Annotated in this window: 47 protein-coding genes (2 of these 47 only partly in view); 17 read left to right on the top strand and 30 right to left on the bottom strand. The window is 74.5% G+C overall.

Features of this window, described 5'->3' with window-relative positions; translation table 11 throughout:
• Together J2S46_RS23590 and J2S46_RS23585 are read left to right on the top strand one after the other, a co-directional pair.
• Positions 1 to 676, top strand: partial view of an MFS transporter gene (locus tag J2S46_RS23590; RefSeq protein ID WP_191290682.1) — the 3' portion only. It extends 530 nt beyond the left edge of the window; 676 of the gene's 1206 nt are visible here — the last part of the coding sequence; the start codon falls outside the window, past its left edge; it ends in the stop codon at positions 674 to 676.
• A 254-nt stretch (positions 677 to 930) separates the two neighbouring features.
• Positions 931 to 3084, top strand: coding sequence for a transglycosylase domain-containing protein (locus tag J2S46_RS23585; protein WP_229912821.1), 2154 nt, complete (start codon positions 931 to 933; stop codon positions 3082 to 3084).
• Between the two features lie 26 nt (positions 3085 to 3110).
• On the opposite strand, the gene J2S46_RS23580 is transcribed toward J2S46_RS23585, so the two are convergent.
• The 4 genes from J2S46_RS23580 to J2S46_RS23565 form a co-directional block, all read right to left on the bottom strand.
• Positions 3111 to 4082 (bottom strand): LacI family DNA-binding transcriptional regulator, encoded by a 972-nt coding sequence (locus J2S46_RS23580; protein WP_191290680.1) that lies wholly within the window; start codon positions 4080 to 4082, stop codon positions 3111 to 3113.
• Between the two features lie 77 nt (positions 4083 to 4159).
• Positions 4160 to 4582 carry a DUF4229 domain-containing protein gene (locus J2S46_RS23575; RefSeq protein WP_229912820.1) on the bottom strand — a complete coding sequence of 141 codons (423 nt, stop codon included), beginning with the start codon at positions 4580 to 4582 and terminating at the stop codon, positions 4160 to 4162.
• Between the two features lie 133 nt (positions 4583 to 4715).
• Positions 4716 to 5243, bottom strand: coding sequence for a GNAT family N-acetyltransferase (locus J2S46_RS23570; RefSeq protein WP_191290678.1), 528 nt, complete (start codon positions 5241 to 5243; stop codon positions 4716 to 4718).
• A gap of 119 nt (positions 5244 to 5362) precedes the next feature.
• Positions 5363 to 6715, bottom strand: a complete 1353-nt coding sequence (locus J2S46_RS23565) for an MFS transporter (protein ID WP_370882228.1) — start codon at positions 6713 to 6715, stop codon at positions 5363 to 5365.
• Positions 6716 to 6841: 126 nt separating this feature from the next.
• On the opposite strand from J2S46_RS23565, the gene J2S46_RS23560 reads away from it, so the two are divergent.
• Positions 6842 to 7849, top strand: a complete 1008-nt coding sequence (locus tag J2S46_RS23560) for a GlxA family transcriptional regulator (RefSeq protein WP_191290676.1) — start codon at positions 6842 to 6844, stop codon at positions 7847 to 7849.
• 449 nt (positions 7850 to 8298) lie between these two features.
• Here the strand turns inward: J2S46_RS23560 and J2S46_RS23555 are convergent, their stop codons facing one another.
• The gene (locus tag J2S46_RS23555; RefSeq protein ID WP_191290675.1) at positions 8299 to 8829 is read right to left on the bottom strand and encodes an ATP-binding protein; all 531 of its coding nucleotides are present in this window, start codon (positions 8827 to 8829) and stop codon (positions 8299 to 8301) included.
• A gap of 589 nt (positions 8830 to 9418) precedes the next feature.
• On the opposite strand from J2S46_RS23555, the gene J2S46_RS23550 reads away from it, so the two are divergent.
• Together J2S46_RS23550 and J2S46_RS23545 are read left to right on the top strand one after the other, a co-directional pair.
• Positions 9419 to 10231: a sigma-70 family RNA polymerase sigma factor gene (locus J2S46_RS23550; protein WP_191290674.1), complete on the top strand. Its 813-nt coding sequence runs from the start codon at positions 9419 to 9421 to the stop codon at positions 10229 to 10231.
• The gene (locus J2S46_RS23545) at positions 10228 to 11499 is read left to right on the top strand and encodes a zf-HC2 domain-containing protein (RefSeq protein WP_191290673.1); all 1272 of its coding nucleotides are present in this window, start codon (positions 10228 to 10230) and stop codon (positions 11497 to 11499) included. Before J2S46_RS23550 ends, J2S46_RS23545 begins: the two co-directional genes overlap by 4 nt.
• A gap of 39 nt (positions 11500 to 11538) precedes the next feature.
• Here the strand turns inward: J2S46_RS23545 and purU are convergent, their stop codons facing one another.
• Together purU and J2S46_RS23535 are read right to left on the bottom strand one after the other, a co-directional pair.
• The gene (gene purU, locus J2S46_RS23540; RefSeq protein ID WP_073924083.1) at positions 11539 to 12405 is read right to left on the bottom strand and encodes a formyltetrahydrofolate deformylase; all 867 of its coding nucleotides are present in this window, start codon (positions 12403 to 12405) and stop codon (positions 11539 to 11541) included.
• A 179-nt stretch (positions 12406 to 12584) separates the two neighbouring features.
• Positions 12585 to 13028, bottom strand: a complete 444-nt coding sequence (locus J2S46_RS23535; RefSeq protein WP_191290672.1) for an SCO4402 family protein — start codon at positions 13026 to 13028, stop codon at positions 12585 to 12587.
• A gap of 244 nt (positions 13029 to 13272) precedes the next feature.
• On the opposite strand from J2S46_RS23535, the gene J2S46_RS23530 reads away from it, so the two are divergent.
• Positions 13273 to 14625, top strand: a complete 1353-nt coding sequence (locus tag J2S46_RS23530; RefSeq protein ID WP_191290671.1) for an ABC transporter substrate-binding protein — start codon at positions 13273 to 13275, stop codon at positions 14623 to 14625.
• 141 nt (positions 14626 to 14766) lie between these two features.
• Here the strand turns inward: J2S46_RS23530 and J2S46_RS23525 are convergent, their stop codons facing one another.
• Complete coding sequence (locus J2S46_RS23525) at positions 14767 to 15921, bottom strand: hypothetical protein (protein WP_191290670.1); 1155 nt, start codon at positions 15919 to 15921, stop codon at positions 14767 to 14769.
• 469 nt (positions 15922 to 16390) lie between these two features.
• On the bottom strand, positions 16391 to 17767 hold the full coding sequence (locus J2S46_RS23520; protein ID WP_191290669.1) for an NsdA family TPR-like regulatory protein: 1377 nt from the start codon (positions 17765 to 17767) through the stop codon (positions 16391 to 16393).
• A 307-nt stretch (positions 17768 to 18074) separates the two neighbouring features.
• Between J2S46_RS23520 and J2S46_RS23515 the strand changes: the two genes are divergently transcribed.
• Positions 18075 to 18791: a bifunctional DNA primase/polymerase gene (locus J2S46_RS23515; protein WP_191290668.1), complete on the top strand. Its 717-nt coding sequence runs from the start codon at positions 18075 to 18077 to the stop codon at positions 18789 to 18791.
• A gap of 621 nt (positions 18792 to 19412) precedes the next feature.
• On the opposite strand, the gene J2S46_RS23510 is transcribed toward J2S46_RS23515, so the two are convergent.
• Positions 19413 to 20105 (bottom strand): iron-dependent transcriptional repressor DtxR, encoded by a 693-nt coding sequence (locus J2S46_RS23510; RefSeq protein ID WP_191290667.1) that lies wholly within the window; start codon positions 20103 to 20105, stop codon positions 19413 to 19415.
• Positions 20106 to 20325: 220 nt separating this feature from the next.
• Here J2S46_RS23510 and J2S46_RS23505 point away from each other — a divergent pair, with 220 nt between their 5' ends.
• From J2S46_RS23505 to J2S46_RS23490, 4 genes are all read left to right on the top strand, one after another.
• Complete coding sequence (locus J2S46_RS23505) at positions 20326 to 21075, top strand: sugar isomerase domain-containing protein (protein WP_191290666.1); 750 nt, start codon at positions 20326 to 20328, stop codon at positions 21073 to 21075.
• A 205-nt stretch (positions 21076 to 21280) separates the two neighbouring features.
• Positions 21281 to 22201 (top strand): DUF4231 domain-containing protein, encoded by a 921-nt coding sequence (locus J2S46_RS23500; protein ID WP_191290665.1) that lies wholly within the window; start codon positions 21281 to 21283, stop codon positions 22199 to 22201.
• Between the two features lie 80 nt (positions 22202 to 22281).
• A complete protein-coding gene (locus tag J2S46_RS23495) occupies positions 22282 to 23148 on the top strand; it encodes an alpha/beta fold hydrolase (RefSeq protein WP_229912819.1) in 867 nt (288 codons plus the stop codon).
• 69 nt (positions 23149 to 23217) lie between these two features.
• Positions 23218 to 23790, top strand: coding sequence for a helix-turn-helix domain-containing protein (locus J2S46_RS23490; RefSeq protein WP_191290664.1), 573 nt, complete (start codon positions 23218 to 23220; stop codon positions 23788 to 23790).
• A gap of 45 nt (positions 23791 to 23835) precedes the next feature.
• Here J2S46_RS23490 and J2S46_RS23485 read toward each other — a convergent pair whose 3' ends face one another.
• From J2S46_RS23485 to pdxH, 14 genes are all read right to left on the bottom strand, one after another.
• Entirely contained in the window at positions 23836 to 24723 is an 888-nt protein-coding gene (locus J2S46_RS23485) for a dihydrodipicolinate synthase family protein (RefSeq protein WP_191290663.1), read from the bottom strand.
• Between the two features lies 1 nt (position 24724).
• Positions 24725 to 25516, bottom strand: coding sequence for an aldolase (locus J2S46_RS23480; protein ID WP_229912818.1), 792 nt, complete (start codon positions 25514 to 25516; stop codon positions 24725 to 24727).
• A 297-nt stretch (positions 25517 to 25813) separates the two neighbouring features.
• Positions 25814 to 26785 (bottom strand): 2-hydroxyacid dehydrogenase, encoded by a 972-nt coding sequence (locus tag J2S46_RS23475; protein ID WP_191290661.1) that lies wholly within the window; start codon positions 26783 to 26785, stop codon positions 25814 to 25816.
• Between the two features lie 61 nt (positions 26786 to 26846).
• Positions 26847 to 30767, bottom strand: a complete 3921-nt coding sequence (gene fxsT, locus J2S46_RS23470; protein ID WP_191290730.1) for an FxSxx-COOH system tetratricopeptide repeat protein — start codon at positions 30765 to 30767, stop codon at positions 26847 to 26849.
• A gap of 65 nt (positions 30768 to 30832) precedes the next feature.
• Positions 30833 to 32206 (bottom strand): TIR-like protein FxsC, encoded by a 1374-nt coding sequence (locus J2S46_RS23465; protein ID WP_191290660.1) that lies wholly within the window; start codon positions 32204 to 32206, stop codon positions 30833 to 30835.
• A gap of 152 nt (positions 32207 to 32358) precedes the next feature.
• Entirely contained in the window at positions 32359 to 33120 is a 762-nt protein-coding gene (locus tag J2S46_RS23460) for an AAC(3) family N-acetyltransferase (RefSeq protein WP_229912817.1), read from the bottom strand.
• A gap of 233 nt (positions 33121 to 33353) precedes the next feature.
• Entirely contained in the window at positions 33354 to 35765 is a 2412-nt protein-coding gene (locus J2S46_RS23455; protein WP_191290659.1) for an FxsB family cyclophane-forming radical SAM/SPASM peptide maturase, read from the bottom strand.
• A gap of 36 nt (positions 35766 to 35801) precedes the next feature.
• Positions 35802 to 36113 (bottom strand): FxSxx-COOH cyclophane-containing RiPP peptide, encoded by a 312-nt coding sequence (gene fxsA, locus J2S46_RS23450; RefSeq protein WP_191290658.1) that lies wholly within the window; start codon positions 36111 to 36113, stop codon positions 35802 to 35804.
• Entirely contained in the window at positions 36098 to 37327 is a 1230-nt protein-coding gene (locus tag J2S46_RS23445; protein WP_191290657.1) for an aKG-HExxH-type peptide beta-hydroxylase, read from the bottom strand. Before J2S46_RS23445 ends, fxsA (J2S46_RS23450) begins: the two co-directional genes overlap by 16 nt.
• On the bottom strand, positions 37324 to 38664 hold the full coding sequence (locus J2S46_RS23440; protein ID WP_191290656.1) for an FxsB family cyclophane-forming radical SAM/SPASM peptide maturase: 1341 nt from the start codon (positions 38662 to 38664) through the stop codon (positions 37324 to 37326). The genes J2S46_RS23445 and J2S46_RS23440 overlap by 4 nt, the downstream gene beginning before the upstream one ends.
• Positions 38665 to 38706: 42 nt before the next feature.
• Positions 38707 to 42717, bottom strand: coding sequence for an FxSxx-COOH system tetratricopeptide repeat protein (gene fxsT / locus J2S46_RS23435; RefSeq protein WP_191290655.1), 4011 nt, complete (start codon positions 42715 to 42717; stop codon positions 38707 to 38709).
• On the bottom strand, positions 42707 to 44110 hold the full coding sequence (locus J2S46_RS23430) for a TIR-like protein FxsC (protein ID WP_191290654.1): 1404 nt from the start codon (positions 44108 to 44110) through the stop codon (positions 42707 to 42709). Before J2S46_RS23430 ends, fxsT (J2S46_RS23435) begins: the two co-directional genes overlap by 11 nt.
• Positions 44111 to 44294: 184 nt before the next feature.
• Positions 44295 to 44480, bottom strand: a complete 186-nt coding sequence (gene fxsA, locus J2S46_RS23425; protein WP_191290653.1) for an FxSxx-COOH cyclophane-containing RiPP peptide — start codon at positions 44478 to 44480, stop codon at positions 44295 to 44297.
• 213 nt (positions 44481 to 44693) lie between these two features.
• Complete coding sequence (gene pdxH / locus J2S46_RS23420; protein WP_370882227.1) at positions 44694 to 45371, bottom strand: pyridoxamine 5'-phosphate oxidase; 678 nt, start codon at positions 45369 to 45371, stop codon at positions 44694 to 44696.
• A 333-nt stretch (positions 45372 to 45704) separates the two neighbouring features.
• Here pdxH and J2S46_RS23415 point away from each other — a divergent pair, with 333 nt between their 5' ends.
• The gene (locus tag J2S46_RS23415; RefSeq protein WP_073924063.1) at positions 45705 to 46805 is read left to right on the top strand and encodes a citrate synthase 2; all 1101 of its coding nucleotides are present in this window, start codon (positions 45705 to 45707) and stop codon (positions 46803 to 46805) included.
• Between the two features lie 199 nt (positions 46806 to 47004).
• A complete protein-coding gene (gene serC, locus J2S46_RS23410; protein WP_191290652.1) occupies positions 47005 to 48123 on the top strand; it encodes a phosphoserine transaminase in 1119 nt (372 codons plus the stop codon).
• A gap of 251 nt (positions 48124 to 48374) precedes the next feature.
• Here the strand turns inward: serC and J2S46_RS23405 are convergent, their stop codons facing one another.
• Entirely contained in the window at positions 48375 to 49142 is a 768-nt protein-coding gene (locus J2S46_RS23405; protein ID WP_191290651.1) for a glucose 1-dehydrogenase, read from the bottom strand.
• 83 nt (positions 49143 to 49225) lie between these two features.
• Here J2S46_RS23405 and J2S46_RS23400 point away from each other — a divergent pair, with 83 nt between their 5' ends.
• Complete coding sequence (locus J2S46_RS23400; protein ID WP_191290650.1) at positions 49226 to 49843, top strand: TetR/AcrR family transcriptional regulator; 618 nt, start codon at positions 49226 to 49228, stop codon at positions 49841 to 49843.
• 16 nt (positions 49844 to 49859) lie between these two features.
• Here J2S46_RS23400 and thpR read toward each other — a convergent pair whose 3' ends face one another.
• Positions 49860 to 50480 (bottom strand): RNA 2',3'-cyclic phosphodiesterase, encoded by a 621-nt coding sequence (gene thpR / locus J2S46_RS23395; protein WP_191290649.1) that lies wholly within the window; start codon positions 50478 to 50480, stop codon positions 49860 to 49862.
• A gap of 44 nt (positions 50481 to 50524) precedes the next feature.
• On the opposite strand from thpR, the gene J2S46_RS23390 reads away from it, so the two are divergent.
• Complete coding sequence (locus J2S46_RS23390) at positions 50525 to 51040, top strand: GNAT family N-acetyltransferase (RefSeq protein WP_191290648.1); 516 nt, start codon at positions 50525 to 50527, stop codon at positions 51038 to 51040.
• 115 nt (positions 51041 to 51155) lie between these two features.
• On the opposite strand, the gene J2S46_RS23385 is transcribed toward J2S46_RS23390, so the two are convergent.
• Together J2S46_RS23385 and J2S46_RS23380 are read right to left on the bottom strand one after the other, a co-directional pair.
• Complete coding sequence (locus tag J2S46_RS23385; protein WP_229912816.1) at positions 51156 to 52679, bottom strand: MFS transporter; 1524 nt, start codon at positions 52677 to 52679, stop codon at positions 51156 to 51158.
• A gap of 212 nt (positions 52680 to 52891) precedes the next feature.
• The gene (locus tag J2S46_RS23380) at positions 52892 to 53326 is read right to left on the bottom strand and encodes a MarR family winged helix-turn-helix transcriptional regulator (protein ID WP_191290647.1); all 435 of its coding nucleotides are present in this window, start codon (positions 53324 to 53326) and stop codon (positions 52892 to 52894) included.
• A 394-nt stretch (positions 53327 to 53720) separates the two neighbouring features.
• Between J2S46_RS23380 and J2S46_RS23375 the strand changes: the two genes are divergently transcribed.
• Positions 53721 to 54119, top strand: a complete 399-nt coding sequence (locus J2S46_RS23375) for a VOC family protein (RefSeq protein WP_229912815.1) — start codon at positions 53721 to 53723, stop codon at positions 54117 to 54119.
• A 441-nt stretch (positions 54120 to 54560) separates the two neighbouring features.
• Positions 54561 to 55373 carry an MHYT domain-containing protein gene (locus tag J2S46_RS23370; RefSeq protein WP_191290646.1) on the top strand — a complete coding sequence of 271 codons (813 nt, stop codon included), beginning with the start codon at positions 54561 to 54563 and terminating at the stop codon, positions 55371 to 55373.
• 133 nt (positions 55374 to 55506) lie between these two features.
• Here J2S46_RS23370 and J2S46_RS23365 read toward each other — a convergent pair whose 3' ends face one another.
• Both J2S46_RS23365 and J2S46_RS23360 read right to left on the bottom strand, forming a co-directional pair.
• Positions 55507 to 57219, bottom strand: coding sequence for a hydrogenase maturation protein (locus J2S46_RS23365; protein ID WP_191290645.1), 1713 nt, complete (start codon positions 57217 to 57219; stop codon positions 55507 to 55509).
• A gap of 346 nt (positions 57220 to 57565) precedes the next feature.
• A protein-coding gene (locus tag J2S46_RS23360) for a DUF4231 domain-containing protein (protein ID WP_191290644.1) crosses the window boundary here: on the bottom strand, positions 57566 to 57671 show its 3' end. The gene runs 818 nt beyond the window's last position; 106 of the gene's 924 nt are visible here — the last part of the coding sequence; the start codon falls outside the window, past its right edge; the stop codon is at positions 57566 to 57568.

The raw sequence follows: 57671 nt of genomic DNA, 5'->3' as shown, positions 1-57671 counted from the left end.
CGGCGCCCTGGTGGTCGCCACCGCCGCACCCGCCCGCGCCTGGCAGGCCCCGCCGCGCGCGCAGTCCGCCGGGCTGCTGGGCCCGCTGCGCTCGCCCGGCCTGGTGCTGCTGCTGATCGGCCTGGCCGGCGCCGGCTGGACGGTCGGCTCGCAGAACGTGCTCTTCATCGCCTACGCCGAGCAGCACAGCGGCGTCCCCGGCGGCGCGGGCACGCTGCTCGCCCTGGCCGCCGTCGGCGGGCTGGCCGGCGCGCTGGTGTACGGCGCGGTCAAGTGGCGCAGCGGCACCGCCACCCGGACCTGGGTGATGGCCCTCGGGATGGCCGCCGCCTACCTGCCGCTGCTGCTGCTCCCCGGCCCGGCGGCGTTCTGCGCGCTGGCGCTGCTCTCCGGCATCGGGCTGGCCCCCCTGCTGGCGGCCGCCTTCGTGCTGATCGCCGAACTGGCGCCGGCCGGCACGGTCACCGAGGCCTTCGCCTGGCTGATCACCCTGTTCGCGACCGGCAACGCGCTCGGCTACGCGGTCTCGGGGGCACTGGTGGACACCTCGCTGCGCGCGGTCGCGCTCTGCGCCGTCGGCGGGATCGGGCTCGGCGGGCTGCTGCTGTTCGGCGCCCGGGGCTGGTTCCGGCCGGCGCCCGCGCCGGTGCTCACGCGGCCCGTTCCGGTGGGGTGAGTCCCGGCCGCCCGGCGGGCCGCCGACCGGCGGCGTGAGACCGCGTCACCGGAGCCCCTGGGGCGGAAGGTTGAGCCGGTGAAGTTGTCGCAGGTTTGTGACAGCCGTGTGCGAACACTTGTCCCCGTGTGCGGCGCGGGTGGACATAGTGTTCGGGCATGGCACCGACGCGCCCCCCGAGGCCCGACTCCTCCGAGACCCCACGACTCAGAGCAGACCGCGGGAGCGCGGCACTCCGCCACACCCGCCACGGAGTGACCTTCCTGACGGTCAGTGTGCTGTCCGGCGTCCTGTTGGCCGGCATGGCGCTGCCCGCCGTCGGCGCGCTCGGGCTCACCGCCAAGAACACCGCCGACAGTTTCGACAGCATCCCGGACGAGTTCAAGACCCCGGCGCTCGCCCAGGCGACCCAGATATTCGACGCCAAGGGCGGCCTGATAGCCAAGGTGTACGAGCGCGACCGGACGGTGCTGACCGCCGAGCAGATGGCGCCGATCATGCGCCGGGCCCAGGTCGACATCGAGGACGCCCGCTTCTACGAGCACGGCGCGGTAGACCTCAAGGGCGTGCTCCGTGCGGCCAGCAAGAACGCCGAGAGCGGCAGCACCGTCCAGGGCGCGTCCACACTCACCCAGCAGTACGTGAAGAACGTCAACGTGGAGAAGGCCGGCGACGACGTGGCGGCCGTCCGGGAGGCGCAGCGCAAGACCCTGGGTCGCAAGATCCAGGAGCTGAAGTACGCCATCAAGCTGGAGGAGGACCTGACCAAGGACCAGATCCTCACCAACTACCTCAACATCACGTACTACGGGAACGGCGCCTACGGCGTCGAGGCCGCCTCCCAGCGCTACTTCGGCAAGAGCAACAAGGACCTCACCGTCCCCGAGGCCGCCACCCTGGCCGGCCTGGTGCAGAACCCCTCCCAGTACGACCCCAAGCTGCACCCGCAGGCGGCGCAGAAGCGCCGCGACGTGGTGATCGACAAGCTGCTGGAGAACAAGCACATCACCGCGGACCAGGCCAAGGAGGCCAAGGCCGCCCCGCTCGGGCTGGCCTTCCACCCCCCGCGCAACGGCTGCATCACCGCCCAGGCGGGGATGGGCTTCTTCTGCGACTACGTCCGGCACGTGGTGAAGCAGGACCCGGCCTTCGGCAAGAGCGCCGCCGAGCGCAAGAAGTTCTGGGACCAGGGCGGCCTGAACATCTACACCACCCTCGACCCGGACAAGCAGGCCGCCGCGCAGGACGCCGTGAGCAGCAACGTCAGGGTCACCGACCCCGTCTCGGCCGCCGCCACCATGATCGAACCCGGCAGCGGGAAGATCCTGGCGATGGCGCAGACCCGCCCCTACGGCCTGGACCCGGGCAAGAACGAGACCGTCGTCAACTACAACGTCGACGCGGCGATGGGCGGCGGCAACGGGTTCCAGCCCGGGTCGACCTTCAAGCCGGTGGTCGCGGCGGCGGCGCTGGAGGCCGGGCTCCCGGCGACCCAGTCGTACCCGGCGCCGAACCGGATCGACTACCCGACCATGAAGACCTGCGACGGCACCTGGAAGAACCTCGCCACCGGCAAGGAGCGGAGCGTCCCCAACGAGTCGGCCAAGGAGATCGGCCCGTACCAGCTGAAGGAGGCGATGGCCCTGTCGGTCAACACCTACTTCGTGCAGATGGAGCAGGAGATCGGGCTCTGCCCGGTCAAGCAGATGGCCAACAAGCTCGGCATCGGCGCCAAGGCCAGCGGCAAGCCGCTGGAGGAGGTGCCCGCGATGGCGCTGGGCGTGGAGGAGGTCAGCCCGCTGACCATGGCGAACGTCTACGCGACCTTCGCCGCCCGCGGCGTCTACTGCTCCCCGCTCTCGATCAACAAGATCACCCGGGTGGACGGCCGGGACGTCCCGGTGCCGCCCGCCTCCTGCAACCAGGTGATCTCGCAGCTGACCGCCGACACCCTGACCACCGTCCTGAACGGTGTGACCGAGAAGGGCACGGGCGCCGACCTCGGTCTGAGCGACCGGCGGCAGATCGCCGGCAAGACCGGTACCTCGGACCAGAAGAAGGCCGCCTGGTTCGACGGCTACACCCCGCAGCTGGCCACCGCCGTCTGGCTCGGCGGCCCCGCCGGCGGCGTCGAGATGCGGAACATCACCATCAACGGGGAGTTCACCCGCGAGGTCTTCGGCGCCACCGGCCCCGGCCCGATCTGGCGCGACGCCATGAACCAGGCACTGCGCGGCGCCCCCAAGGAGCCGCTGAACATGATCTACATCCCCGACCCGCCGCCGCGGACCGACCCGAAGTCCACCACCGGCCCGGCGGCCAGCCCGGGCGCCACCGACGCGACGCCCTCCCCCGGTGCCTCGCAGCGCCGGCCGCGCGGCACCGGGAAGCCGACCGAGCAGCCGTAGCCCGGCCGGATCAGGGCCCGGCGGGATCAGGGCCCGGCGGGAGCGGTCGACGAGCGCAGGACCAGTCCGGTGGCCAGTGCGGCCACCGGGCTGACCGGCTCGCCGCGCAGCAGTCCGGCCAGCGCCGCCAGGCCGACCCGGCCGAGCTCCTCGCCGGGCAGGTCGACCGTGGTCAGCGGCGGCGCGAGCAGGCCGGCCACCGGGATGTTGTCGATGCCGACCACCGAGACGTCCCCCGGGATCCGCAGCCCCAGCTCGGCCGCCGCCTGGTAGACCCCCGAGGCCACCACGTCGTCGTCGCAGATCACCGCGCGCGGCCGGTCCGCCCGGCCGAGCAGCTCGTACGCGGCGGCGCGGGCCGCCGGCTGCCCCAGGTTGAGGCTGACGCCCAGCTCCAGCACGTCCAGGCCGAGCTCCGCCGCGGCCCGCTCGAAGGCCTCCTGCCGGACCCGGAAGGTGTAGGCGCAGTGGTTGGAGCGCAGGTGGCCGATCCGGCGGTGGCCGAGCCCGGCGAGGTGGCCGACGGCGTCCCGCATGCCGCCGGCGACGTCCAGCTCCACGGTCGGCCGGCCCGGGTCGGTGCCCGGGTCGGCGTCCAGGAACACCACGGGGGTGTCGGCGGGCAGCTCCCCGAGCTGGCTGTCGTCCGGCGAGCAGATCAGCAGGCCGTCGAAGCGGCTGGTGGTGGCGGCCTCGGCGAGGGTGGCGCTGCCCCAGCCGGAGCTGACCACCACGGCCAGCCCGTGCCGTCCGGCTTCCTCGTGCACCCCCATCAGGACCCGGCCGAAGAACGGGCCGAGGATGTTCGGCACGGCGAGCAGGATCATCCCGCTGCGGCCCAGCCGCAGCTGGCGCCCGGCGGCCTGCGGCCGGTAGCCCAGCCCGCGGGCGGCCGCCCGGACCCGCTCCCTGGTCGCCTCCGACACCCGGTGGCCCGCCTCCGAGCCGGAGAACACCAGCGAGACCGTCGCCTGGGAGACACCGGCGAGCCGGGCCACGTCCCGCCCGGTCGGCCGGCGCGGCGCCGACCCGGGGCGGCCGGCCTGCGGAGTCCCGTCCGGGGGCACGGAATCGGTCAGTTCTGCGCGGCGGCGGAGCGCGCCGCGTCGTCGGCGGCGTCCTCCTCGGCGTTCTGGGCGGCGATCCGGTCGGCGGTCCTGCTGCGCAGCCGGCCGCTCACCTTGTCGGCGATCTGCGCCGACATCTGGTCCCGCTGCTTGCTGAGCAGGACGTAGCTCAGCGGCGCCGAGACCAGGGCCGCGAGCAGCACGAGGAAGACGTAGCCGGACGCGCCGGCCACCGGGATGATCCCGAAGTGGCCCAGCAGCAGGGCGAGCAGCAGGCAGCCGAGGAAGATGCTGGCCCGCATGGAGGTGTAGCGGAGCGTGGCGTGCGCGGTGCTGAGCGGCGGGGCGCCGATCGGCGCGGCGGCGTCCGACGGCGGGCTGCTCGGCGACTGGCTGCTCCGGGGCTGGCTGCTCAGCGGCTTGCTGCTCACGAGGGGCATCCTTACTGCACGGGTGGGTCCGGTCCGGTCTCCCAGTGAAGCATGCCGTGCCGGGCGGGCGGGGTACGCCCCCGCCCGGCGCCGGGCCCGGGGCCGCCCCACGCCCGGCCGGCCCCGCGCCCGGTCAGGCCAGGCCGCGCCAGAAGGTGATGTCGTCACGGTCGTCGCCGGGGGCGACCCGGATGGCGCCCGGCACCCGGCCCACCTCCTGGTAGCCGCAGCGCCGGTAGAAGGACTCCAGGCCGAGGCCGCCGCGGGCCGTCAGCCGCAGGCCGTCCAGTCCCCACCCGCGGGCGGTCCGCTCGGCCTCGGCCATCAGTTCGACGCCGTACCCGCGCCCCTGGAAGTCGGGGTGGACCATGACCCGCTTGAGCATCCGCCAGTGCTCCATCAGCGGGAAGCGCATCGACTCGAAGAAGAGCAGGCCGGCGATCCGGCCCGTCCCGCCGTCGTGGGCGACCAGCAGCCGGTCCGGGCCGGCCTCCCCGGCCCCGGCGAACTGCTTCTCGGCGGTGGCCAGGACGTCCGCCGGGGTGACCGGCGGGACGAAGCCGACGGCGCCGCCGGCGTTGGTGACGTCCGCCCACAGCCGGACGATGCCGTCGCGCAGCTCAGGGGTGAGATCGGGGTCCAGGGTGAAACTCAGCGTCATGGTCGATCATCCTAGGAACCCTTACCAAGGCCGGGGCACGGGCGTACGGCCGGGTGACCGGCGTACGCGCGGGCCCGGGGCCCACCGGGCCCGCCCGGCCCCGGGCCCCGGCCCACCGGTCAGGCCGGCGCCACCACCGGCAGCGCGGGCGCGGGGCGCCGGCGCAGCGCCAGGCAGAGCAGCACGGCCACGGCGCAGAGCCCGCCGGCCGCGTACCAGGCCAGGTCGTAGTTGCCGAACGCGTCCCGGGACAGACCCGCCAGGGCCGCCACCGCCGCGGCGCCGATCTGGTGCGCGGCCAGCACCCAGCCGAAGACGATCGGCGCGTCGGGCCCGAAGTGCTGGCGGCAGAGCGCGACGGTCGGCGGCACGGTGGCGACCCAGTCCAGCCCGTAGAAGATCACGAAGGCCAGGATCGGCGGCTTCAGGGAGCCGGCGAACAGCTGCGGCAGGAAGAGCAGCGAGATCCCGCGCAGCGCGTAGTACGCGATCAGCAGCTTGCGGGAGTCGAAGCGGTCGGTGAACCAGCCGCTGGCGATCGTGCCCACCACGTCGAAGACCCCGACCAGGGCCAGCAGGCCCGCCGCCGTGGTGACCGGCATGCCGTGGTCGTGCGCGGCCGGGACGAAGTGGGTGCCGACCAGGCCGGCGGTGGTCGCGCCGCAGATCGCGAAGGACCCGGCGAGCAGCCAGAACGCCTTGCTTCGGGCGGCCTCCCGCAGCACCCGCAGCGAGCGGGCCAGCGCGCTGCCCCCGGTCACCGGCACGGGCGGGGCCTCGGTCGCCCCGTACGGGAGCAGGCCGACGTCGGCCGGGCACTCCCGCATCAGCAGCAGCACCGGGACGGCCACCACGGTGGCGGCCAGCGAGACCACGACCACCGCCGTCCGCCAGCCGTGCTGCTCGACGAGCGCGGCCAGCAGCGGCATGAAGATCAGGTTGCCGGCGGCGCCGCCGGCCGTCAGCACCCCGGTGACCAGCCCCTGCCGGGCCTGGAACCAGCGGCCCGAGACGGTGGTGGCGAAGGCGCCGGCCATCGACCCGCTGCCGAGGCCTACCAGCACGCCCCAGCAGAGGACGAGCTGCCAGCTCTGCGTCATCAGGATGGTCAGCCCGGCGCCGGTCGAGATGGTCAGCAGCGCGCAGACCACCACCAGCCGGACCCCGAAGCGGTCCATCAGCGCGGCGGCGAACGGCGCGGTCAGCCCGTACAGCGTGAGGTTGACGGAGACGGCGCTCGCGATGGTGGCGTGCGACCAGCCGAACTCGCTGTTCAGCGCGTCCATCATCAGGCCGGGGGTGGAGCGGAAACCGGCCGAGCCGACCAGGACGAGCAGGGCCACGCCCGCCACGACCCAGGCGTAGTGCGGCCGGGACGCCCGGCGGCCGCCGGGGCCGGGGGCGGTGCCGGCGGGGATGTCGGCGGGGACGGGCTGGGCGACGGGGGCGCGGCGGGTGGTCGGTTCGGTCACAGAGCCGAGTGTCCCGAAGGCGGCCGGCCCCCACGAGTGGCCTGACTGCCAGGTTTCGTCAGGATCGGGCCACCGCTCTCCGCCTCCGTGTGGCAGCATCGGGAGTCTCGACGAGGGGAGCCCGCCATGAGCGCCGCACACCGCGGGGCACCGCACCGGGTGGCGGTGCTGGCCCTGGACCGCGTGATCGCCTTCGAGCTCGCCATCCCCTCGCGGATCTTCGAGTCCGCCAAGGCCCCGGACGGCGCCCCGCTCTACCAGGTGGACACCTGCACCCTGGACGGCGGCCCGGTCGCGACCAGCTCCGACTTCCGGATCAGCGTCGACCACGGCCCCGAACTCCTGGAGCGGGCCGACACCGTGGTGATCCCGGCCGCGGCCGGGATCACGGACGCCTGGGCGACGGCCGGCCCGCCGCCCGGCACGGCCGCCGCCCTCGCCCGGGTCCGGCCCGGGACGCGGCTGGTGTCGATCTGCACCGGCGCGTTCGTCCTGGCCGCGGCCGGACTGCTGGACGGTCGTCCGGCCACCACGCACTGGCGGCACACCGAGCAGTTCGCCGCCCTGTTCCCGCAGGTCCGGCTGGATCCCGACGTGCTGTTCACCGACGACGGGGACGTACTCACCTCCGGCGGGGTGGCGGCCGGCGTCGACCTCTGCCTCCACCTGGTACGACGCGACCACGGGAGCGCCGTCGCCAACGCCGTCGCCCGGACCTGCATCGTGCCGCCGTGGCGCGAGGGTGGCCAGAAGCAGTACGTCGAGATGCCCCGGCCGGTGACCGTTACGGCCGGGCCGGGCACCGCCGCCGTCCGGGCCTGGGCCCTCGAACACCTGGACGAGCCGCTGGCGCTGCGCGAGCTGGCCGCCCGGGCCGGGACGAGCGTGCGCACCTTCACCCGCCGGTTCCGCGAGGAGACCGGGAGCAGCCCGGGCCAGTGGCTGACGCTCCAGCGCACCGAGCGGGCCCGGCAGCTGCTGGAACGGACCGACCTGACCATCGACCAGGTGGCACGGGAGTCCGGATTCGGGACGGCGGCCTCGCTGCGGCTGCAGCTGCGCGGGCGGCTGGACGTGGCGCCCAGCGCCTACCGGCGGACCTTCCGCGAGGTCGGAGGCCCACGCCCGGCCTGAGCGGGCGGCACGCGGGTGCCCTCCGGGGCAGTGGGCGGGTGCCGGCCGCGGGTTGGACGGCGGCGCGCCGTGCGCACCCCGAGCACGGCACGGCCGACCGCCGTCCAACCGCGATGCACGGGCCCTGAACCCGCGCCGAGCCCTCCGCACTCGCCGAGGCGCTTTCGCGCAACCGGCACCGCACGGCCCGCCTGCCGAGTTCCCCCTGGACAGCAGTGCCGCGGTGATGGTCGGCGGTTCCTCGACGTCCCCTCGCAACGGAGAGCTGCACCCAAGAGTGATCAGCTGAATACTTCACGTCAATGGGTTGTCCGAAATTCGGAATGGTTGCGTTGCGTTTCGGCCGTATCCGGCGAGTACGGGTGCCGGAGCCGGAGCCACGGGCGCGCGGGCGGCGCCGCTGTCGGGGGGCGGGCAGCAGGGCGGCGAAGGGCCGGCGGGGGCCGCCGTCAGGGCGCGGCCGGCACCCGGTCCAGCGAGTCGTGCAGCGGCGCGTCCACCCCGCCCGCCGCCGGCCGGACGGCGGTGGCCGCCGCGTCGATCTCGCACCAGACCCGCTTGCCGGAGCCGTCCGGGTACCAGCCCCAACGGTCGCAGAGCAGCTCGACCAGCTCCAGCCCCCGGCCGTTGGTCGCGTCCTCGTCGTCGCCCGCGTGCCGGGGCGCGGGCGCCACCTGGCTGGCGTCGGCGACCTCCACCCGCAGCGGGCCGACCATGGCGAACAGCCGGGCGCCGCCGGCCGCGGCCGGTCCCGCGGCGGCGGTGGACTCCAGCGGCATCAGCAGCCTCAGCACGGCCGGACACCCGGTGTGCACCACCGCGTTGGTGACCAGCTCGGAGACCACCAGCACCAGCGTCTCGGCGATCGGCGCGTCCGGGTCCACTCCCTGGTTCAGCAGTCGCGAGCGCACCCACCTGCGCGCCCGGCCGACCTCGGCGGGGTCCGCCTGCACCGCCAGTTGCACTTGAAGTACCTGCACCGCTCCACCACCCGCACTCGCAGTTCGGCCGTCGTTTCGATCGGGCCGGTTCGGTCGGCCGGCCCGGGCCGCCCGCCCCCACGGCCGGGCTGCCCCGCACTCTCGTCCGTCGCACAACCCTGTCCGTCACGTACTGGCTGCGGCACGAATACGCCTCAGGATGATCCGGCGGACCGACCGCAGCAAGCGCTTCGGGCATATTCCAGCGATCGGGGGACAGGGCAGTGCATACTGTCCCGTTCACTCTGGCGAAGCTCGCGCCGACGACCGGCCGGGCGCCCGCGGACCTGCCGAACCCGGCGGCCCCGCCGTAGCGGCCGGACCTGTTGGGGACGAGGGTAGCGAAACTACCCGCCCATTCCCGGGACACCACGGCCGCCACTCTGGAACCACCCTTCCTACATATGTCCACGCGCCTTCGAACAGCGCCCCGCGCGAAGACGTCGTGCACGGAGCGAAGGTCCTGACGGACCGACAGCCCGGCGGCCCCCTTCGGAGGATTTCCGCCCGGACCGCGCGACCCAAGGGCTACCTTGGGAGCAACAGGCCGGCGGCCGCCGGCCCGGACCGTGCCGGGAGGGGCGTGCCGATGACCACCCCCGGACAGCCGCCCTCCTGGGACGAACGACTCCAACGGCGCCTGGCCCGTGGCGAGGAGACGGCGCTCGGCGAGCTCTACGACCAACTCGCCCCGCTGGTGCACGGCCTGGCGGGCCGGATACTGGCCGACCAGGCCGCCGCCGAGCAGCTCACCCGGGAGGTCTTCGCCCACCTGTGGACCCACCCGGAGGCCTTCGACCCCGGGGAGGGCTCGCTGCGCTCATGGCTGGGCGCCCTGACGCACCGCCGGGCGGTCGACCGGCTGCGCCTGAACCGGGCCACCGCCCTCGGCGTGTCCCGGCAGCCGCGCCCCGGTGCACCCGACGGCGCGTCCGCCGACGCGGCCGGGCCCCCGGTGGACGAGCGGCCGCCCTCGGACGCACCACCGGTACCCGAACAGCCGCCGGACGGCCGAGCCCTGCCGCACCCGCCGGCCGGGAGCAGGCAGACCGGGAGCGTGCAGACCGGGAGCCCACCCGCCGGCGCCCTGGACGAGGAGATCCGCGCCGTGGCCACCGCCGCCCGCGTGCAGTACGTGGTGGACTCCCTCCCCCACCCCCTGCGCGAGACGATCACCGGGACGTACTACGACGGCCGGACGTACCAGGAGACGGCCCACCGGCTGGGCATCAGCGAGCAGGTGGCCAAGCAGCGGATGCGGCTCGGCCTGCAACTGCTCGCCACCGAACTCACCGAGGTGCGGGACGAAGCCGACGCGGACGCCGACACCGCCGTGGCCCCGGCACCGGGCAGCGCCACTGCCGCGGCCGCCGCCGGGGCCGCCGCCGGGAGGCTGTCGTGAGCGCCGACCCGACCGGCGGAGCGCTCACCGAGGAGCAGCACGAGGACCTGCGGTCCCTGCTCGGCGCCTGGGCGCTGGGCGCCTGCCCCCGCCGCGAGGCCGCCGCGCTGGAGCGGCACCTGCGGCTCTGCCCCGACTGCGCCGAGGAGGGCACCCGGCTGCGGGACGCCGCCGGGTGGCTCTCCGCGGACGAGCCGCTCGACCCGTCCGGCGCGCTGCGCCAGCAGGTGCTCGACTGGTGCCTGGCCCGGCGCCCGGCCGAACTCCCCGTCCCGGCCTGGGGCGCGCCGTACGCGGCCGAGACCGCCAAGCTCGACGCGCTGCTGCGCGACCTCGGCCCCGAGGAGTGGCAGGAGATCGTCGAACTCCCCTGGCACGGCGGCACCGACCGGCTGCGGCCCGCCGAGGTGCTCAGCCACCTGGCGGCGGTGGACGGCTACCTGGCGCCGGCCCTCGGCCTGCCCGACCCCGTCCCGGCCGGGGCCGGCCCCGCCGAACCGGCCGCCGTACCCGCCCCGGCCGCCGGCGCCGCGACGCCGGCCGTCCCCCGGACACCCGCCCGGGCCGGTCGGCCCGCGCCGAGGGTCCCCGGGCAGGGCGCATCGCCGTTCAGCGGGATCGTCGACCGGACCGAACGGCTGGCCGCCGCCCATGCCGGCTGCTCCCCCGATTCCGTCCGCGCGCTGTGGCGCCGGCAGACCCACGCGCTGGTCCGCGCCGCCGCGCTCGCGCCCGGGGGCGACCTCCCGGTCGACTACGGGTTCGCCGCCCTGCCGCTGCGGGACGCCTTCGTCGACCGGGCCTTCGAGTGCTACGTGCACGGCGAGGACGTCGCCCGCGCGGTCGACTACCCGTACGCGCCCCCGGCCCCGCCGCACCTGCGGCAGATGGTCGACCTGGCCGCCCGGATGCTCCCCGAGGCGGTGGCCGCACTGCGCCGGGCCGGGCGGCCGGGCCCCGCCGGACCGACCGGCCACGGCGGCGTCCCGCCCGGCGGGCGGGGGCCGGCCAGGCTGCTCAGGCTGGTGATCGACGGTCCGGCGGCCGGCGAGTGGCTGATCCCGCTGGACGGGCCCGTCCCGGCGGGCCGGCGGGCCGGGGACGGGCGGACCACCGAGCCGGTGGCCGCGATGGTGCTGGACGGGCTGGAGTTCTGCCAGCTGGCCGCCGCCCACCGCGACCCGGACCGGCTGCCGGTCGGCGAACACGGCGACCGGGCCGCGATCCGCGAGGTGCTCCGCGCCGCGCCACTGCTGTCCCGGCCCTGAGCCGCGTCGCCGGCGAGGGCGGGCGGCCGGGCCAAGGGCTCAGGTGAAGACGACGGTGCGCGTCCCGTTGAGCAGCACCCGGTGCTCGCTGTGCCACTTGACGGCCCGCGCCAGCGCCTGGCACTCGACGTCCCGGCCGAGCGCGACCAGCTGGTCCGGCGTCACGTCGTGGGTGACCCGGGCCACCTCCTGCTCGATGATCGGGCCCTCGTCGAGGTCCGCCGTGACGTAGTGCGCGGTGGCGCCGATCAGCTTCACGCCCCGGGTGTGCGCCTGGTGGTAGGGCTTGGCGCCCTTGAAGCTCGGCAGGAAGGAGTGGTGGATGTTGATGACCCGGCCGGACAGCGCCTTGCACAGGTCGTCGGAGAGCACCTGCATGTAGCGGGCCAGGACGACCAGGTCGACGTTCTCCCGCTCCACCAGGTCCAGCAGCTGCCGCTCGGCGTCCGCCTTGGTGTCGCGGGTGACCGGGATGTGCACGAAGGGGATACCGTACGACTCGGTGAGCTCCTCGAAGTCGCCGTGGTTGGAGACCACCGCCGCGATCTCCACCGGCAGCGCGCCGATGCTGGTGCGGAACAGCAGGTCGTTCAGGCAGTGCCCGAACTTGCTGACCATCAGGACGATCCGCATCCGCTCCGCGCTGGGGTGGATCCGCCAGTCCATCCGGAACGAGGCCCCGATGGCGGCGAAGCTGGCCCGCAGCTTGTCGACCGTGACCGGCTCCTCGGCGGAGAAGTGCACCCGCATGAAGAACAGCCCGCTGTCCCCGTCGCCGAACTGCTGGCTGTCGATGATGTTGCAGCCGGTCATGAAGAGGTAGCTGGAGACCGCGTGCACGATCCCCTGCTTGTCCGGGCAGGACAGCGTGAGGACGTACTGGGCGCTGGCCGTCTGCTGTTCCACGGTGGGGGTCCTGTCCTGAAGATCGTTCGGCGTGGACGGTCAAGCGTGTCATATTCCGGACAGTGCTCGCCGCCCTGCCCGAACTGCGGGACGCCCGCCCGCGACGGCACGCGACGGCCCCGGTGCGGGACCGGGCAGGGTGCGGGACCGGACAGGGGGTGCGGGACCGGGAGCGGCGGTCAGACCTGCGTGATGATGCGCAGGACCTCCAGGGACCGCGGAGCGGCGTCCGGATCGTCGCCGTCGTTCTGCGCCAGCCGCACATGCGCCTCCCGGCAGGCCCGGACCGCCTCCGGCCAGCCGTGGTGCGCCAGGTACTCGGAGACCGGCGCGTCCGCGCCCACCTGGTGCAGGATCCGCACCACGCGCAGCACCGCGACGTCCACCACGGCGGCCTCGCCGGAGTCGCGGAAGATCGTGCCGACGTACTTCTCGGCGGACCAGCGGTCCAGCCAGGTGTCCTCCACCAACCGGTACACGGCATCGGTCACGTCGCCGAAGCCCTCGCGGCCGGCCAGCCAGGTCTCCTGCTGGAAGGCGGGGTCGGACAGCATGTGCAGCGCCGAGCGCAGTCGGGCGCGCCAGCGCCACCAGGGCAGGTCGTTGAGCGGCATGCCGCCCATCGTGCTGGAGCGGTGCCCCGGACGAGAAGGGTTTCGGGCAGACCGATACGAAGAATCTGTGCTGGCGGACATGGGGACCGATCGTACGTTCCCCCACCGTTCGCGTTCTACACGCGTCCTCGACCCGTCCCACCCGGTGTTCCGTCCCCGTTGGCCGTCCGTTCTCTTTTCTGCCCTCTGTGCTTGTGGCATGGCGGCTTGGCTGGTGCCAGTGAGCAACAGGGTTGCCCAGGGAGGGAAAGCCATGTTCAGGCAGACCGCATCGCCCGAGGACAAGCAGTCGGCGGGGGACCAGCAGCCGGCCCGGCGCCGTGACGACGCGGCGAGCCGGCCCGCAGGGCGCTCCGCAGGCCGCCGGAGCGTGGTGAGCACCGCCATGGCGGTGGCCCTGCTGCCGGCCCTGTTCGCCGCCTCGGCCTGCGGCGGCCCGGCCGACGCCTCCACGGGTGGCGCCGAACTCACGGTGATGACCTGGGCACCGTCCGGCACCGGCTCCACCGACCGGCCCGGCATGACGGCCCTGGCCGAGGCCGTCGGCCGCGACATCAACTCCAAGGGCGGCCTGGGCGGCCACAAGGTGCGGGTGCTGACCTGCAACGAGCACAACGAGGCGGCCGGCGCCGCCAAGTGCGCCCAGCAGGCCGTGGACGCGAAGGCGATCGCGGTGGTCGGCTCGTACAGCCAGTTCGGCGAGAGCTTCATGACCACCCTGGAGCGGGCCGGCATCCCGTACATCGGCGGCTACGGCCTCTCCGGTGCCGAGTTCAGCAGCCCGCTGTCCTACCCCGTGGCCGGCGGCATGCCGGCGCTGATCGCCGGCAGCGGCCGCCAGCTGGTCGACTCCGGCTGCCGCACGGTCGCGCTGGTCCGCCCGGACACCCCGGCCGGCGACAGCCTGCTCGGCTACCTCGCCAACGCGCTCAAGCCGGCCGGCGTCAAGCTGGTCGACGTCAAGGCGCCGGAGAAGTCCAGCAACTACACCGAGGTCGCCCGCAAGGCCATCGGCAAGGACGACAGCGGCAACTGCGTGACCGTGGCCCTGGGCACCGAGCCGACCGGCAACCTGCTCGACTCCTACCGCCGCCTGGGCTCCAGGAACACCCGGCTCGCCTCGGTGATCGGCAGTGTCCAGCAGTCGGTGGTGGACTCCACCGGCGGCGACAGCGGCCCGCTGTCCGGCGCGTACGTCGCCGGCTGGTACCCGCCGGAGTCCTCCGGGGTCTGGGACGCGCTGCGCTCGGTGGTCCGGGGCAGCACCGCCGACGGCAGGACGATCGACGTCGCCGACTCCGGCGTGCAGACCACCTGGGTCGCGTACGAGGTGCTGCGCCAGGTCGGCGAACGGCTCACCGCCGCCGGCCGCCCGGTCACCGCCAAGGCGCTGACCGCGGTGCTGGACAGCGGCGACCCGATCGACACCGCCGGCCTGACCCCGCCGCTGGCCTGGGGCGCCACCAACATGCTGGCCAGCGCGGAGTCGCCGCGGCTGGTGAACACCTGGGTCACCTACCAGCAGGCGAGCTCGGGGCGGCTCACCCTCCAGCAGCCCGGCTTCGTGGACGTCCGCTGGGTGCTGACCGGCGGCAGGAAGCCGTAACGGACGACCGCGGGTGCGGTGAACAGGGCGGGCCGGGCCGGTGGGGCCCGGCCCGCCCTGCTGCTCCGGCTGGGCCCCGCCCTCGCACCACGGGTGCGGAGGAGCGGCCGGCGCCGGGGCGCCCTTGGAGGCCCCGGGGGCCTAGAGGTCCCCGTCGCTCTTGGTGGCCAGACCGGCCTGGCCGGCGATGGCGTTCCACAGCGCGGAGGCCTGCTTCTTGGCCGTGGTGGCGGTGCCGCTGGCCGCCACCGCCGCCTTGTAGTGCGGGTTGTCCTTCTTCGTCGGGTCGCAGCCCGCCTGGGAGTCCCCGGCCCAGGCCGCGTACTCGGTGTCGGCGGTGGCCGACGCCTCCCAGGCCTGGTTGAGCTGCTCGACCAGCTGGGGGCCGGTGGGCAGCTGGTCCGTCTTCAGCGCGGCCAGCTTGGTCTTGAGGTCCCTGCGCTGGCCGGCCGCCGCGGTCAGCGCCTGCTGGGACTCCGGCAGCTTGTCGCACTTCTGCACCGAGGCGACCGCGCCGATCACCGCCTGGCGGCTGTCGTTGGCCGTGCCCAGCAGGTCGGAGAGCCCCTTGGCCTGCTCCTTGGCCACCGGGCTCATCGCGCCGGCGGTGGCCCCGGCGGTGCCGCTGCCGGTGGCGCTGCTGCCGGCCGCCGCGGGCGCGCCCGGCTTCGTCCGGCCGTTGTCGGTGGAGTCGCCGCCGCTCATCAGGACGGCGACCAGGATCCCGGCGGCGGCGCAGCCTGCCACCACCCCGCCGATGATCAGCTTCGAGGACGGCCGCCGGCCGCCGGCCCCGGCCGAGGAGCGGGTGGCCGTGAAGGTCGTCTCGCCCTGGGCGGCGTAGCCGGGCCCGGCCGGCGCGGCCGCCGGGTAGCCGGCCTGCTGGTAGCCGTGGTCCGCCGGGGCGTAGCCCTGGTCCGCGGCGCCGTAGCCGGCCTGCGGCGCCGGCGGGTAGCCCTGCGGGGCGCCCTGGGCGGGGTGGCCGCCGCCCTGCGGGTCGGCGGTGGGGTACGGCGGCAGGTACTGGGTCTCCGGCGCCGGGGCGGCGGCCTGCGGCGGCGCGTACTGCTGCTGGCCGCCCCAGCTGCCGCCGGGGGCCGGCGCGGGCTGGCCCGGGCCGCCGCCGAGGTACTCGGGCTGGCCGGGCTGGGACGGCAGGCCGGGCCGGCCCTGCTGCTGGCCGGGCTGCTGGCCCTGCTGCTGGTCCGGCTGGCCCTGCTGCTGGCCGGGCTCCGGCCGGAAGAGGTCGTCCAGGTTGAAGTCACCGGAGTTGGGATACGAGCGGCGCTGGTTCAACGCGATTCCTCACCTGTGCGTGACACCGGGCCCGCCGGGACAGCCGACAGCGATCGAGCGGCCGGCGGCCACCCGTGTCCTGTCTCCCGTACGCGCACCCGGGCCTTCCTCGCTTGTTCCGCGCCCTCGTTGACGGCGGACCACATCTGGGCGGTTCTCTTGGGCGTCGATTGCCTTCGAACGTCGCGCCCACGGTACCGGTTCACCGTCACGGGTGACCATGCGGTGTGCCGCTTGCCCGGTTCCGGCCGTCCCACGGCGGCCCCGAACAGCGCGAACGGCCTCCCCCTGCCCGCTGCCGGGCAGAAGAAGGCCGGTTCTCGCACCTCGCCCGGGCCGGGTCGGCGGTGGCCCCGAGGGCAGTCGTGGGACGGACGGGAACGGCAGGGATCGGACGGACGGCGGGCAGGCGGGCAGGACGGGACGGCACCCGGGGCCGGCGGCCGCGCCGCGGCCCCGGGCGGCGCCGTCAGGCCGCCTCCGCCTCCGCCCTGGCCTGGAACTCGCGGACCACCCGCTGCTCCCGGTACGGCTCCAGCCGGCGCCGGAACTCGTCCAGGTACTCCACGCCCCGGTTGGAGCGCAGCCCGCTGAGCAGCCGGACGGCCTGGGTGCCGGTCTCACAGGCCCGTTCGACCTCGCGCTGCTGCAACTGGGCCGTGGCCAGCAGGACGAGGTCGACCGCGCGGCGGCGCACCCGGGTCGGCGGGTGCAGGTCGAGCGCCCTCCGGGCGTACTTCTCGGCCTGGCCGGCCTGCTCCAGGTCCCGGTGACAGTGCGCCAGTTCGTCGGCGAGGTAGGCGTCGTCGAAGTGGACGATCCAGTCCGGGTCGTCCTCGGGGTTGCGCCGCTCCATCGCCGCCAGGGCCTTGGCCGCCACCGCCTCGCAGGCGCGGGCGTCCCCCAGCAGGGCGTGCCCGCGGGCCTCGGCCGCGTAGAACATCGCCATCGCGGTCGGGGTGGCGACCGAGCGGGCCCCCTCCTGGGCCGCGCGGGCGAGTTGGGCGATCTCCCGGGGGTTGCCGAGGGTCGCCGCGAGGTGGCTCATCGAGGCGGCCAGCACGTAACCGCCGTAGCCGCGGTCGTCGGCGGCCTGGGCCAGCCGCAGCGCCTGGATGTAGTAGCGCTGGGCGAGACCGGGCTGCCCGGTGTCGACCGCCATGTAGCCGGCCAGTTCGGTCAGCCGGGCCACCGCCGCGAACAGCTGCCGGCCGGTCTCGTCCCGGTAGCCGCCGCTGAGCAGGCCGGAGACCACGCTGTTGAGGTAGTGCACGACGACCGGGCGCACGTGCCCGCTGCCGAACCGGTGGTCCAGGTCCACCAGCATCTGCGTGGTGGCCTTGATCGCCGCGACGTCGGAGGGGCCGACCCGGACGGCGCCGCTGCGGGCGACCACCGGGTCGGGCGGGGTGATCAGCCAGTCCCGGCTGGGCTCGACCAGGGCCGAGGCGGCCACGGCGGCGCCGGTCAGGAAGTCCCGCCGGCCGACGTCGCTGCGCCACAGCTCGCAGACCTGTTCCAGGGCGCCGCTGAGGGTGGCCGAGAACTGCAGCCCGATGCCGGAGCTGAGGTTCTTGCCGTCGGCCATCCCGATCTCCTCGACGGAGACCCCGCGGCCGAGTTTGCGGCCGATCGCCTCGGCGATCACGGCCGGTGCCTGGCCGCGCGGTTGCTGGCCACGCAGCCAGCGGGCGACCGAGGTCTTGTCGTACCGCAGGTCGAGGCCGTGCTCGGCGCCGCACAGGTTCACCCGGCGGGCGAGGCCCGCGTTCGAGCAGCTCGCCTCCTGGATGAGTTGCTGCAGGCGCTCGTTGGGCTGTCGTGCGACAAGTGGTCTCGCGGCCATGGGCTTCGCCTCCCCAACGCCCTCCGGTCCCGGCCGGCGGACGACGATTCTGCTGATCTGTTGCCGACTGTCCGACCGTCCAAGGAATCTGACACCAGGTTAGCGATCAGCGACCCCAGCGGGATACCCACGGTGACGGTCCTCACCCCCCGCGCGCCCGGGAGAATGCCCCCGTGCGCCCCCACTGCGCCCGGCCCGCCCCAGCTCCGGCGGGGAGCACTCACCGGTTCGGGTGACATTGCGGCCCTCATGCACACCACCCGTCGCCGGGCCGTAACCAGCCTCACGGACGGTAGTTGAGCAGCGCGTGGAAGACACCCCAGGAGCCCCCGGGCGGAGCAGCGCCGGCGAGCTGCCCGCACTGCTCATCGAAGCCGTCAGCTACGCCGAGGAACGTCACTGGGAGGTGGCCCCCGGCGCCTGGCTGATCGACGGCGACGGGCCGGCCCGCTGCTCGTGCGGCGACCGCGGCTGCGCGGCCCCGGGCGCGCACCCGGTCGGCGACGACTGGCGCGGCAAGGCCAGCGCGGGCCCGGGTGTGGTGCGCCGCTGGTGGACGGAGACCCCGCAGGCCTCCATCCTGCTGCCGACCGGGCGCTCCTTCGACGCGCTGGACGTGCCCGAGGTGGCCGGCTGCCTGGCACTGGCCCGGATGGAGCGGATGGGCCTGCAGCTCGGCCCGGTGGTGGCGGTGCCGGCCGCGTCCGGCCAGGTCGGCCGGCGGCTGCTCTTCCTGGTGCTGCCCGGGGTGCTGGCCAAACTGCCCGAGATGCTCCGCAGACTGGGCTGGGCGCCCGGCCGGCTGGACCTGGTGGCGCGCGGCGAGGGCGACTGGATCGTGGCCCCGCCGTCCCGGGTCGGGCCGTACAGCTTCGCGCAGTGGGCCCGGCCGCCGTCCTCCACCAACCGCTGGCTGCTGCCGGACGCCGCCGAGCTGATCAACCCGCTGGCCTACGCCTGCGGCCGTGAGGCCCCCGCGGTGGCGGCCCGGCAGGGCCGGACGGCGGTGCACCAGCACTCCTGAGTCACCCGTCCGGGTGCCGGCCGGCGCCACCTTGAACGGCCGCCCTACGCCTATCGGGTGAGGGCGTGCGACGCGCGACACCCCGCGCGCGACCGACGGGCCTTGTCCCCCACCGGGGACGGGGCCCGTCGGACGCATGTCCGGATAAAGGACCGGTGTACCCGCTGGTCAACGGCGAAAGCCCCTCGTACGAGTGACAACGCTCAAGGATTGCCAAGATCTGCCGAGGGGACAATTTCCTCCGAGAGGGGACGCCGTCGGACGGAAGGGAGCAGCGGGGCCGGGGACAGGGCCGAGGGGCGGAGGACCGCACGGGGAAGCGGTGAGCGGGGAACTGCCGGGAGGGGCGCTCGGACGGGGAAGCCGGGCGCGGCGAACAGGGGGCGGGGAGGGAACCGGGGCGGGACCAGGAGGGGACGGGGAGGGAACCGGGGGGCGTGACACCGGCCGGGCTCGGGGTGGCCAGGTGGCACGGAGCGGGGGACGGGAGGGACAGGGCGGGGACCAGGGGGTGGGGAGGGAACGGGGTGGGGAACGCGAGGGCCCGGTACGTGGGGACGTACCGGGCCCTCGCGGTGCTTCCTCGCGGCCTTCGCCGGAGCGGGCCGACCCGGGGGGGGGTCAGGCCAGCGCCACGAACACGTGCGCGGCGATCTCCTTGCCCAGCTCGGCCGCGTCCTCGCCGGTGCCCACCCGGACCCCGCCGGGGCCGGTGGCCACCTGCACGGTCGCGCCCGGGCGGATGCCCGCGCGGCGCAGCGTGCGCATCAGGTCGCCGTCGGTCTGGATCGGCTCGCCGATCCGGCGGACGACCACGCTGGCCCCGCCGTCGCCGGGCCGCAGCGCGTCCAGGGTGACCAGGGCGGCGTCGAAGCCCTCCCCCTCCGCCTTGGTGTCGCCCAGCTCGTCCAGCCCGGGGATGGGGTTGCCGTACGGGGACTGCGTGGGGTGACCGAGCATGGCGAGCACCTTGCGCTCGACCGTCTCGCTCATCACGTGCTCCCAGCGACAGGCCTCCTCGTGCACCTGCTCCCACTCCAGGCCGATGACGTCGACCAGCAGGCACTCGGCGATGCGGTGCTTGCGCATCACCCGCACGGCGAGCCGGCGGCCCTCCTCGGTGAGTTCGAGGTGCCGGTCGCCGGCGACCTGCAGCAGGCCGTCACGCTCCATCCGGCCGACGGTCTGGCTGACGGTGGGGCCGCTCTGCTCCAGGCGCTCCGCGATCCGGGCGCGCATCGGGGTGATGCCTTCTTCCTCCAGCTCCAGAATGGTGCGAAGGTACATCTCGGTCGTGTCGATCAGCCCAGACATCGCCGCTGGCTCCGTTCCTCGGTGTCCTCACCGTCAATTCTGACCTACCGCAATGACAACCGGATCCAGACGGTGGTGTTCCCGGGCGCATTTCGTCCCTGTTGACAGTCGCAGGCTCCAGGCACCACGGTGCTCGCCGTAGCTTTCTCCACTGGCGGTCTGGACCACCCGGCCGCCCCAGCGGCCGGGCGCCCCGACCCGGCAGAGAGCGCAGGCCCCGATGAGTGACCTGGTCGGACAGTACTTCGACGCCGCGATCGGCCACCTGCAGCGGGTCCGGGCCGAGGAGGCGGGCAACATCGAGCGCGCCGCGGAACTCCTCGCGGACGCCCTCGCCGGCGGGCAGCGGGTCTTCACCTACGGCGCCGGACATTCTTCGCTGGCTGCCCAGGATGTGGTCTACCGGGCCGGCGGACTCGTCCCGGTGAACCTGCTGGACGTCCCCGGGATGGCGGGCGTCACGGTGCGCCCGGCCCCGCTCGCCAGCGCCCTGGAGCGGGTCTCCGGCCTCGCCACCACCACCCTGGACCACACCCCGGCCCGGGCCGGGGACCTGTTGTTCGTCATCTCGCTCTCCGGCCGCCAGGTGATGCCGGTCGAGCTGGCCGCGCACGCCCGTTCCCGGGGCATCCGGGTGATCGGCCTGACCTCGCTGGCCTACCCGGCCGAGGTCAGCTCCCAGCACCCCTCCGGCACCTACCTCAAGGACCACTGCGACGTGGTGCTGGACAACAAGATCGCGGTCGGCGACGGCGAGCTCACCCACCCCGGCGCGGCGACCACCTTCGGGCCGGTCTCCACCATCGTCACCAGCGCGCTGATGCAGGCCGTGGTCGCGTCGGCGGTCGGCCGGCTCGCCGACCGGGGCATCGAGCCGCCGCTGTTCCGCTCCGGCAACGTCGACGGCGGAACGGAGTGGAACGCCAAGGTGATGGCCGACAACGCGGAGCGGATCTTCTACACCTTCTGAGGACGCCCCGGGCCGGCTCCGGGGGCCGGGCGGGTCGGCTCCGGAAGGTCGGCTGCGGAGTCGGGGCGGGGCCCGCCGGGCGCCCCGGGGCCGGTCTGAGACAACCTGCGGGGCTTCTTGGCCATACCGGCCCGGAGGCAGGCGTACCGGCCGCCGGGCCGGGGCAGGACAGCCCTGCGACCTGAGCGACGGGTGGGGGCCGAGCATGGCGACGGGGGCGGGTTCGATGGGGCGGGTCCGTGAGGACGAGCTGCTGCCCGAGCTGTTCTGGGCCGCCGACTCCGCCTCCCAGCAGGGGCAGCGGCGCTCGGTGGCGCTGTCCCGCTGGGAGCTGGTCCTGCTCGTCGCGGCCGCCGCGACCGGCTCCGCCGACGGCCCGCTGTGGGCCTGGTTCGCGGCGGTCGCCTACCTGGGCGCGATCTGCTTCGCGGTGATCACCGGCCGGCAGAACCCGCAGGGGCTCTGGTACGAGGGCCGGGCCGCCGCGGAATCGGTCAAGACGCTCGCCTGGAAGTTCGCCGTCCGGGCCGACGCCTACCAGCCGCCGCCCACCACCCTGCCGGACGCCGAGGGCCTCTACCGCTTCCAGCTGGCCCGCGTGCTGCACGCCTTCCGGGACAGCCGCGCGGTGCGCGGCGGGGCCACCGCCGAGGTCACCGAGGCGATGCGGGGCCTGCGCGAGCAGCCGCTGAGCGTACGCCGCGAGGTGTACCTGCAGGAGCGGGTGAAGGTCCAGCACGACTGGTACGCCACCAAGGCCCGCCGCTGCGCCCGGGCCGGCTTCTGGACGGGCGTGCTGGGCATCGTGCTGCCGGCGCTCGGCCTGGTCCTCGCCGTGCTGCGGGCGCTGGGCGGCTTCGGCTACGACGCGCTGGGCACCGTCTCGGCGGTGGCGGCCTCGGTCGCCGCCTGGGCCCAGCTGCGGCAGTACCGGCCGCTGGCGGCCGCGTACGCGCTGGCCGCCGACGAACTGGAACTGATCCGGCGCCAGCTCACCCAGCTGGACGTGCGTTCGCCGGACGCCGAGGAACTCTGGGCCCGGCTGGCCAGGGACGCCGAGGACGCGGTCTCCCGCGAGCACACCACCTGGCAGGCCCGCCGGGAGGTGCGCGGACACGAGCACTGAGCCCGGCCGCGCACCGCCCGGCCGGCCCGGGCCCGCATCCGGCGGGCGAACCCCATGACCCCGACAACGGGAGGATCCGCGTGGCCTCACGCGTGGTGAAGGCGGCGGACGGCCGCGCGCTGGCGGTCGAGAGCTACGGCGACCCGCGAGGGCGCCCGGTGTTCCTGCTGCACGGCACCCCCGGCAGCCGGTTCGGCCCGGCGCCGCGCAGCACCGTGCTGTACCGCCTGGGCGTGCGGCTGATCGCCTTCGACCGGCCCGGCTACGGCGACTCCGACCGGCTGCCCGGCCGGGCGGTCGCCGCGGCGGCCGTGGACGTGCGGACGATCGCGGACGAGTTCGGGCTGGCCGAGTTCGCCGTGCTCGGCCGCTCCGGCGGCGGGCCGCACGCGCTGGCCTGCGCCGCGCTGCTGCCCGGCCGGGTGCGCCGGGCGGCCGCGCTGGTCAGCCTGGCGCCCCGGGACGCCGCCGGCCTGGACTGGTACGCGGGCATGACGGCGTCCAACGTGCACGCGTACCGGGAGGCCGAGCGCGGGCACCACCGGATCGCCGACAGCATGGAGTTCCGCTCCCGCCAGATCAAGGACGACCCGATCCGGCTGCTCAAGGGCCTGGCGCCGGAACTGCCCGCCACCGACCGGATCGTGGTCGCCGACGCGGGGATCCGCCGGATGCTGCAGAGCAACTTCCGCGAGGCGTTCCGGCACAACGCGGACGGCTGGATCGACGACGTGCTGGCGTTCACCGCCGACTGGGGGTTCAAGGTCGGCGACATCGCCGTGCCGACCTGGCTCTGGCACGGCGCGGACGACCAGTTCTCGCCGGTCGAGCACTCCCGCTGGCTGGCCGACCGGATCCCCGACGCCACCCTGATCCTGGAGCCGGGCGCCGCCCACTTCGGCGCGCTGCGGGTGATGACGGCCGCGATGAAGTGGGCGTCCGGCTGAGCGGACCTCCCGGGGCGCCCGCCGGGTGGAATACTCGGTCACCGGAACGTTCCAGGTGAGGGGTGCCGCATGACCAGCCGTCTGAGGGTGCTGAGGAAGCAGAACCGCCTCAGCCTGGACGCTCTCGCCGAGCAGGTCGGGGTGACCAAGAGCTACCTCTCCAAGGTCGAGCGCGGCCTGAGCGTGCCCTCGATCTCGACCGCGCTGAAGCTGGCCCGGGCCCTGCGGGTCGACGTCGGGCGGCTGTTCTCCGAGGAGGTCGAACCCGAGCTGATCACCGTGGTGCGGGCCGGCGAGCGGACCCCGATCGGCACCGACGCCCCCGACGGGCCGCACTACGAGGGGATCGCGACCGGGCTGAGCGGCAAGCGGATGGTGCCGTTCGTGATGTACCCGCCCGAGGACCTGGCCGGTTCGCCGTACAAGTCGCACGCGGGCGAGGAGTTCTTCTTCGTCCACGCGGGCGAGGTCGAACTGGAGTTCCCGGAGCGGACGATCACCCTCGGCACCGGTGACAGCGTCTACTTCAACGCCGGGCTGCCGCACCGCTCGCGGCGGCTGGGGCCGGCTCCCGCCACCGTGCTGATCGTGATCCACGACGATCCCGCGCAACCCGCCGACCGGGTCCCGGCGCTGCCCTGAGCCGGGCCCGGCCGGCGGGGTGTCCGGGCCCGGACGTCCCGCGGGTCAGCGCGCGGCCGCCAGCAGCTCCGCCAGCTCCCCCGTCCGGCCGGCGTCCAGCGGGAGCAGCGGGTGCCGGGGATCTCCGGCGGGGAACCCGTCGAGCGCCAGCCCCGCCTTGACGGTGGTCGGCAGGCCGCCCTTGAGGATGAACTGCAGGACGGGCAGCTGGCGGTAGAACGCCGCCCGGGCCGCCGGCAGGTCGCCGGCCCGCACCGCGCGGTAGAGCTCCAGGGTCAGTTCCGGGATGAGGCAGGGCGCCGCCGTGCACCAGCCGGCCGCGCCCGCCGCGAACGCCTCCAGCGCGAGCGGGTTGCTGCCGTTGTAGAACGGCAGCCGTCCCTCCGACAGTTGGGCGAGCCGGTGCATCCGCTGCACGTCGCCGCTGCTCTCCTTGACCATGGTGATGTTGTCGACCCGCTCGGCCAGGGACACCATCAGCTCGGGCGAGAGGTCGATCCCGCTGGTGGCCGGGTTGTTGTAGATCATCACGGGAATGCCGACCGCGTCCGCGACCGCCGTGAAGTGCCGGTCGACCTCGCGCTCGTCCAGCTTCCAGTAGGACAGCGGCAGCACCATCACCACATCGGCCCCGGCCCGCTCGGCGAACCGCGCCCGGCGGACGGCGCTGCGGGTGGTGAGGTCGGCGATGCCGACCACCGCCGGCACCCGGCCGGCCACCGCGCCCACCGACGCCTCGGCGGCCTCGTACCACTCCTCGTCGTCCAGGTAGGCGCTCTCGCCGGTGGAGCCGAGCGGCGCGACGGCGTGGCAGCCCGCCCGGACCAGGCGGTCGACCAGGGCGGCGAGCCGGCCGGTGTCCACCCGGCCGTCGGCCGCGGAGAACGGCGTCACCGGGTAGGCGATGATTCCTTCGAGCACGGTCCCGGTCATCTCAGGCACCTCCGGTGAAGCAGTCCTGGTGGGTGGTCAGCGCCCGGCGGGCGTAGTAGGCGAACGAGGCCTGGTCGCGCTTCGGGGTCGAGATCCAGTCGTGCGCCTCGCGGGCGAGCGCGTCGGGGAGTTCCTTGACGGTGCCGGCCGACATCGCCAGCAGCTGGAGCCTGGCGGCGCGCTCGATCAGCACCGCCAGGGAGCAGGCCTCCTCGACCGACCCCGCGGCCACCAGCTGGCCGTGATGGGCCATCAGCAGGGCCCGCTTGTCGCCGAGTGCCGCGGCGATCAGCTCGCCCTCCTCGTTGCCGACCGGGATGCCCGGCCAGAGCGGCAGGAAGGCGCAGTCGTCGTAGAGCGGGCAGAGGTCCATCTGGGACACCACCAGCGGCACCTCCAGCATGGACAGCGCCGCGATGTGCAGCGGGTGGGTGTGGATGATGCAGTCCACGTCCGGCCGGGCCCGGTAGACCCAGCTGTGGAACCGGTTCGCCGGGTTGGCCATCCCGGTGCCTTCGAGGACGTGGAGGTCCTCGTCGACCAGGAGCAGATTGTCCTCGGTGATCTCGTCGAAGCCCAGCCCGAGGCGCTGGGTCCAGTAGGTCCCGGGCCGTTCGGCCCGGGCGGTGATCTGGCCGGCCAGACCGGAGTCGTGGCCGGCGTCGAACAGGATCCGGCAGGTGAGCGCCACCTTCTGCCGGGTCGTCCAGTCGCTGTCGGGGATCTCGGAGTCCATACGGCGGTGGGCGAGGTCCACCAGCTCCTCCTTCGTCGCGCCGAACGTCTCTGCCACGGGCTGGCCTCCTTGGAACCGGGCGTCACGGGGGGACGGCCTGTCGGGAGGCGGTCGCCATCCCTCAGGACACGATGTTGACATTAGGACACCTTGTGTCCTTTGTCGATCCGGAATCCGCCCGCGGGCACGCCAGGGGGCCGGTCCGGCAGGATCGCCGGACCGGACGGACATGCGGGGGGGAAAGGGAGGAACGGGGAGGGGGCGGGGGTGCGGGCGGGCGGCCCCGGGCTCACGGGCGTGGGCACCCCGGCGCAGGCCTGGCGGCGGGCCCGTGGGCGGGACCGCCCGCGGGGGTCAGCCCGCCGCGACCGGCGTCAGCGGCGCGCCGCCGGCCAGCACCGCGAGGACGTTGTCCACGGCCAGCCCGCCCATCGCCTGCCGGGTGCCGACCGTCGCGCTGCCGAGGTGCGGCGCCAGGACGGCCCGCTCCTGCGCCAGCAACTCGGCCGGCACCGCGGGCTCGTGCTCGAAGTTGTCGACCGCCGCGGCCGACAGCGCGCCGGACTCCAGGGCGGCCGCCAGCGCCCGCTCGTCGACCACACCGGCGGTCATGCTGACCACCACGGCGCCGGCCGGCAGCAGGGCCAGCCGCCGGGCGTCCAGCAGGTGCCGGGTGCCGGCCGAGAGCGGGCAGGTGACCACCAGCACGGCCGACCCGGCGAGCAGCTCGTCCAGCGGCAGCCAGCGGGAGCCGCCCTCCAGGGCGGCCGGGAGCCGGGTGCGGTTGTGGTAGCTGACGGGCATGTCGAAGCCGGCGGCCCGGCGGGCCACCGCCTGCCCGATCCGGCCCATCCCGAGGATGCCCAGCGGGGCGCCGGCCAGCTCCATGCCGAGCAGGAAGGTCGGCGCCCAGGCCCACGACTGCCCGGAGCGCAGCAGCCGCTCGCCCTCGCCGAGCCGCCGGGTGGCGGCCAGCAGCAGCGCCCAGGCCATGTCGGCGGTGGCCGCGGTCAGCACCCCGGGGGTGTTGCTGACCGGCACCCCGCGCGCGGCGCAGGCGGCCAGGTCGATGTTGTGGGTGCCGACCGCGTGGTTGGCGACGATCCGCAGGGACGGACCGGCGGCGTCCAGGAACTCGTCGTCCACCACGTCGTCCAGGGTGGTGATCACGGCCGCCCGGCCGTGCACGGCCTTCAGCAGCGCGGCCCGCTCCATCGGCCGGACGTCGTCGTGCAGGGTGACGGCGCAGGACGGCGCGAGGCGCTCGGTCACCCCCGGGGCGAGCCGGCGGGTGACCAGGACGGGAGGCAGGTGCTTGTCGCTCATCAGGCCCGCAGCGTACCCCGCTGCGGGCCTGACGGGCGGGGCACGCCCGGCCCCGGGCGGCTCAGACGGGCTGCGGTTCGAGGTCGCGGTTGATCCGCTTCCAGCCCCGGGCGGAGACCGTGTTGGGGTGCTCCTCGCCGAGCTGGCGGATCAGCTCGGCGACCGCCCGGGCCCGCAGCTCGGCGGCCTGGGTGTGCCGGCCGGCGCCGCGCAGGGTGACCGCGAGGTTGGCCTCGCAGGCGACGGCGTCGGGGTGGCGGGAGCTGTAGCGGTTGCAGAGCCCGGTGTGGGCGGCACGCTCCAGCGCCTCGGCCTGGTCGTACTGGCCGTCGTCGCCGTAGGCGTTGGCCAGGTTGATCATCGCGCTGAGGGTGAACGGGTGCTCCCCGCCGACCGTCCGCCGCAATGCCTCGACGGTGTCCCGGCCGCGGGCGATCGCCGCCTGGATGTCGCCGCTGCCCCGCAGGTAGATGCCCAGGTTGTTGGCGCAGGCGAGGGTGAAGGGGTGCTCGCCGCCGAACAGCCGCCGGTGGCCGTCGTAGACCGTGAGGGCGAGGTCGCGGGCGGCCTCCTTGTCGCCGGACGCGCTGTAGTCGGCGGCCAGGTTGAGGGCGCAGGCCAGCGCGTCGGGGGCGTCGGCCCCGTAGCGCTCCAGGTAGCGCTCGTAGGTCTCCTTGGTGATCCGGCGGGCCTCGGCCAGGTTGCCCGCCTTGCGCAGCGAGACGGCGAGGGACTTGGCGTTGCGCAGGTTCTCCGGCAGGTCGGGTTCGAGGACGTCCATGAGGTCGTTCATGACCTCGCGGGCGAGCTCCGCCGAGCCCTTGTAGTCGCCGAGTTCGCGCAGGTCCCGGGCGAGCGCGGACTTGGTGGAGAGGGTGTACGGGTGCTTGGGGCCGAGGACCGAGGTGCGGCGGTCCAGGGTCTCCTGGTCGAGGTCGCGGGCGGCCTCGCTGTCGCCGACCAGCCGGTAGTCGATCGCCAGATTGTTCGCCATCGAGAGCGTGCGCGGATGCTCGTCGCCGAACAACTCCCGGAACTGCTCCAGGATCTCGCGGTCCATGTCGAGCGCGGACTGGAACAGCCCGAGTGCCCGGCGGTCCGCCCCGAGCGAGCCGGCCGTCATCAGCGTGTACGGGTGGTGCTCGCCGAGCAGCCGCCGCTGGCGGGCCAGCGTGGACTCGTCCAGCGCCAGCGCCTCGGCGTACGACCCCTGGGAGCGGAGCACGTTGGCGAGCTGGAAGCGCAGCAGCAGGGTCTGCCGGTCGTCCTCGCCGAGTTTGCCGGTCCAGGCCTCGTCCAGGGCGTGGCCGAGGTCCCGGGCGCGCTCCAGCTCACCGCGCTTCCAGAGGTAGCGGACCCGGTCGATGAGCAGCTGCCGGGTGTCGGGCTCGTCGCAGTTGTGCGCCTTGGAGGGCGACAGGTGCGGCCAGATCTCGTCGAAAGCGGGCCAGTTGGCCGGGTCGTCGGTGTCGCCGAGGACGGGCCGGGCGCCGGTGAGGATGCGGTGCACCTCGTGCACCGCGATCTCCTGGTCGTCCTCGGACATCTCGGAGCGGATCACCGCCTGGACGAGCCGGTGCACCTGGAAGCTGTTGCTGCCGGCGTCGACCTTGGCCAGCGCGTACCGGCCGATCGCCTGGATGACCTTGCCGAGCATGAACTTGTCGTTGAGGTCCTCGTCGTACTTCACCAGCGCGCGGATCATCTGGTCGCTGTAGAAGAGGTTCATCGAGATGGGCTCCGGCGCGAAGAACGCGCAGAGCTGCAACAGCCGCACCGCAGCCGGGGACTGCACCCGCAGCCGGGCGATCGACACGTTCCAGGTCGCGCCGACCGGCGTCGGGTAGTCGGTCGGCCGGGCCACCGCGAGGGCGCGGGCCGCCTCCGCCTGCAGCTGGGAGACGTAGGTGTCGACGGGGGTGCCGGTGGTGTCCAGCCAGGCCGCCGCGACCTCGACCGCGAGCGGCAGGTCGCCGACCGCGTCGGCCACCCGGTCGGCGTCCGTGCGGGACAGCCCGCGGGCCCGGCGGCAGAGGTGCTCGATGCTCTCGCCGCGGGTGAAGACGTCCACCTCCAGCGCCTCGGCGTGGCCGGACCACGCCTGGTTGCGGGAGGTGACCAGGATGTGGCCGGAGCCGCCGGGGAAGAACCGGCGGATCTCGGACGGCTCGTCGGCGTTGTCGAAGATCAGCAGCCAGCGCGAGGTCGGGGTGCCGCGCCGGAGCGCCTCGCGGGCCGCCTCGGCCGCCTCGGTCACCGAGTCGCCGACCCGCAGGCCCAGCCGGCGGGCGAGCTCGGCCAGCGCGGGGGCGACCAGTTCGGTCTGCTCGGCGTCGATCCACCACACCAGGTCGTAGTCGGACATGAAGCGGTGCGCGTACTCCAGCGCGACCTGGGTCTTGCCGACGCCGCCCAGGCCGTACAGGGTCTGCGGGGTGGGCAGCACCGCGGCCATCCCGCCGCGCAGCTGGTTGCGCAGCTGCTCCAGCACGGTGGCCCGGCCGGTGAAGGAGGGGTTGCGCGGCGGCACGTCCCAGACCTGCGGCTTGCTGCCGGGGAACCTCGGGCCGGTGCCGGAGGCCTCCTCCAGCGGGATCTCCCCGCGGCCGAGCGCCCGCAGCAGCGTCTGCACGGACTGCGCCTCGTCGCGGCCGACCAGGTCGACCGGGTTGCGGTTGCTGAACGGCGCGGTGAGGCGCACGTCGCCGACCCGGACGGGCACCAGCTGGCGCCTGGTCCCGGAGGGGTCCGAGCTGACCACGGACTCCCAGAGCGCGCGGGCCTGCGGCGAGCGCAGGTAGGCGGGCGAGAGCACGGCGACGGTGCGGTACGCCGCGTCGATGCCCCGCTCGGTCTCGTGCCGCGGGTCCGATCCGGCGCTCAGGTCCCGGGGCAGCACCCGGAACCCGGCCCGGCTCAGCACGGACTCGATCCAGTCCGCCCACATCCGGTCCTCGGGCACGTAGGACAGGTAGAGGTCGGCCGGCACGGACGGGCGGCGCCGGGTGAAGGCGTCCACGTACCGCAGCCGGACCTCCTCGTCGACCGGCGGCAGCGAGCTGACCCGGCCCTCGGTGAGCATCCCGGTGAGCCGCTCGCAGGCGGCCAGCATCGAGGTGGGGCTGCCGCCCTGGTCGCCGAAGGTGGCGAGGATCTCCTCGTAGGCGTAGAACGGCCGGTACGGGATCTCCACCGAGCCCCAGTAGTGGGCGAGTTCGTCGCCGCCGAGGCCGGCCGGCAGGCCGTCGAAGCGGATCCGGGCCAGCGCCCGGCCGGCGTCCGCCTTCTCCTTCTCGCCCTCGTCGATGCGCATCGGCACCGGCAGGATCCGGATGCCGCGGTCGCGGTAACGGTCGTGGATGTGCTGGGCGATCCGGGAGGCACCGTCGATGGACTGGTCGCTCAGGGTGAAGCAGACCACCAGGTCGTCGGGCATCTGGACGGTGCAGATCTCGGCGATGTCGGAGAGGCCGGTCCGGCTGTCGATCAGGACGTAGTCGTATCGCTTGCGCATGTCCGCGCGGAGCGCGTCGAAGAACTGCCCGCCGTCGAACCGGTCGTAGAAGATGTCCCAGTCGAGGCGGCCGACCGCCTCCGAGTAGTCGCGGTTGAACTGCCCGGCCGAGAGGAAGTCGAGGCTGCCGCCGCTCGGGAAGAGCGGCCACGCCAGTGACAGGGCGTGCGGGTGGACCCGGGCGAAGTCGAGGTGCCAGTCGGGACCGTGCTCGACCGGCCGCAGGGCCTCCTCCCGGTACTCGGCGATCAGGTCCATCATGCCGGTGGTGCCGGCCAGCACCGCCTGGTCGATGAACGGGTGGAAGAACTTGGCGAGGCCCGGCGCCTCCAGGTCCCAGTCCACGGTGAGCACCCGGAACCCGTTGGCGGCCAGGATCCAGGCGGTGTTGGCGAGCGCCATGGTCCGGCCGGTGCCGCCCTTGTACGAGTAGAAGGTGACGATCCGGCCGTTGCGGTCCTCCTCCACCTGCGGCTTGGGCGCTCTGGCGGCCTCTCGGCCCGCCACCCGGAGGTTCCTGGTCCGGCTCTCGCTCATGCGTTTCCTCCCCCGGGCTCGGCCCCGTCGTGCGGGCTGTCGCCTTCGGCGCTGGCTGGGTGGTCGTCGTCCGTGCGCGGCGGTGCGAGGCCCGCCGCTTCGCGTCCGCGCCCGCCGCGGAACGCGTCACGCAGGCTGGGCCGGGGCGTGGCGGTGTCGCCCGCCCCCGTTCTGGTGCGGTCCTCGAAGGCGTACTTGGCCTTCATCGCCGCCCTGGGCAGGGCGTCGTCGAAGTCCTCCAGGCTGGCGAGCCCGGTCGGCCCGGCGGCCAGGCCCTGGAAACTGGGGCGGGCCACCCGGTGGGTGAGCCGCAGGGCCTGGTCGCTGAGTTCGTTCAGCGGGCCCTCGTGCTCGACACAGTCGGGGTCGTCCTGGTTCCAGGGCTCCAGCACGCCGACCCAGCCGGTGTTGCTGCGGTCGAACCGGCGGACCAGCTCCCGGCGGCGCTCGTCCCGCAGCGCCCAGCGGTCGAGCAGCAGCAGGCCGGGGGCGGTGGGCTGCCCGCCGCCGGTCAGCTCCTCGACCTCCTCGTCGAACTCGTGCACGCTCGGCTGGAACCCCAACTGCCGCGCCAGTCGGACCGCGTGCTCGGCCAGCGGCCGCTCGGCGGCCGGCCGGTAAGGGTGCCAGTCGGTGCGCCGGGCACCGTAGTAGTCCGCGTTGCGGCCCGGCGGCAGCTCCGCCCGGTGGTACGAGAGGACCGAGATCCGCAACTGCTTGGTGGGCGCCACCACGTTGAACGCGCTGGGCTGGGCCTGGAAGTCGAGCTTGCGCCCGACCGGGATCACGGTGTCCTCGGCGACCTCGACGATCCGCCGGGCCAACCGGTGCACGGCCAGCTCGTAGGCGGACCGGAAGTAGCTGAGCTTCATCAGGGCGTACAGGCCCTCGGCCGCGTAGTCGGGCCCGAAACTGGCGTGGTTGAACTGGAGTTGACTGGCCACCTCGGGCAGCTTGTACTGGCCCATCGCCACCCAGAGCACCGGGACGACGCCGCTGGTCCGCTCCGAGTCGCGGTTCGCCGGGTAGACCGGGCGCTGGGTGAACGAGTGCCACTCCTGCCCGCAGGCGAGGCTGCTGAAGTAGCGCGGCGAGTACAGCGGTACGAACACCCGGCAGGCGGCCAGTTCCTGGGAGAGCCGGTCGGCCCACAGCTCGCCCTGGTGCATGCTCTCGTCCATGAATCCGACCGGGGCCCCGGCCGGCAGCGTGGTGAGCTGCAGCACCGCCTCGCACAGGTCGCGGTAGAGCTGGCGGACCCAGTGGTTCGGGTCCCCGGCCCCGCGCGCGCCGGCCTTCGGCGTATGGGCGTAGCTGAGGAAGAAGTAAGGACGGGACGCGTCCTCGTCCCAGCCCCCAGGGTCGTACACACGCGCCTCCCCCTGGCCCGTCCACCACCGGTCCCCACACGCACGGGGGCTTCAGTGTAAGAACGACTTGCACTCCAATGGAATAGCGCAACGGGGATGATCACTCGTCATGTCCCGGACGATCGCAGGCGTACGGGCCTTACGGGGGGCGCTCAGACCGGCTGCGGACTGCGGTCGCGGAGCAGGCTCCGGGTGGCCACCGCGACCGCCTCCGCCATCGGCACGAGCAGGGCGTCCGCGTCGCCGACCGGGCCGCGGCGCAGGCCGGTCCCCTCCCGCAGCAGCGCCTCGCCGAGCGCCGGGAAGTGCAGGTCGTCGAGTTCCGGGGCCTCGAAGTGCACCCACCGGCCGCCGCCCGAGCCGTCCTGGACGACGCAGCCGTAGCGCCGGCGCCGCAGGTCCGGCATCCGGAGGTCGGCGAGGTGGAAGGCGGTGAAGCGGGCCAGCGGGACGCCGAGCAGCAGCACCTTGGCGCCCAGCTCGTGCAGCCGGCCGAGCGGCGAGGCCTGGCCGAGGTGGCAGTCCAGGTCGTGCGTGCGGGTCACCTCGCGGGCCAGCGGGCCGACGGCCGCGAAGGAGGTCTGCGGGTGGTTGCTGCGCCGGGCCCCGGGGGTGGTGCGGATCACCTCGGAGAGCGCGCCCATGGTCGGCGAGCTGGGGGTGCGCCCCGGGTCGAAGGCGGGCATCCGGGCGCGGTGCTCCGCGGCCTCGGCCGGCGAGAGGCCCTCGGTGAGGGCGGCCGCCAGGCGTGAGGTGTCGGAGTTCTCGGGGGTCGCGGTGTAGGCGACCAGGGTGCCGTCCGGCGGCCCGCCGAGCGCGTCCAGCAGGGCGTCGACGACGGTGGCCGGCCCCCCGGCCACCGGGCCGAGGGAGCGCAGGGAGGCCTGCACGAACAGCAGGTCCCCGGGCCGCACGCCGAGGCCGGAGAGGTCGGCGGCGAGCCGTGCGCGGGTGTGCGGCCCGCCGGACGGGCGGGCACTCGGGTCGACGGGAAGGATGGCGATCCCCTGGGGCTGGGCCCCGGGGTCCCCGGGGCCGTGGTCGGCGGGCCGTTCGTGGCTTGCTGGTACTGCTCGGCGGGCTCGTGCCGCGGGCCGGTGCCGGGCGCCGGTGCTGCCCGGCGTGCTCCGGCGGCCCGGCGTGCGGGTCAGCCGCTCACCGCGTGCTCCTCCCGGGCCCGGTCGGCCGCCCGCTCCACCTCGTCGGGCAGCGCCACCGCGAGCCACGGCGCCACCGTCTCCCGCATCCCGGCGGCGAACCGCAGGCCCAGGGCGGTGAGCGAGCCGGATTCGGCGAGCCGCTCGACGGCCTGCGCCGTGTAGGTGCGCCAGATCGCGAACTGCAGCCGGGCGTGGCCTGCCGCGGCGCCCGGCAGCCCGTCGTAGGCGAGGGTCCGGGTGCCCCAGAACTCGGTCACCGCGAGGTGCGCGTAGGTACCCTGGAGCAGGCCCTCCAGCGGACGCGGGTCGGGCCGCCAGGGCGCGTGGTAGAGCCGGGTGTCGGCCCGGTCGTGCAGGTCCCAGAGGTCGAGCACGGCGCCGAGCTTCACGTGCTGGAACTCGTGCGCGATCAGCAGGCCGAGGGTGGGCGCGGTGGCGGGCCGGGCGATGCCGACGGCACCGAAGGCCTGCCTCGCGGCGGCGCTGACGTCCCGCCCGTCGGGGCCGGGCAGCAGCGGGGTGAGCACCGTGAGCCCGGCCCGGACGCCCTCGGCGTAGCGCGGCAGGTCGCGGCCGAGCAGCTCCCAGGCCTCTCGCAGCGCCCCGGTCCAGGAGAGCAGTTCGGCCTCGTCCAGGCGGGGTTGCACGGGCCACTGGTGACTGTCCCGCTGCGGGTCGGTGTCCTCCAGGGCCGGGGTCCAGCCGTCGGCCAGCCGGATCCGGCGCACCGGCTGCCAGCGGCCGTCCGCCTGCCGGCCGTCGACGGTGATCAGGTCCTGGCCGGCGGTGCGGACGGTGAAGCCGTCGGGGCCGCCGGTGATCTCGGCGTCGCCGTCCGGGAGGGCCAGCCGGCCGAGCGTGGGCAGGTGCAGGGCGCCGCCGCGGACGCTCACGGTCAGGCGGTCGCCGCGGCCCGCCCGGACGGCGGCGGCGGCGGCCAGCTCGGCCAGTGTGCCGGGCCCGGCACCGGCCTCGCCGCCGAGCCGCCGGGCGGCCCAGGCCCGGACGTACGGGTGGCCGAGCACCGTGTCGACGGCGGAGGGCTGGGCCGCGTCCAGTTCGGCGAGCAGTTCCCAGGCCGCCGAGGTGCGCAGGCCGGTGGCGTCCCAGACGGCGGCGAGCAGCCCCCGTGTGATGCCGAGCTGCGCGCGGGCCAGCGCCCGGACGGTGTCCGCCCCGCCGTGGCCGGCGGCCAGTTCGCCGAGCTGCCGGTCGGTGAGGACGGGCACGGCCGGCTCGGTGGCCTGGCCGGGCAGGAGCGGGAGGGCGCCGGCCGGCGCCGGTGCGCCCCGCTCGCCGATCCCGTTGATGAGGCTCATGAGGTCCCCGCAGTAGACGGAGGGATTGTCGAAGCCGCTGCCGCTGCGGTAGCGGTGTGCGTACAGACCACCGCCGCAGGAGCGCACGACGGGGCACGCCCTGCAGGTGGCGCTGAGCCCGGCCAGACCGGCCTGGCGGTCCATCATGCCGGGGTGGCGGGCGACTTCGTCAAGGGTGTGGGTGTGGACGTCCAGGCCGGTGGCCGGGGCGCCGTCGTAGGCGGTCTTGAGGCTGTCGGCCTGCTCGAAGGTGCCGTCGGTCTCCAGGACGACCAGGTCGGCCGGGTCCAGGCCGAGCGCCTCGGTGAGGCTGGAGAGGCCGCGCGACGTCCGGTGGACGGACTCGAAGGTCCGCACGGCGAAGGGCCGCCCGGCCGCCTCCCAGAGGTCGTAGACGGTCAGCAGCCATTGCGCGTACGGGGTGGGCCCCCCACCGGGAAGCAGTTTCGGCGGGGTGTCCCAGGTGGCGTGCGGAAGCAGGAAGTCGACTGCGGGAGGGGCGAGTTCGGCCAACGCGTGATAGACGGCGGCCGGATCGTTCTCGATGTCGATCGTGCACAGCAGGCCGGCGTAGAGGTGCCGGAACCCGGGGGTTCGCAGCAGTTCCACGGCGCGGAGCACCTGGGGGTGGCTGCTGCGGCCGTCGGCGTAGCGGCGGTGGCGGTCGTTGGCCGCGCGGTCGCCGTCCAGGGAGATGCCGACCCGGACGTCCAGTTCGTCGAAGAGCTCGCAGAAGCGGCGGTCGAGCAGGACGCCGTTGGTGTGGATCCGCAGGTCGAGCGCGCATCCGGGCGGCAGTGCCGCCCGGATCGCCTCCGCGGTCCGGCGCAGCCGCTCCGGGCCGGCGAGCAGGGGTTCACCCCCGTGCAGGACGACCCGGACGGCGGGCAGCCGGTGTCCGGCCGCGTGCTCGCCGATGCGCTCGGCGGCCTTGGCCAGCACCTGGTCACTGATCGTTCTCGGCCGGGCCCGCCACGAGGTGTCGGCGTGCTCGTAGACATAACAGTGATCGCAGGCAAGATCGCAGCGACTGTGCACTTTCACAACGAATTGCGTAAAGGGCAGCAGATTGCGCGTCATATTCGTATCGACGGAGCCGTGGGGACCTTCGTTCCCTCAGATCGAGGAATTGAACGCGGCGACCGGCACCTGGCCGGAGCCTGCGCCCGGAAGGACACGGTGCAGCCGTGCGGTGATCTCTTCGGCGCCCAGCGCGGCCAGTTCGGCAAGCGAGGCTCGGCCCGCCTGCGACTGAGGGTCCGTCAGGTCTTCGGTGGGCCTGGTAGCGAGTGCGGGAGTCATGTCGATGTCTCTCTGCTGTGCGCCGGGGCGGTTGAGATGGCTGATAACGGGTATTACAGCTGACTGACAATGTACTGGCACGGCGGGCCGGCTGCGTCGGATGCCGCGAATCACGTTGACGAGCACGGCCCCGCAGCTGCACCTTCTGCGGTGAAATCCACCCGTTCGGCTCCCGTGGCGGCTCCACCCCCGGAGCAGTCCGGCCCGTACTCGGCGGCCCGGCCGAGCTCCCGGGCGAACTCCTCCCCGGCCCGGGTCAGTTCCCCGCTCGCCAGCAGGGTGGCGGCGGCGGCTCCGGTGTGGCCCCGCCAGCGCCGGTGTTCGCGTTCCGCGCGCTCCCTCCCGGGGGCCCCGGCGGCCAGCTCCCCGCGCCAGAAGTCGGTGACCCCCAGGTGGGCGTAGGCACCCTGGAGCAGGGCTCCGGCCGGCCGCAGGTCCGGCCGCCAGGGCGCGTGGTACCTGGCCTCCCCGTTGGGCCGGTGCAGCGGCACGAGATCCAGCAGCGCCCCGAGTTGGACGTGCAGGAACTCGTGCACCAGGGCCAGGGCCAGCAGCGTCGGCTCCGCCGGGCGGGAGACCGCCACCGCCCCGTAGGCCCGCCGGGCGGCCGCGCTGACCGCCGAGCCGTCCGGCGCCGGGTGCAGCGGCACCAGGGTGGTCACGCAGGCGCCCACCGCCTCGGCGTGCCAGGGGTGGCGGCGCACCAGGACCTCCCAGGCGCCCGCCAGCAGCAGGCGCCAGCGGTCGAGTTCGGCCGGCTCCAGCGGCCCGGCCGGCGGGTGGCCGTAGAGGTCCCGGTACGGGCCCCGGTCGGTGATCAGCGGCGTCCAGCGCAGGCCGTCGCACTCCAGCGGAACGGGTGCGGCGGCCGGCCGGGGGCCGTGCAGGAAGCGGTCGAGCCCGTCGAGCGGCGCCGGGCGGCCGGCCGCCAGCAGGTGCAGGCAGCCGGCCGCCCAGGCGTCGAACTCGGGGCGGAGCAGCAAGCGCTCCCAGGCGGTCCGGTCGGCCCGCTGGAGGGCGCACACCTCGGCGTACGCGCACTCGAAGGCCGCCCGCTCCGGCGCCGGCACGGCGCGGCGCAGCGCGACCAGCAGCAGCGCGCGCTTGCTGAGCTGTCCGGCCCGCAGCAGCCGGACGGCCGGCGCGCCGCCCCGGGCCCTCGCCAGGGCGGTGAAGGTGGCCCGGTCCACCCCGTGCCGCCGCAGGCCCTCCGAGACCTGCGCCCGGGCGCCCGGCACCCCGGCCGTCCCGCCGCTCCCGGGCGGGGCGCCCAGGGCCCCGTCGTCCGCCGCCGCCCGGGCCGCCGGGGCACCGCCCGCCGTCCGCCGTCCGTCACTCATCCGTGCCCGTCCATCCGCCGTGGTCCATCCGCGATCACCCGTCCTGACCGGGTCGGTTCCCGCCCCGCCGGCACGGCCACCGGCGCTGCCACCGACACCGCCGCCGGGGCGGCGCCCGCCGGCCGCGCCGGCCGCGCAGGCCCGCCCGGCCCGACCAGGTCGCGGCGCAGCCGGCCCCCGATGTGGCCGATCAGCGCCGCCAGGTCGGCGCAGTACACCGAGGGGTGGCCGAAGCCGCCGTCCGCGTACCGGTGGGCGTACAGGCCGCCGCCGCAGACGGCGGCCAGCGGGCAGGCCGCGCAGACCGGCCCGAGGCCGGCCAGGCCGCGCTGGCGGGCCCGGAAGGCCGGGTGCGCGGCGGCCGCGCCGAAGTCGTGCCGGAAGACGTCCAGCCCGGTGCCGGGAGCGCCGTCGTAGGCGGCCTTGAGGCTGTCGGCCTGCTCGATCGTGCCGTCCGCCTCGACCACCACGAGATCCACCGGGGCCAGTCCCACGGCCTCGCTGGAGGCGCGGCCGCCGAGCAGCAGGACGGCCAGCTCCTCGAAGAGCCGCACGCCGGTCTCCCGCCGGGGGGCGTCGTACCAGCGGTCGAAGACGGCCCGCAGCCAGTCGGCGTACGGGGTCGCGGCCGAACCGTCGGGCGGGGCCGTCGGCAGGGTGCGCAGCAGGCCGGGCGGCTGGGCCTGCCAGGTGCCGTGCGGCAGCAGCAGGTCGATCCGCGGCGGCGCGAAGGCGAGCAGCGCCTCGTAGGTGCCGACCGGATCGGCGGCCAGGTCGACCACGCAGAGCAGGCCGGCGAAGAGCGACCGGTGCTCGGGGGCGGTGAGCAGCCGCAGGGCCTCGACCGTCCGGGCGTGGCTGCCCGCCCCGCCCGGCAGGCGGCGGTGTCGGTCGTGGTCGGCGGCCACGCCGTCCAGCGAGACGCCGACGGAGACCCGGTGGCGGTGCAGGACGTCGAACAGGGCCGGCTCGGCGAGCAGCCGCAGCCCGTTGGTCTGCAGGCTGAACCGGACGGCGCACCGGCCGGCCAGGGCGCCGGTCAACTCGTGCAGCAGGGCGTCCAGATGGGCGGCCCCGACCAGCAGCGGCTCACCCCCGTGCAGGACGACGGCGACCTCGTCGAGCCCGTGCTCGGCGGCGTGCCGGGCGATCAGGGCGCCCACCCGGCGGACGGTGGCGAGTTCCATCCGGCGCGGGCGGGTCCGCCAGCTCTGGTCGGCCGCCTCGTACATGTAGCAGTAGTCGCAGGCCAGGTTGCAGCGGCTGTGGATCTTCAGCAGGTACTGGCGGAACGGCAGCCCGGGGCCCGCCTCCGTGCTCGCGGGTTCGCCGGCCATGCACCGACCCTATCCACACCCTGACCCCGTGTCGGGCCAATGTCACACGGACGGCGGCTCGATGTCGGAGTCGAGCCTGGTGGCGTTCCTCACCGCCACGGTCGTCGGGTGCTCCTCCCCGAGGGTCTGCCGGGCCCGCCGGACGCAGTCGGCCCGCAGTTCGGCGGCCCGCTCGCGGAGCCCGGCGGCGGCCAGGCTGAGCGACAGGTTCGAGACGATCCCGATGGTGTCGTAGTGGTCCGGGCCGAGGGTCTCGGCCATCAGCGGCGCGGCCTCCTCCTCCAGCGCCATCGCCGCGGCGGCCTCGCCGGCCACCACGAGGTCGTTGGCGTGGTTCATCATCGCGATCGGGATGTAGAGGTGGCCGTCGCCGAGGACGGCGCGGAACTGGTCGAGCGTGCGGCCGGACAGCTCCCGGGCCTCCGGGCCGCGGCCGACCAGCCGCAGGTAGACGGAGAGGTTGTTGGCGGCCGCCAGCGTGACCGGGTGGTCCTCGCCGAGGTAGTCGCGGTAGCGGGCGAGCGCGCGTTCGGCGAGCGGGATCGCCTGCTCGGTGTCGCCGAGCGCGTTGTAGTCGCTGGCCAGGTTGGAGGCGGCGGCGAGGGTGTCGGGGTGTTCGGCGCCGTTGATGTCGAGGTAGCGCTGGTAGATGTCCTCGTCGATCTCCAGCGCCTCGGAGTAGCGCCCGGCCCGGCGCAGCGCGACGGCGAGGTTCTTGCGGGCCCGCAGGGTGTCGGTGTGCGAGTCGCCGATGGTCTGCTGGTAGGTGCGGACGGTGTCCTCCAGCAGCTCCAGGGCCTCCCGCAGGCGCCCGGTCTCGCGCAGGTCGCGGGCGTAGTTGCTGGCCGAGGAGAGCGCGTACAGGCTGTGCGCGCCCAGGGCGTCCCGCTGCTGCTGGTAGTTGCGCCGGTGGCGCTCCAGGGCCGCCCGGCGGTCACCGGCCAGGTAGTCGGAGACGGCCAGGTTGTTGGTGATCATGAGGGTCCGCGGGTGGTCCGGGCCGAGGGTGCGGCGGGCCGCGTCCAGGGTCTGCCGGTCCATCGCCCGGGCCTCCTCGTAGCGGCCGAGGAAGCGCAGGTCGGCGCCGAGGCTGTTGGCGACGGCCAGGGTGTGCGAGTGCTCGGGGCCGAGGGTCGCGCGGAACCTCTCCAGGATGTCCTTGTCCATCTCGTACGCCTGTTGCAGGGCGCCCTGGGAGCGGCGGATGTTGCTCAGCTGGGTGCGCAGCATCAGGGTCTGGGCGTCGTTCTCGACGTCGAAGCCGGGGCCGCCGAAGCTCTCCTCGCGCCAGTGCTCCAGGGTGCGCTCCGCCAGTTCGCGGCCGGACGCGTGCAGGCTGCGCTTCCACTGGTAGCGGACCGAGTCGATGATCCACTGCCGGACCCGCTCGTCCGAGCTGGAGGCGGCGCCGGATGGGCCCAGGTGGGGCAGCAGTTCGGCGTACTGCGGCCAGTTGGCCGGGATGTCGGGGTCGCCGGGGTTCGCGGCGGCCAGCGCGTCGTGCACGACCGCCCGGATCTCGGCCTTGCGCTCCTCGTCGACCTGGTCGCGCAGCACCGCCTGGACGAGCCGGTGCACGGTCAGGGTCTCGCTGCCCTGGTCGGTCCTGGCCAGGCCGAACCGGTTGATGGCGCGCAGGAACTCGCCGATCGCGAGCTTGTCCCGGGGGGCGAACGGCGGCAGCGTCAGGGCGTGCGTGACGGCCCGGCTGTAGAGCAGCCGCATCGGGATGGCGTCCGGGCCGAAGAAGGCGCAGATCTCCAGGATCTGGGCGGCCGGCCCGTTCACGCCGCGCAGTTCCTCGACCGAGATCCGCCAGGTGGCGGCGGCCGAGTGCGGGTAGTCCGCCGGGCGCAGCCGGGTGCGCTCCAGCATCTCGGTGAGGGCGTCGTCCAGCAGTTCCAGGTAGGTGGCGACCGGCATCGGGGTCTCCTGCAGCCAGACCGCCGCCTGCCCGACGGCCAGCGGCAGATCGCCGAGCAGGTGCGCGACGTGGTCGGCGTCCTCGGGCGCCAGACCGGAGTTGAAGCGCCGGAGCAGCCCGACGCTCTCCTCGCGGCTGAAGACGTCGACCTCGACCAGCCCGGCGTGCTTGGACCAGCCCTGGTTGCGCGAGGTGATCAGCACGTGGCCGCCCGGGGAGCCCGCCGGCAGCCAGGGGGCGAGCTCGTCGGGCGTACCCGCGTTGTCGTAGACCAGCAGCCAGCGGCGGAACGGCTGGCCGCGGCGCAGCGCGTCCAGCACCGCGGCGGCGGTGTGCGCGACGTCGTCGCCGCCCTGGATGCCCAGCCGGGGCGCCAGTTCGGCGAGCTTCTGCGGGATGTTGGCCGGCTCCTCCGCGGGCACCCACCAGACCACGTCGTACGCCGCCTTGAACCGGTGCGCGTACTCGACGGCGCTCTGCGACTTGCCCACCCCGCCGATGCCGTAGAGGACTTGGCTGAGGACGGCGCTGGAGCCGGCGGTGAAGCGGTTGCGCAGCAGTTCGAGCAGCCGGCCGCGGCCGGTGAAGGAGGCGTTCCGCGAGGGCGCGTCCTGCACCTGCGGGGTCGTCCCGGGGAAGCGCGAGGTGGTGGGGAACTCGCCGCTGTCGTTGCCGAGTTGCCGGTTGGAGCCGGGTGCGGGGCCGAGTTCGGCGTAGAGCTGCGCCTCGGCCGGCACCGCCGAGGACCTGACCAGCTCCGGCACCGACCGGCCGACGAACGGGCGTGGCACCGGCTCGTCCGACTCCTGCAGCCGCAGGGCGGCCACCAGCGGTGCGCCGGTGGCGAGTTCGTGCCCGTTGAGCAGCTGCCAGACCTCGGCGGCCCGGGGCAGCGCGGTGTACTCGGGGGAGAGCAGCGCCAGCAGCCGGCCCTGACCCTCCAGGGGCCCGGCGGCCTCCGGCGGCAGCCCGGCGAACGGTTCGGCGGCGCTGTGCAGCGAGGCCTGGTAGCCGAAGCCGGTGAGCACCGTGGCGGCCCACTCGGCCCACATCCGGTCCTCGGGCGCGTAGCTGACGTACACCTGGCGCGGTACCGACCGGGAGGAGCGCAGGTAGGCGCCGTACAGCCGGCGCCGGGCCTCGCCGGAGAGCGGCCGCAGCGCCCGGACCCGCCCGTCGGTGATCCAGCCGGCCAGCCGCTCGAAGGCGTTGAGCAGGCTGCGGGCCTCCTGCGGGCGGTCGGCGACGGTGGCGGGCACCTCCTCGTAGGCGTAGAACGGCTTGTAGGGGATCTCGACGTCGCTCCAGTAGCCGGCCCGGCGCTCGGCGGGCAGCCAGCGGCCGAGGTAGGGCGCGAACGACTCGCGGGCGAAGTCCCGCCCGGCCTCCAGCCGTTCCTGCTCGGCGTCCTCGACCCGCATCGGCACCGGCATCACCCTGATCGCGCGCTCCTCGGCCTCCGCGATGGTGCGCGCGGCGTCGACGCCGCCGCGGATGTTCTGCGCGCTGAAGGTGAAGCAGTCGACGACGGTGTCGGGCATCAGCACGGTGCAGATGCCCGAGGTGTCGCTGACGCCGGTGCGGCTGTCGATCAGGACGTAGTCGTAGCTCCGTGCCCAGCGCTCGCGCAGGGCACGCAGGAACTCACCGCCGCGGATGTCCCGGCCGTGGTAGAAACTGCGCCAGTTGAAGCTGGTGACGGCCGCCGAGTAGGCCGCGTTCTGCCGGCCGGCCGGCAGGAAGTCCAGCCTGCCGCCGGGCGGCAGGTCGAGCGCGAGGCCGCAGATGTAGCTGTCCGGTCGCCCCGCCCCGTCGAGCCACTCCTCCGGCCCCTGCCCGGCCGGCCCGCCGGTGGAGGGCAGCGACTGCCGGACGTAGGCCCGCAGCAGGTCGATCAGACCGTCGGTGTCGTGCAGTTCGGGGTCGACCAGCAGCGGGTGGTAGTAGCGGTGCAGGCCGGGCGCCTCCAGGTCCCAGTCGACGACCAGGACGCGCTGCCCGCGGCTGGCCAGGATCCAGCCGACGTTGGCGAGCGCCATGGTGCGGCCGGTCCCGCCCTTGAAGGAGTAGAAGGTGACGACCGAGCCTCGGCCCGTCCTCCCCTGGTCCGCCCCGGGCTCAGCGAGCATCGTCCTCGTCCCCCCTCGTGCCGACGGCCGACCCGTCGGGGCTGCGACGCGGGCCGGGCGGCCCCGCCGGGATGGACAGTCCCGGCATCACCGGTCCGCCGTCCGCGCCGCCGGGTCCGAAGCCGAAGGCAGCACCGTCGCCATCGTCCCCCCAATCGAAGTTGTCGTCCATGAGCTTGTTCTGAGCGACCGTCACCATGATGGTGAGCTCGGTGTCGAAGTTCTCCCTGGGTACGCGGACCCGGAAGAGCTGCTCCGGATCGCTCCGGCGCAGCCAGTTGCGCGGGAACACGCCGCGTACGCCGGCCCAGAGCGCGTCGCGCTCCGGCCCCGCGGCCGGGTCGCCGGTGCCGACGGGCACCACGACGCCGGTGACGGGGTGGTTCTGGCCGTCGTACTCGCGCAGCGCCTCCCGGTACGGTTCCAGCCCGGCCACCCAGGGGTCCACCAGCAGCACGCTGACCTGGCTGTCCTCGCGGGCCCGGTCGAGCTGGGCGCCGAGGCCGGGGCGGATCTCGTCCCAGGTGGTGATGTGGCCGGCCGCCGTGATCACCTGCTGGGCCCGGACCACCAGCGAGGGGCTGGTCGGCGGGTGGTAGGGCGCCCACTGCCAGGGGCGGCTGCCGTACCAGCCGCCGGCCGCACCACCGACCGCACCACCGCCGGCGGCGGACGTCCCGGAAGCACCGGCGGCGCCGGCGGCGCCGGCCGCCGAGGCCTCGGCGGGCAGCCCCTCGGCCGCCCGGCCGGCGGCCACGAAGATCCGCACCATGCCCGCCGAGGCGGGCAGCGGGGCGGGCAGCGCCGGCACCGGGAAGTAGCCGCGGACGGCCCCCAGGTCGAACTCGGGCAGTTCGCTGAGCGGGCGGGCGGCGGCGTCCCTGATCCGCGCCGCGACCACCTCGACGACCCGGCGGTAATCCGGTCCGCCGGGATCGGTGCGCAGCAGGTCGCGCAGGCCCGAGCGGGGGTAGGTGTCACCCATCCCCTGCTGGACGTACTGGATCTTCTGCACCTCGGGGGGCAGCTCGCCCGGCAGGGACTCCCACAGGACGGGTATCAGGGCGGGCAGGACGTCGCCGGTCAGCTCCTGGTGTCTTCGCACCCGGCCGCGGAAGGCCGTCCACTCCTTGCCGCAGTAGAGGCTGGCGAAGTACGCCGGGGAGTAGAGCGCGACCATCGTCCGGCTGGAGCCCAGCATCTGGGCGAGCTGCTGCTCCCAGTTGTCGCCCAGCCGCAGGACGTCGGTGTCGCGGTAGCTGAGCTCCTCGTAGGCGGCGACGGGTTCGATCCGGCCCAGCTCGTCCCGCAGGTCCCGGAAGAAGTGGTCGACGAACACGCCGCCGTTCGCGTAGTCCTGCCGCGCGTAGCTGAAGAAGAAATACGGCCGCACTGCACCCCCCAGGGCCCTCCGGAGCCGCGACTTTTTCCTGCTGTCATACCCAGGATGTCGTGAACTCAGGCTGTTCCGCAGGGCAGTTCAGCAATGTGGGGGCGGTTTCCCGAAGCGTCCGAGCGGGCTGCCCGCTGCGCGGACGGTGCGGGGCGGCGCCTGGCGGGCGCCCGGGTCCGGTGACTCAGAGCGACGACTGGAAGGCGGCGACCGGCTCGGCGCCGGGCGTCACGGCGTCCGCGACCAGGCGGCGCAGCAGCTCGCCGAGCACGGTGTCCGGGAGGTCGTCGAGGTCGTCGAGGGGAAGGTCGGCGACGTCGACCAGATCAGAGCGGAGGCCAGAGCCGGTGTCCGCGCCTGTGACGCTCATCAGTCCCTCATTCGATCTCTCGGCGGAGCGGGCTGGGGATAGGGAATCAGACCCGGTCCGCGACGCGCATCCTACACCTGACACCTTCTCAGGCCGCGTGCTGCGCCGCGCGGCTGTCAGCCGTACGGCCGCAACGGTCCGACCCCGGCGGGAGCCCGCGCGGGGGCTCCCGCCCGGGTGCCGGCGCGGCGCCGGCGGCGCCTCCCCGCCCGCTCACGGGCAGAGCCGCTCCACCCGCCAGCCCGCGCCCTCGGCGACGTAGCGGAGCCGGTCGTGCAGCCGGTTCGCGCGGCCCTGCCAGAACTCGACGACCTCCGGGACGACCCGGTAGCCGCCCCAGAAGGGCGGCACCGGGACGCCCTCGCCCTCGGGGTAGCGGCGTTCCAGCTCGGCGTAGCGCTGCTCCAGCACCTCGCGGCCGTCGACCGGACTGGACTGCTCGCTGGCCCAGGCGCCCAGCTGGGAGCCGTGCGGGCGGGTGCGGAAGTAGGCGGCGGTCTCGTCCCGGCCGACCTTCTCCACCCGGCCCTGGACGATCACCTGGCGGGCCAGCGTGATCCACGGGAAGAGCAGCGCGGCGTGCGGGTTGGCGGCGATCTCCGCGCCCTTGCGGGAGCCGTAGTTGGTGTAGAAGACGAATCCGCGCCGGTCGTAGCCCTTCAGCAGGACCGTCCGCGAGCTGGGCCGGCCCTCGGCGTCCGCGGTGGAGAGCACCATCGCGTTGGGCTCGGCCGCCCCGGCCCGGCCCGCGTCGTGGAACCAGCGGGTGAACTGGGTCACCGGGTCGTCGGCGAGGTCCGCCTCGGCCAGGCCCTCGTGGGCGTAGTGCTCGCGCATCGCGGCGAGATCCGGGCTCGGGGGCGTGGGGTGGTCGCTTTCCGGGGTCTGCACGGCAACATCATCCCGTACGACAAGCAACGGGCACTGCTACGTCCGGACAAACCCCGGTGGGAGATAAGGTGTCTCGCCACCGCTTCACCGCCCGTCCTCCGGGGGAATGTCCGGATCGGACCGGTTGGTTCCGCAGGAATCACGGCCGCACCGGTCAACCGGACGAAGAACGAGCGCCAGGTGGGGCGGCCTTCGGGAAACATCACCTCGGTGGTGTATGGCGCAATGCACCCGGTGCCTGAGACGCTGGCACCGAGTGCCAACCACCATCGGTCACTGGCGTGCTGCCCCACCACGGCCGCCCGCCGATCGCAGAACTGAAGGAGCCGTCGCATGTCCGACTTCGTACCCGGGCTTGAGGGAGTCGTCGCTTTCGAGAGCGAGATCGCCGAGCCCGACCGGGAAGGCGGCGCCCTGCGGTACCGCGGCGTCGACATCGACGAGCTGGTCGGCCACGTCTCCTTCGGCCACGTGTGGGGCCTGCTGGTGGACGGCAAGTTCAACCCGGGCCTGCCCGCCGCCGAGCCCTTCCCGATCCCGGTCCACTCCGGCGACATCCGGGTCGACGTGCAGTCCGCGCTGGCCATGCTGGCGCCGGTCTGGGGCCTCAAGCCGCTGCTGGACATCTCCGCCGAGCAGGCCCGCGACGACCTCGCCCGCGCCGCGGTGATGGCCCTGTCGTACGTGGCGCAGTCCGCCCGCGGCCAGGGCCTGCCGATGGTGCCGCAGAGCGAGATCGACAAGGCCGAGACGGTCGTCGAGCGCTTCATGATCCGCTGGCGCGGCGAGCCCGACCCGAAGCACGTCAAGGCCATCGACGCCTACTGGACGTCGGCCGCCGAGCACGGCATGAACGCCTCCACCTTCACCGCCCGGGTCATCGCCTCCACCGGCGCCGACGTCGCGGCCGCCCTGTCGGGCGCCGTCGGCGCGATGTCCGGCCCGCTGCACGGCGGCGCGCCGTCCCGCGTGCTGGGCATGATCGAGGAGATCGAGCGCACCGGCGACGCCACCGCCTGGGTCAAGCAGGCCCTCGACAAGGGCGAGCGCCTGATGGGCTTCGGCCACCGCGTCTACCGCGCGGAGGACCCGCGCGCCCGCGTGCTGCGCCGCACCGCCAAGGAGCTCGGCGCGCCGCGCTTCGAGATCGCCGAGGCGCTGGAGAAGGCCGCGCTGGAGGAGCTGCACAACCGCCGCCCCGACCGCGTGCTGGCCACCAACGTGGAGTTCTGGGCCGCGATCATGCTGGACTTCGCCGAGGTCCCGGCGCACATGTTCACCTCGATGTTCACCTGTGCCCGCACGGCCGGCTGGTCGGCGCACATCCTGGAGCAGAAGCGCACCGGCCGCCTGGTCCGCCCGGCCGCCCGCTACATCGGCCCCGGCCCGCGCAGCCCGCGCGAGGTCGAGGGCTACGGCTCGATCGCACACTGACCCGCCCGGCGGGGCCGCGGCCGCGACCGGTGCCCGCGGGCCCGGACGGCCGCGGCCCCGCCGACACGCCGGACGGGCCCGGGGAGCCGCGCTCCCCGGGCCCGTGCGCACCGCGGCGCGGGCCCTTCGCCGCAAAGATCACATCTCAGCGGGCGGACGACCGTAACAACTCCGCAATCCGAGCCAGTAGGCTGCGCCTGTGGCTCAGATCCAGATCCCCGCTGACATCAAGCCCGCAGACGGCCGTTTCGGCTGCGGCCCGTCCAAGGTGCGCCCCGAGGCCCTCAGTGCCCTCGCCGCGACCGGCTCCGCCCTGCTCGGCACCTCGCACCGCCAGGCTCCCGTCAAGGACCTGGTGAAGCGTGTGCGCGAGGGCGTGAGCAGCCTCTTCTCCCTCCCCGAGGGGTACGAGGTGGTGCTCGGCAACGGCGGCTCCACCGCCTTCTGGGACATCGCGGCATTCGGCCTGGTGCGCGAGAAGTCGCAGCACCTGAACTTCGGCGAGTTCTCCTCCAAGTTCGCCTCCTCGGTGAAGGCCGCCCCGTGGCTGGCCGACCCGTCGGTGATCAAGACCGAGCCGGGCACCCACCCGCTGCCGGTCGCCGAGGCGGGCGTGGACGTCTACGCGCTCACCCACAACGAGACCTCGACCGGCGTCGCGATGCCGATCAACCGCCCGGTGGGCGGCGACGAGGGCTCCCTGGTGCTGGTCGACGCGACCTCGGGCGCCGGCGGCCTGCCGGTGGACATCACCGAGACGGACGTCTACTACTTCGCGCCGCAGAAGTCCTTCGCCTCCGAGGGCGGCCTCTGGCTGGCGTCCTTCTCCCCGGCCGCCCTGGAGCGCGCCGCCGAGATCGCCGCCTCCGGCCGGTACATCCCGCCGTTCTTCGACCTGCCGACGGCCATCGACAACTCGTCGAAGGACCAGACGTACAACACCCCGTCGATCTCGACGCTGTTCCTGCTGGCCGACCAGCTGGAGTGGCTGAACGGCAACGGCGGGCTCGACTGGGCCGTCGCCCGTACGGCTGATTCCTCGTCCCGCCTGTACACCTGGGCCGAGAAGTCCTCCTTCGCGCAGCCGTTCGTCGTCAACCCGGCCGAGCGCTCGCAGGTGGTCGGCACGATCGACTTCGACGAGTCGATCGACGCCGCCGCGATCGCCAAGGCACTGCGTGCCAACGGCATCGTCGACACCGAGCCGTACCGCAAGCTGGGCCGCAACCAGCTGCGCATCGCGATGTTCCCGGCGATCGACCCGGCGGACGTCGAGGCGCTCACCGCCTGCATCGACCACGTGGTCGGACAGCTCTGACCACGGTCGCAAGCTGACGGAAGGGCCACCGCCCGCGGGCGGTGGCCCTTCCGTTTCGCTGTTCCGCCGGGCCGGCCGCACGGGCTCCCGGCCCGGCCGCCGTTACCTGGTGACCAGGGAGCTGATCACCACGACTGCCAGCAGCAGCACCAGGGCGCCGGTCACGATACGCATGCGAGTCTTGGGGTCCACGGTCAACGAGCGTACCCCCGGCCCGGCGCGGCCCGGCGTGCGGGCCGTCCGGCCGGCGCTCAGACGCCGAGTGCCGAGCCGCCGGACGCCTCCAGGTCCTGCCCGGTGACCCAGCGCGCGTCGTCGGACGCCAGGAAGCCCACCACGTCGGCGATGTCCGCGGCCTCGCCGACCCGCCCCAGCGCGGCGTAGCCGGCGGCCCGGGCGTGCTCGGCCGGGTCGGCCAGCCAGGGGTTGATGTCGGTGGCGACGATGCCCGGCGAGACCGAGTTGACGGTGATCCCGCGCGGCCCGAGGTCCTGGGCCAGGGTCCGGGTCAGGATGTCGAGCGCGCCCTTGGTCATCGCGTAGGCGGTGATGGACGGGAAGGCGATCCGGGTGGCGCCGGAGGAGATGTTGATGATGCGGCCGCCGTCGCGCAGCCGGTCCAGGCCCTGCCGGATCAGGAAGAACGGGGCTTTGACGTTGACCGCGAACACCCGGTCGTAGTCGGCCTCGGTGACCTCGTGGATCCGCCCGTGGGCGTTGATCCCGGCGTTGTTGACGAGGATGTCCAGGCCGCGGCCGCCGCCGTGCCGGGCCAGGGCGGCGTCGAAGGCCGTCCAGAGCGCGTCCGCGTCGCCGGGCAGCCCCAGTTCGGCGCCGACGGCGAAGGCCCGGCCGCCCTCGGCCCCGATCCCCTTGACGGTCTGCTCAGCGGCCTCGCGGTTGGTGCCGTAGTGCACGGCGACCAGGGCGCCCTCGCGGGCCAGCCGCTCGGCGATGCCCCGGCCGATGCCCCGGCTGCCGCCCGTGACCAGTGCCGTCCTGCCCGAAAGCGTGCCCATGGCCACGCCCCCCATTTCTGTAGTGGTCGCTAATGAAAGTGACCGTAGCACGCTTCTGTAGCGCCCGATATAGAATCTCGCCCATGGCCACCACCCAGCGCGGACGCCCCCGCTCCTTCGACCGCGACGCCGCCCTGGCCAAGGCCGTCGAGCTGTTCTGGGAGCACGGCTACGAGGCCACCTCCGTGGCCGACCTCACCGCCGCCATGGGCATCAGGCCGCCCAGCCTGTACGCGGCCTTCGGCGACAAGCGGACGCTCTTCCGGGAGGCGGTCGCCTCCTACCGGCAGACCTACGGCTCGCTGCTCCCCCGCGCCCTCGACGAGGGCCCGACCGTCCGGGCCGGCATCGCCCGGATGCTGCGCACCGCCGCCGCCGAGTACACCGACGCCGCCCACCCCTGGGGCTGCCTGCTGATCAGCGCGACGGTCAACTGCACCTCGCCCGAGGTCGAGCAGGACCTGCGGGAGATCCGCAACGCCAACGTCCGCGCCCTGGAGTCCCGCATCCGGGCCGACGTCGCCGCAGGCCACGAACCGCCCGGGAGCGACGCGGCGGCGCTGGCCATGTTCACCGCGACCGTCCTGCAGGGGATGTCCCAGCGCGCCAGGGACGGCGCCGGGCGCGCCGAGCTGGAGCAGGTGGCGGCCACCGCCATGCTCGCCTGGCCCGCGCCCGTACCGGCGCCCGGACGGCCCTGACCGGCGACGGCCCGGCCTAGGCCGGCGGTTCCGAGGCTCCGCCCGCGCCCCGCGCCCAGTGGGCCAACGGCCAGCTGCGCACGCTCTCGTAGTGCGCGGAACCGCCGTCCAGCTCGCTCTTCATCAGGTGCACCTCGGCGGCCTCCCAATCGAGGCCGCGGAACGGCGCCAGCGCCGCTTCGAGCCCCTCCAGCTCCCCCACCGCGTGCCGCCGCACCGCCCGGCGCTGCCCGTGCGCCGACCCGGCCCGGGCCAGCGTCAGGTGCGGGTGGAAGCGGAACGCGTCCCCCTCCCCGAGCAGAGCGGCAGCCGCGCCGGTGACCGCCTCGGCGAGCCGGCGCAGTGCCCAGGTCTCGCCCTCCACGCCCGCCCAGAACACCTTGTCGCCGAACCGGCCGGCGCCGGACAGCCGCAGCCGGTGCGCGCCGTGCCCCTCGACGGCCTCGGCGAGCGCCGCCTCCAGCTCGGGGAGGCGCTCGGCCGGTACCTCGCCCAGGAAGGCCAGCGTGAGGTGCCAGCCCTCGACGCCCGACCAGCGCAGCCGGTCCGCGCCCGGCAGCTCCCGGACCGGCGCGACGGCGTCGACCAGTTCCTGCACCGCTTCCACCGGCGGCAGCACCGCCACGAAGAGCCTCATGAGGCCATCTTCCCTCGCCGGCCGCGGCGGACTAGAAGGGTTTTATGAAGATCCGCACCGGTGGGCCCGAGGACGCGGCCGCCATCATCGACCTGCTCGACTCCGCCATCGCCTGGCTCGCCGCCCGGGGCCGCACCGGCCAGTGGGGCGACCGGCCGTGGTCCGCCCGCCCGGCCGCCGTGCAGCGGATCCACGACTACGCGCGCGACCACCTGGTCCGGATCGCCGAGGACGCCGAGGGCCGGACGGTGGGCGCCTGCGTGCTGGCCGAAGTCCCGCCCGGGTACGCCACGCCGGTCACCGAACCCGAGCTGTACGTCCGCAACCTGGTGACCGACCGGGCCCGCTCCGGCTCCGGCATCGGCGCCGCGCTGATCGCGGACGCCTTGGCGGAGGCCCGCCGGCGGGGCGTCCGCCTGCTCCGGGTGGACTGCTACGCGGGCGACGACCGGCGGCTGGTCGGGCAGTACCGCGCCCTGGGCTTCACCGAGACGGAGGCCTTCGAGGTCGAGCAGCCGGCCGGGCCGTGGCCGGGCCAGATCCTGGAGATCCGGCTCTGACCGGTGGCCGCCGGCGGGCGAGGGCCGCGGGCCGGACGCCACCGACGGCGAAACGCCCCGGCCGCCCGGCCCGGCCCGGGAGCCGGGCGGGGCGGGCGGCCGGGACCGCGGGTCGTCAGCAGGCCGCGGCCAGCTCCGACTTCGCGGGGGCGGCGGCACGCGGCACGAAGGCCACCACCCGGCCGCCGCGCCCGGGATGCAGGTCGACCCGCACCCGCAGGTCGGCGCTGCGGGCCAGCACCAGGCCGACGACCAAGGCCGCCAGCGCCGACACGACGCCGCAGGCGAGCAGCCCCAGCCGGGGGCCGTAGACGTCGGTGACCCAGCCGACCACCGGGGCGCCGATCGGGGTGCCGCCGGTGAAGACCAGCACCAGCAGGCCCATCACCCGGCCCCGCATGGCGGGGTCGGTGGCCAGCTGCAGCATCGAGTTGACCGAGGTGTTGAAGGACAGCCCGAAGATCCCGATCAGGGTCAGCAGCAGCGCGAAGGACCAGTAGCCGGGGGCGAACGCGGCCAGCAGCTCCAGCACGCCGAAGCCGAGCGCGGCCGCGACCAGCCGGCGCAGCCGGGGTGCGCCGCGCCGGGCCGCGAGCAGCGCGCCGGCCAGCGAGCCGACCGCCATCGCGGTGTTCAGCAGCCCGTACTGCCCGGCGCCGACCTTGAAGGTGTCGTACGCGAATCCGGACAGCAGCGTGGGGAAGTTGAACCCGAAGGTGCCGATGAAGCCGGCCAGCACCATCGGCCAGAGCAGCTCCGGGCGTTCCTTGACGTAGCGCAGCCCCTCGCGGAGCTGGCCCTTCTCCCGGGCGATCGGCGCGGTCGGGCGCAGCTCGGAGGTCCGCATCGCCAGCAGTCCGCCGATCACGGCGGCGAAGGACAGCGCGTTGACGGCGAAGGCCCAGCCGCTGCCGACGGCCGCGATCAGCAGGCCGGCCACGGCGGGGCCGACCAGCCGGGCGGTCTGGAAGTTGGCGGCGTTCAGGCTGACCGCGTTGGCGAGGTCCTTCGGGCCGACCATCTCGGAGACGAAGGCCTGCCGGGTCGGGTTGTCGACGACGGTCACCAGACCGAGCAGCAGGGCGAAGGCGTAGACGTAGTACGGCGTCACGACGCCGCCGACGGTCATCGCGGCGAGGCCCGCGGCGAGCAGGCCCATCGCGCCCTGGGTGGCGATCAGCAGCCGGCGCTTGGGCATCCGGTCGGCGAGGACGCCGCCGAACAGGCCCAGCAGGAGCATCGGCAGGAACTGCATGGCGGTGGTGATGCCGACGGCCAGCGGGCTGCCGGTGAGGCTGAGGACCAGCCAGTCCTGGGCGATCCGCTGCATCCAGGTCCCGGTGTTGGAGACGACCTGTCCCAGGAAGAAGTAGCGGTAGTTGCGGATCCGGAGCGAGGAGAACATCCCGCCGGGCCGGGTGAACTGCGCACCCGTGGGGCCGGCGGCCGGACCGACGCGGCCCGGGTCGGACGCGGCGGGGGAAGCCGCCGCGGTGCGTTCCTCGGGGTCGTCGTCGCCGGTGCCGGGCAGGCCCGTGGGGCTGGGCGCCCGGCTCTCGGCGGGGGCAGCGGCTGCCGCCGGGTCGGTGCTCGGGTCGTCGGTACGGATGGCGGCGGCGGCTGCGGCCGGCGGTGTCACTGTGGTCTCCCCTCGGCGCGCAACGTCCGGTCGGGCCGGCGTCGCGCTACTGGTGTGCGTGGTCGGTGCTGCGGTGATGCGGTGCTCCTTCTGCGGTGCGGGCAGGGCGTGGTGCCGCGGTGGGACGTGCTCGTCCCGGGGTCGTGCGGGTGGTGCGGCGTCACGGGTGGTGCGGGCGGTGCGGGCGGGCTGCCCGCCGCGCTCCGCCGTGGTCAGAGGTGCGCGAGCTTGTAGAGGACGGGTGCGGCCTCCCGCAGGACGGCCCACTCCTCCTCGCTCAGCCCCTCGGCCAGTTCGGCGAGCCAGGCGTTGCGGCGGCGCCGGCTCTCGGCCAGGATCGTCTCGGCCTGCTCCGTGCTGCTGACGACCACCTGGCGGCGGTCCTCGGGGTGCGGCTCCCGCCATACCAGGCCCTTCTCCTCCAGCATCGCGACGATCCTGGTCATGGACGGCGGCTGGACGTGCTCGCGCCGGGCCAGCTCGCCGGGTGTGGCCTGTCCGCAGCGGGCGAGGGTGCCGAGCACCCCCATCTCGGTGGGGCTGAGCGACTCCTCGACCCGCTGGTGTCGCAGACGGCGGGCCAGGCGCATGGTGGACGACCGCAGCTGGCTGATCGCCGCGAGGTCCTGCTCGGAGGTTTCGGGCATGTCCTTAGACTATGTCATTACTCTCGCTAAGGAAAATTGGTTACCGCACGTCCCACGCGCCCCCACCGCCACCAGGGCAACGGCCGGCCGGGCCGTGCGGCGTCGGCCCCCGCCCAGGATCCCGCCCCCCCGCCCCCGGCCCCCGGATCCCGCACCGGCCCGGGCCACCCGCCCGCCCGGGGCCGGGGGTCGTCCGGCCCCGCCGGCGGGGGCCCGAGGAGACACGCCGAACCGGAACCGGCAGCTTGGCGGCGCCGAACGGGACGCCGCACGAGATGCTTGAGGAAGACCAGGGGTACTCGACGACCGCAGCACAGGGCATCACCGGCACCACCAGTCCCGTCAGCACCACCGGGCCGGCAGAGACCCGAGCCAGCAGAGAAGGGCCGATCGCATGTCCGACCTCCCGTCCGAGCAGAACGCCGACGGCTTCGCCCGCCTCGCCATGGTCACCATCGACTGCGCCGACCCGGCCGCGCTGGCCGCCTTCTACGGCGGGCTGCTCGGCTGGGAGCCCCGGCACGTCGACGACCGCTTCGCGATCCTGGACAACCCCGAGGGCGGCACCCCGCTGGCCTTCGGCCGGGTCGAGGGGTACGAACCGCCGCCGCCCGGGAACCCGGACGGGAGCAAGCACTTCCACCTCGACTTCTACGTCGACGACCTCACCGACGCCACCGACCGGGCGATCGCCCTCGGTGCCACCGAGCCGGCGTACCAGCACGGCCGCCAGCTGAAGGTGCTGATCGACCCGGCCGGCCACCCCTTCGGGCTCGCACCGCTGGACCGCTGACCGCACCCGCGGCCCGGCCGGCGCGAAGCCTCCGGAGGACCGCTGACCGCACCCGCGGCCCGGCCGGCCCGAAGCCTCCGTAGGACCTCCGCGAGGCCTCCGCACGGCCTCCGCGCACCCACCGGCCCCCGTCCGGACCGGACGGGGGCCCTGCGGAGGCGGCGTCAGAGCTTGGTGCCGACATCTTGATCCTCCCGTGAAGGAACCCTCTGACCAGGCATTTCTCCCGAAACGGGGCCGTTGTGCGACCCCCCGGCAGTGGCTACTGTCGCTCTTGTCAGGGGCACCGCAGCCAGGCTCCCTGCCCGGGCCCGGCCCACTCGCGCGAACCCCGCGCCCCCCTCCACGCTTGACGCACCTGCCGAGCGTCCCCTCACCCGCCGGCCCGGCCGCCCGAGACCTGGCGACCCGCTGCTCCCCATTCCGTCCAGGGAGATCCTCTTGGGTGAGATCCACCATGCCGTCTACGGCTGGGTGACACCGGCCCTCTCGTACTTCACCGCCTGCCTGGGAGCCTTCGTCGCACTGCGCGGCACCCGCTGGGCGCTGCTGTCCGAAGGGCGCACCAAGGCCAACTGGCTGCTGTTCGCGTCGACGTCGCTGGGCGCCGGCATCTGGTCCATGCACTTCATCGCGATGCTGGGGTTCTCCGTCTCCGGCGTCGAGATCCGCTACGACGTGCCGCTCACCGTGCTCAGCCTGATCGTCGCGATCGCGGTGGTGGGGCTCGGCATCTTCGTCGTCGGCTACAGCAGCAACCGGACCGGCTCCCTGCTGGCCGGCGGCGCGGCGACCGGCCTGGGCGTGGCGGCCATGCACTACATGGGCATGGCCGCGGTCGAGGTGCCCGGCCACATCGCCTACCACCAGGCCACCGTGGGCGCCTCCGTGGTGATCGCGGTGCTGGCCGCGACGGCGGCGCTCTGGGCCGCGCTGAACATCAAGGGCACCCTCGCGGTGCTGGCGGCGGCTCCGGTGATGGGTGTCGCGGTCTGCGCGATGCACTACACCGGCATGGCGGCGGTCTCGGTGCACCTCAGCGGCGCCAAGGAGTCCCACGGCGGTGTGCTGGCACTGCAGTTCGTCTTCCCGCTGGCCGTCGGCCTGGGCTGCTACGTGTTCTTCAGCGCGCTGGCCTTCGCGGCTGCGCCGACCAAGCCCGGCACCGCCGGCCGGGTGCGCCCGGCGCAGCCGGTGATCGCAGGTCCGGCCCCGCGGCTGGTGCCGAGGCAGCGGGCGGCCGCCGGCCGCTGAGCGGGCAGGCCGCCGGCCCCGGCGGGGACGTGATGTCCCGTCGGGGCCGGTGGCCTGCCGTCAGGGAGTGGTCGGGCCGGCTCCGGTCCGACTCCGGGTCAGGAACCGGCGCGGGGACGCGAGGCCGGCCAGGTCAGGACTCGCGGGCGAGGAGTTCGGTCAGGTGCTCCGGCGTACGAACCGGGCAGACCTTGTGCACGAAGGCGCGACGCAGCTCGTGGTACGCCTCGCCGCGGCCGTAGAAGTTGCGGTGCATCTCCCGCAGTTCCTCGGCCCGGTACTCGGCGAGCGGCTTGGCCTCCTCGTCCTCGGCCCGCCGGCGCTTCTTCTCCACCAGCCGGCCGGTCAGTTCGGCCGAACCGGCCAGCTCGGTGGCCTCCGCGAGCACCCAGCGGCGGAACCCGGCCGCGTCCCCGCCGGCCGTCCGGTCGACCAGGCCGAGCCGGGCGGCCTCGGCGGCGCCGACCGGCAGCGCGGCCGAGGTGAGCCGGCCGGCCTGCTCGGCGCCGACCCGGCGCGGCAGGGTGTACGTCCAGTACTCGGAGCCGTGCAGACCCATCAGGCGGTAGTGCGGGTTGAGCACCGCCGAGTCGCGGCACCAGACCTCGTCGGCGGCCAGCGCCAGCATCAGTCCGCCCGCCGCCGCGTTGCCGGCCAGCGCCGAGACGGTGATCTTGTCCGTGGTGGTGAGCACCGCCTCGACCAGGTCGTCCATCGCGTTGATGTTGTCCCAGGACTCCAGCGCGGGGAAGGGTGCGGCCTCGATCACGTTGAGGTGGATGCCGTTGGAGAAGAAGTCGCGGGCGGCGCCGAGGACCAGCACCGAGGTCGGCCGCTCGGCCGCCTCCTGGTAGGCGGCCAGCAGCCGGCGGCACTGGTCCGTGCTCATCGCGCCGCCGGCGAAGGAGAATTCGAGGAACCCGGCATCGCCCTGCTCCCGGTAGCGGATCTCCGACCAGGTCTGCCGGCCGGCCGCGTCGGCCGGGCTCACCGGCACCTCGCGGACGGCCGTGAGCAGCCCGCGGAGCACCGTCGTGGCCGGCAGCTTGTAGGTGGCCGGGCCGCCCGGGGTCCGGCGCGGGCGCAGCTGCGGGATCCACACCGCGCCGTCGGTGGTGGCCCGGCAGATCGCGCCGTCCCGGGTGGCGATCACGGCGCCGGGCCTGGAGCCGCGCAGCCGGTCCTCGGGGTGGCCGCCGTGCAGGAAGTACTCCCGGCCGAACATCTCGTCCAGGACGCCGGGCTGCGAGTCCGCGGAGCGCAGCTTGCGCAGCACCGTGGCGGTGTCGTCGGCGGCCCAGTCGATCCGGCGGAACTCCTGGGCGTGGTAGGGCCGCAGGCGCCCCCGGACGTCGGGGCGGTCGTAGTCCAGCGGGTCGGGGGTGAACAGCCCGCCGGCGTGGCGCTGCACCGCCAGCAGGACGGCGTCGACGGCCGCGTCGGCGACCTCGCCGCGGTACAGCTCGCTCTTGCCGCAGCGCTCGACGGCGAGGTCCACGGACGCCCAGATGTCGCCGGCGTCCATCTCCTCGACGGCCTGCAGGACGGTGACGCCCCACTCCTCGGCGTCCTCGTGGATCGCCCAGTCCAGCGAGGACGGGCCCCGGTCGCCCTTGGGGCCGGGGTGCACGATCAGGACGGTCCTGGTCGACCAGACGTCCTGCGGAACGGCCCTGGTGAGCATCGGGCAGACGATCAGGTCGGGGTCGGTCCGGGCGACGGCCGCGCGCACCGCGTCGTCGCCCAGGGCCAGCTCGACGGCCACGGTGTGGCCGCGCTCGCGTAGTTCGGTGTGCACGCGCTGGGTCAGGCTGTTGAACGCGCTGGCGATCAGAAGAATGCGCAAGGTGCCCTCCGGCCAGGTACCTGAGATGCTGTCGCGGTCGCGTGAGGGGCCGGCCGGTGGGTGCGCACGGTGCCCGCCACGGCGGAAGGCCGGTGGCGAGGCCCGTGAACGGCCATGCCCCCCGGCACGGGTCGGGGCACCCCGGTGGTTCCGGGCCCGACCGCCCCGATCCAACCATGGGCATGCACACGCAAGGGTGGCCGGAAGTACACCCTCGCCCGACTCTCACGCACCCTGCACACGGGCACGACCAAACACCCGCGCCGCCTGCCGAATCTCCCCCGTACCGCCACCGGAGGGGGCGGGCCTTCCGCCGCGAGCCGCCCCCCGGGGGGGGCGGCTCGGCTCAGCGCGGGAAGGCCCGCCGGGCCCGCCAGGTGGTGTGCTCCCGGGAGACCGCGTCCTCCGCCTCGGCCGCCAGCGAGGCCCAGTGGGTCTCGGCGTCCGGGCGC

The sequence above is a fragment of the Kitasatospora herbaricolor genome, from assembly GCF_030813695.1.
Classification (GTDB): domain Bacteria; phylum Actinomycetota; class Actinomycetes; order Streptomycetales; family Streptomycetaceae; genus Kitasatospora; species Kitasatospora herbaricolor.
The sequence above is the reverse complement of the archived record's forward strand: the minus strand, read 5'-3'. Positions and strand labels throughout refer to the sequence as shown.

What these genes read in the sequence shown, in the direction of transcription:
- J2S46_RS23570 (WP_191290678.1), bottom strand. Translation starts at nt 5,243, where the DNA reads ATGACGCTGAGTTTCACCCTGGACCCCGATCTCACCCCTGAGCTGCGC.
- J2S46_RS23560 (WP_191290676.1), top strand. Translation starts at nt 6,842, where the DNA reads ATGAGCGCCGCACACCGCGGGGCACCGCACCGGGTGGCGGTGCTGGCC.
- J2S46_RS23550 (WP_191290674.1), top strand. Translation starts at nt 9,419, where the DNA reads ATGACCACCCCCGGACAGCCGCCCTCCTGGGACGAACGACTCCAACGG.
- J2S46_RS23535 (WP_191290672.1), bottom strand. Translation starts at nt 13,028, where the DNA reads ATGGGCGGCATGCCGCTCAACGACCTGCCCTGGTGGCGCTGGCGCGCC.
- J2S46_RS23530 (WP_191290671.1), top strand. Translation starts at nt 13,273, where the DNA reads ATGTTCAGGCAGACCGCATCGCCCGAGGACAAGCAGTCGGCGGGGGAC.
- J2S46_RS23520 (WP_191290669.1), bottom strand. Translation starts at nt 17,767, where the DNA reads ATGGCCGCGAGACCACTTGTCGCACGACAGCCCAACGAGCGCCTGCAG.
- J2S46_RS23510 (WP_191290667.1), bottom strand. Translation starts at nt 20,105, where the DNA reads ATGTCTGGGCTGATCGACACGACCGAGATGTACCTTCGCACCATTCTG.
- J2S46_RS23505 (WP_191290666.1), top strand. Translation starts at nt 20,326, where the DNA reads ATGAGTGACCTGGTCGGACAGTACTTCGACGCCGCGATCGGCCACCTG.
- J2S46_RS23500 (WP_191290665.1), top strand. Translation starts at nt 21,281, where the DNA reads ATGGCGACGGGGGCGGGTTCGATGGGGCGGGTCCGTGAGGACGAGCTG.
- J2S46_RS23490 (WP_191290664.1), top strand. Translation starts at nt 23,218, where the DNA reads ATGACCAGCCGTCTGAGGGTGCTGAGGAAGCAGAACCGCCTCAGCCTG.
- J2S46_RS23485 (WP_191290663.1), bottom strand. Translation starts at nt 24,723, where the DNA reads ATGACCGGGACCGTGCTCGAAGGAATCATCGCCTACCCGGTGACGCCG.
- J2S46_RS23475 (WP_191290661.1), bottom strand. Translation starts at nt 26,785, where the DNA reads ATGAGCGACAAGCACCTGCCTCCCGTCCTGGTCACCCGCCGGCTCGCC.
- J2S46_RS23455 (WP_191290659.1), bottom strand. Translation starts at nt 35,765, where the DNA reads ATGACGCGCAATCTGCTGCCCTTTACGCAATTCGTTGTGAAAGTGCAC.
- J2S46_RS23445 (WP_191290657.1), bottom strand. Translation starts at nt 37,327, where the DNA reads ATGAGTGACGGACGGCGGACGGCGGGCGGTGCCCCGGCGGCCCGGGCG.
- J2S46_RS23440 (WP_191290656.1), bottom strand. Translation starts at nt 38,664, where the DNA reads ATGGCCGGCGAACCCGCGAGCACGGAGGCGGGCCCCGGGCTGCCGTTC.
- fxsT (WP_191290655.1), bottom strand. Translation starts at nt 42,717, where the DNA reads ATGCTCGCTGAGCCCGGGGCGGACCAGGGGAGGACGGGCCGAGGCTCG.
- fxsA (WP_191290653.1), bottom strand. Translation starts at nt 44,480, where the DNA reads ATGAGCGTCACAGGCGCGGACACCGGCTCTGGCCTCCGCTCTGATCTG.
- J2S46_RS23415 (WP_073924063.1), top strand. Translation starts at nt 45,705, where the DNA reads ATGTCCGACTTCGTACCCGGGCTTGAGGGAGTCGTCGCTTTCGAGAGC.
- J2S46_RS23405 (WP_191290651.1), bottom strand. Translation starts at nt 49,142, where the DNA reads ATGGGCACGCTTTCGGGCAGGACGGCACTGGTCACGGGCGGCAGCCGG.
- J2S46_RS23400 (WP_191290650.1), top strand. Translation starts at nt 49,226, where the DNA reads ATGGCCACCACCCAGCGCGGACGCCCCCGCTCCTTCGACCGCGACGCC.
- thpR (WP_191290649.1), bottom strand. Translation starts at nt 50,480, where the DNA reads ATGAGGCTCTTCGTGGCGGTGCTGCCGCCGGTGGAAGCGGTGCAGGAA.
- J2S46_RS23390 (WP_191290648.1), top strand. Translation starts at nt 50,525, where the DNA reads ATGAAGATCCGCACCGGTGGGCCCGAGGACGCGGCCGCCATCATCGAC.
- J2S46_RS23380 (WP_191290647.1), bottom strand. Translation starts at nt 53,326, where the DNA reads ATGCCCGAAACCTCCGAGCAGGACCTCGCGGCGATCAGCCAGCTGCGG.
- J2S46_RS23375 (WP_229912815.1), top strand. Translation starts at nt 53,721, where the DNA reads ATGTCCGACCTCCCGTCCGAGCAGAACGCCGACGGCTTCGCCCGCCTC.